The 56605-nt window shown below is 58.9% G+C and carries 57 protein-coding genes (1 of these 57 cut by a window edge); 34 read left to right on the top strand and 23 right to left on the bottom strand.

Going from position 1 to position 56605, the window contains the following annotated elements; all coding sequences use genetic code 11:
- Positions 1-115: 115 nt before the first annotated feature.
- Positions 116-394, bottom strand: a complete 279-nt coding sequence (locus tag J2046_RS27915) for a PepSY domain-containing protein (protein WP_210057370.1) — start codon at positions 392-394, stop codon at positions 116-118.
- Positions 395-529: 135 nt separating this feature from the next.
- Here J2046_RS27915 and J2046_RS27920 point away from each other — a divergent pair, with 135 nt between their 5' ends.
- Both J2046_RS27920 and J2046_RS27925 read left to right on the top strand, forming a co-directional pair.
- On the top strand, positions 530-1189 hold the full coding sequence (locus J2046_RS27920; RefSeq protein ID WP_210057371.1) for a response regulator transcription factor: 660 nt from the start codon (positions 530-532) through the stop codon (positions 1187-1189).
- Positions 1186-2553, top strand: a complete 1368-nt coding sequence (locus tag J2046_RS27925) for a sensor histidine kinase (RefSeq protein ID WP_210057373.1) — start codon at positions 1186-1188, stop codon at positions 2551-2553. The genes J2046_RS27920 and J2046_RS27925 overlap by 4 nt, the downstream gene beginning before the upstream one ends.
- Positions 2554-2878: 325 nt before the next feature.
- On the opposite strand, the gene J2046_RS27930 is transcribed toward J2046_RS27925, so the two are convergent.
- The 14 genes from J2046_RS27930 to J2046_RS27995 form a co-directional block, all read right to left on the bottom strand.
- The gene (locus J2046_RS27930) at positions 2879-4444 is read right to left on the bottom strand and encodes an ABC transporter substrate-binding protein (protein ID WP_210057375.1); all 1566 of its coding nucleotides are present in this window, start codon (positions 4442-4444) and stop codon (positions 2879-2881) included.
- A 111-nt stretch (positions 4445-4555) separates the two neighbouring features.
- On the bottom strand, positions 4556-5311 hold the full coding sequence (locus tag J2046_RS27935; protein ID WP_233470345.1) for a glycerophosphodiester phosphodiesterase: 756 nt from the start codon (positions 5309-5311) through the stop codon (positions 4556-4558).
- Between the two features lie 9 nt (positions 5312-5320).
- On the bottom strand, positions 5321-6202 hold the full coding sequence (locus J2046_RS27940) for an ABC transporter permease (protein ID WP_210057377.1): 882 nt from the start codon (positions 6200-6202) through the stop codon (positions 5321-5323).
- Complete coding sequence (locus J2046_RS27945) at positions 6199-7149, bottom strand: ABC transporter permease (protein WP_210057378.1); 951 nt, start codon at positions 7147-7149, stop codon at positions 6199-6201. The genes J2046_RS27940 and J2046_RS27945 overlap by 4 nt, the downstream gene beginning before the upstream one ends.
- A gap of 1 nt (position 7150) precedes the next feature.
- Entirely contained in the window at positions 7151-8200 is a 1050-nt protein-coding gene (locus J2046_RS27950) for an ABC transporter ATP-binding protein (protein ID WP_210057379.1), read from the bottom strand.
- Entirely contained in the window at positions 8197-9201 is a 1005-nt protein-coding gene (locus J2046_RS27955; RefSeq protein WP_210057380.1) for an ABC transporter ATP-binding protein, read from the bottom strand. Before J2046_RS27955 ends, J2046_RS27950 begins: the two co-directional genes overlap by 4 nt.
- A gap of 331 nt (positions 9202-9532) precedes the next feature.
- Positions 9533-10339, bottom strand: coding sequence for an ABC transporter permease (locus tag J2046_RS27960; protein ID WP_233470346.1), 807 nt, complete (start codon positions 10337-10339; stop codon positions 9533-9535).
- A gap of 91 nt (positions 10340-10430) precedes the next feature.
- A complete protein-coding gene (locus J2046_RS27965) occupies positions 10431-11363 on the bottom strand; it encodes an ABC transporter permease (RefSeq protein ID WP_210057382.1) in 933 nt (310 codons plus the stop codon).
- A complete protein-coding gene (locus tag J2046_RS27970) occupies positions 11363-12373 on the bottom strand; it encodes an ABC transporter ATP-binding protein (protein WP_210057384.1) in 1011 nt (336 codons plus the stop codon). The genes J2046_RS27965 and J2046_RS27970 overlap by 1 nt, the downstream gene beginning before the upstream one ends.
- A complete protein-coding gene (locus J2046_RS27975) occupies positions 12373-13410 on the bottom strand; it encodes an ABC transporter ATP-binding protein (protein WP_210057386.1) in 1038 nt (345 codons plus the stop codon). Before J2046_RS27975 ends, J2046_RS27970 begins: the two co-directional genes overlap by 1 nt.
- Positions 13407-14261 (bottom strand): metallophosphoesterase family protein, encoded by an 855-nt coding sequence (locus J2046_RS27980; protein ID WP_210057388.1) that lies wholly within the window; start codon positions 14259-14261, stop codon positions 13407-13409. Before J2046_RS27980 ends, J2046_RS27975 begins: the two co-directional genes overlap by 4 nt.
- A gap of 58 nt (positions 14262-14319) precedes the next feature.
- Positions 14320-15960 (bottom strand): ABC transporter substrate-binding protein, encoded by a 1641-nt coding sequence (locus tag J2046_RS27985; RefSeq protein WP_210057390.1) that lies wholly within the window; start codon positions 15958-15960, stop codon positions 14320-14322.
- Between the two features lie 167 nt (positions 15961-16127).
- Positions 16128-17663 carry an alkaline phosphatase family protein gene (locus tag J2046_RS27990; protein WP_233470337.1) on the bottom strand — a complete coding sequence of 512 codons (1536 nt, stop codon included), beginning with the start codon at positions 17661-17663 and terminating at the stop codon, positions 16128-16130.
- Complete coding sequence (locus J2046_RS27995; RefSeq protein WP_210057392.1) at positions 17650-18477, bottom strand: DeoR/GlpR family DNA-binding transcription regulator; 828 nt, start codon at positions 18475-18477, stop codon at positions 17650-17652. Before J2046_RS27995 ends, J2046_RS27990 begins: the two co-directional genes overlap by 14 nt.
- Before the next feature lie 512 nt (positions 18478-18989).
- On the opposite strand from J2046_RS27995, the gene trxC reads away from it, so the two are divergent.
- Positions 18990-19424, top strand: coding sequence for a thioredoxin TrxC (trxC, locus tag J2046_RS28000; protein WP_233470338.1), 435 nt, complete (start codon positions 18990-18992; stop codon positions 19422-19424).
- Between the two features lie 50 nt (positions 19425-19474).
- Here the strand turns inward: trxC and J2046_RS28005 are convergent, their stop codons facing one another.
- Positions 19475-19933, bottom strand: coding sequence for a DUF302 domain-containing protein (locus J2046_RS28005; RefSeq protein WP_233470339.1), 459 nt, complete (start codon positions 19931-19933; stop codon positions 19475-19477).
- A 93-nt stretch (positions 19934-20026) separates the two neighbouring features.
- Here J2046_RS28005 and J2046_RS28010 point away from each other — a divergent pair, with 93 nt between their 5' ends.
- Entirely contained in the window at positions 20027-20974 is a 948-nt protein-coding gene (locus J2046_RS28010) for an MBL fold metallo-hydrolase (protein ID WP_210057396.1), read from the top strand.
- Positions 20975-20991: 17 nt separating this feature from the next.
- On the opposite strand, the gene J2046_RS28015 is transcribed toward J2046_RS28010, so the two are convergent.
- The 3 genes from J2046_RS28015 to J2046_RS28025 all read right to left on the bottom strand — a co-directional run bounded on the left by J2046_RS28015 (position 20992) and on the right by J2046_RS28025 (position 22922).
- Positions 20992-22089: a YeeE/YedE family protein gene (locus J2046_RS28015; protein ID WP_210057398.1), complete on the bottom strand. Its 1098-nt coding sequence runs from the start codon at positions 22087-22089 to the stop codon at positions 20992-20994.
- A 66-nt stretch (positions 22090-22155) separates the two neighbouring features.
- Positions 22156-22512 carry an ArsR/SmtB family transcription factor gene (locus J2046_RS28020; RefSeq protein WP_037153397.1) on the bottom strand — a complete coding sequence of 119 codons (357 nt, stop codon included), beginning with the start codon at positions 22510-22512 and terminating at the stop codon, positions 22156-22158.
- Between the two features lie 83 nt (positions 22513-22595).
- Positions 22596-22922, bottom strand: a complete 327-nt coding sequence (locus J2046_RS28025) for a transcriptional regulator (protein ID WP_325169795.1) — start codon at positions 22920-22922, stop codon at positions 22596-22598.
- A 97-nt stretch (positions 22923-23019) separates the two neighbouring features.
- Here J2046_RS28025 and J2046_RS28030 point away from each other — a divergent pair, with 97 nt between their 5' ends.
- The 10 genes from J2046_RS28030 (at position 23020) to J2046_RS28075 (ending at position 31096) form a co-directional block, all read left to right on the top strand.
- Positions 23020-23754, top strand: coding sequence for a cytochrome c biogenesis CcdA family protein (locus J2046_RS28030; protein WP_210057399.1), 735 nt, complete (start codon positions 23020-23022; stop codon positions 23752-23754).
- A 9-nt stretch (positions 23755-23763) separates the two neighbouring features.
- A complete protein-coding gene (locus J2046_RS28035; protein WP_210057401.1) occupies positions 23764-24354 on the top strand; it encodes a thioredoxin family protein in 591 nt (196 codons plus the stop codon).
- Positions 24355-24484: 130 nt separating this feature from the next.
- Positions 24485-24946 carry a sulfur oxidation c-type cytochrome SoxX gene (soxX, locus tag J2046_RS28040; protein ID WP_210057556.1) on the top strand — a complete coding sequence of 154 codons (462 nt, stop codon included), beginning with the start codon at positions 24485-24487 and terminating at the stop codon, positions 24944-24946.
- A gap of 24 nt (positions 24947-24970) precedes the next feature.
- A complete protein-coding gene (gene soxY / locus J2046_RS28045; RefSeq protein WP_210057403.1) occupies positions 24971-25420 on the top strand; it encodes a thiosulfate oxidation carrier protein SoxY in 450 nt (149 codons plus the stop codon).
- A 30-nt stretch (positions 25421-25450) separates the two neighbouring features.
- Positions 25451-25780 (top strand): thiosulfate oxidation carrier complex protein SoxZ, encoded by a 330-nt coding sequence (soxZ, locus tag J2046_RS28050; RefSeq protein WP_210057405.1) that lies wholly within the window; start codon positions 25451-25453, stop codon positions 25778-25780.
- A gap of 85 nt (positions 25781-25865) precedes the next feature.
- Positions 25866-26720, top strand: a complete 855-nt coding sequence (gene soxA / locus J2046_RS28055; protein WP_210057407.1) for a sulfur oxidation c-type cytochrome SoxA — start codon at positions 25866-25868, stop codon at positions 26718-26720.
- Between the two features lie 76 nt (positions 26721-26796).
- The gene (gene soxB / locus J2046_RS28060) at positions 26797-28497 is read left to right on the top strand and encodes a thiosulfohydrolase SoxB (RefSeq protein ID WP_210057409.1); all 1701 of its coding nucleotides are present in this window, start codon (positions 26797-26799) and stop codon (positions 28495-28497) included.
- Between the two features lie 87 nt (positions 28498-28584).
- Complete coding sequence (soxC, locus tag J2046_RS28065) at positions 28585-29856, top strand: sulfite dehydrogenase (RefSeq protein ID WP_210057411.1); 1272 nt, start codon at positions 28585-28587, stop codon at positions 29854-29856.
- The gene (locus tag J2046_RS28070) at positions 29840-30529 is read left to right on the top strand and encodes a c-type cytochrome (protein ID WP_210057412.1); all 690 of its coding nucleotides are present in this window, start codon (positions 29840-29842) and stop codon (positions 30527-30529) included. Before soxC ends, J2046_RS28070 begins: the two co-directional genes overlap by 17 nt.
- A gap of 120 nt (positions 30530-30649) precedes the next feature.
- Positions 30650-31096: a pseudoazurin gene (locus J2046_RS28075; RefSeq protein ID WP_210057557.1), complete on the top strand. Its 447-nt coding sequence runs from the start codon at positions 30650-30652 to the stop codon at positions 31094-31096.
- Positions 31097-31464: 368 nt separating this feature from the next.
- Here J2046_RS28075 and J2046_RS28080 read toward each other — a convergent pair whose 3' ends face one another.
- The gene (locus tag J2046_RS28080; protein ID WP_210057413.1) at positions 31465-32022 is read right to left on the bottom strand and encodes a cytochrome b/b6 domain-containing protein; all 558 of its coding nucleotides are present in this window, start codon (positions 32020-32022) and stop codon (positions 31465-31467) included.
- Positions 32023-32024: 2 nt separating this feature from the next.
- Positions 32025-32300, bottom strand: a complete 276-nt coding sequence (locus J2046_RS28085) for a PepSY domain-containing protein (protein WP_210057414.1) — start codon at positions 32298-32300, stop codon at positions 32025-32027.
- 132 nt (positions 32301-32432) lie between these two features.
- Here J2046_RS28085 and J2046_RS28090 point away from each other — a divergent pair, with 132 nt between their 5' ends.
- The 11 genes from J2046_RS28090 (at position 32433) to arfA (ending at position 44893) form a co-directional block, all read left to right on the top strand.
- Positions 32433-32780 (top strand): PepSY domain-containing protein, encoded by a 348-nt coding sequence (locus J2046_RS28090; RefSeq protein WP_210057415.1) that lies wholly within the window; start codon positions 32433-32435, stop codon positions 32778-32780.
- Complete coding sequence (locus tag J2046_RS28095; protein ID WP_210057416.1) at positions 32780-33448, top strand: response regulator transcription factor; 669 nt, start codon at positions 32780-32782, stop codon at positions 33446-33448. Before J2046_RS28090 ends, J2046_RS28095 begins: the two co-directional genes overlap by 1 nt.
- The gene (locus J2046_RS28100) at positions 33445-34797 is read left to right on the top strand and encodes a sensor histidine kinase (RefSeq protein ID WP_210057417.1); all 1353 of its coding nucleotides are present in this window, start codon (positions 33445-33447) and stop codon (positions 34795-34797) included. Before J2046_RS28095 ends, J2046_RS28100 begins: the two co-directional genes overlap by 4 nt.
- Positions 34798-34891: 94 nt before the next feature.
- On the top strand, positions 34892-35281 hold the full coding sequence (locus J2046_RS28105; RefSeq protein WP_210057419.1) for a DUF302 domain-containing protein: 390 nt from the start codon (positions 34892-34894) through the stop codon (positions 35279-35281).
- Between the two features lie 179 nt (positions 35282-35460).
- The gene (locus tag J2046_RS28110; protein ID WP_210057421.1) at positions 35461-37314 is read left to right on the top strand and encodes a heavy metal translocating P-type ATPase; all 1854 of its coding nucleotides are present in this window, start codon (positions 35461-35463) and stop codon (positions 37312-37314) included.
- A 204-nt stretch (positions 37315-37518) separates the two neighbouring features.
- On the top strand, positions 37519-39417 hold the full coding sequence (locus tag J2046_RS28115; protein WP_210057423.1) for an ABC transporter substrate-binding protein: 1899 nt from the start codon (positions 37519-37521) through the stop codon (positions 39415-39417).
- Between the two features lie 60 nt (positions 39418-39477).
- On the top strand, positions 39478-40485 hold the full coding sequence (locus J2046_RS28120) for an ABC transporter permease (RefSeq protein ID WP_210057425.1): 1008 nt from the start codon (positions 39478-39480) through the stop codon (positions 40483-40485).
- The gene (locus J2046_RS28125) at positions 40482-41342 is read left to right on the top strand and encodes an ABC transporter permease (RefSeq protein ID WP_037153437.1); all 861 of its coding nucleotides are present in this window, start codon (positions 40482-40484) and stop codon (positions 41340-41342) included. Before J2046_RS28120 ends, J2046_RS28125 begins: the two co-directional genes overlap by 4 nt.
- Positions 41342-42409 carry an ABC transporter ATP-binding protein gene (locus tag J2046_RS28130; protein ID WP_210057427.1) on the top strand — a complete coding sequence of 356 codons (1068 nt, stop codon included), beginning with the start codon at positions 41342-41344 and terminating at the stop codon, positions 42407-42409. The genes J2046_RS28125 and J2046_RS28130 overlap by 1 nt, the downstream gene beginning before the upstream one ends.
- Positions 42406-43302 (top strand): ABC transporter ATP-binding protein, encoded by an 897-nt coding sequence (locus J2046_RS28135; RefSeq protein ID WP_210057429.1) that lies wholly within the window; start codon positions 42406-42408, stop codon positions 43300-43302. The genes J2046_RS28130 and J2046_RS28135 overlap by 4 nt, the downstream gene beginning before the upstream one ends.
- Before the next feature lie 43 nt (positions 43303-43345).
- Complete coding sequence (arfA, locus tag J2046_RS28140) at positions 43346-44893, top strand: arabinosylfuranosidase ArfA (protein WP_411828561.1); 1548 nt, start codon at positions 43346-43348, stop codon at positions 44891-44893.
- A gap of 9 nt (positions 44894-44902) precedes the next feature.
- Here the strand turns inward: arfA and J2046_RS28145 are convergent, their stop codons facing one another.
- Entirely contained in the window at positions 44903-45829 is a 927-nt protein-coding gene (locus J2046_RS28145) for an ArsR/SmtB family transcription factor (protein ID WP_210057433.1), read from the bottom strand.
- A gap of 421 nt (positions 45830-46250) precedes the next feature.
- Here J2046_RS28145 and J2046_RS28150 point away from each other — a divergent pair, with 421 nt between their 5' ends.
- From J2046_RS28150 to J2046_RS28180, 7 genes are all read left to right on the top strand, one after another.
- Positions 46251-46808 carry a hypothetical protein gene (locus tag J2046_RS28150; RefSeq protein WP_210057435.1) on the top strand — a complete coding sequence of 186 codons (558 nt, stop codon included), beginning with the start codon at positions 46251-46253 and terminating at the stop codon, positions 46806-46808.
- A 232-nt stretch (positions 46809-47040) separates the two neighbouring features.
- Positions 47041-48765, top strand: coding sequence for a putative bifunctional diguanylate cyclase/phosphodiesterase (locus J2046_RS28155; RefSeq protein WP_210057437.1), 1725 nt, complete (start codon positions 47041-47043; stop codon positions 48763-48765).
- Positions 48766-48815: 50 nt separating this feature from the next.
- Positions 48816-49334: a ubiquinone biosynthesis methyltransferase UbiE gene (locus J2046_RS28160; RefSeq protein ID WP_210057439.1), complete on the top strand. Its 519-nt coding sequence runs from the start codon at positions 48816-48818 to the stop codon at positions 49332-49334.
- Positions 49331-50509 (top strand): class I SAM-dependent methyltransferase, encoded by a 1179-nt coding sequence (locus J2046_RS28165; RefSeq protein ID WP_210057440.1) that lies wholly within the window; start codon positions 49331-49333, stop codon positions 50507-50509. Before J2046_RS28160 ends, J2046_RS28165 begins: the two co-directional genes overlap by 4 nt.
- Positions 50506-52866 (top strand): SpoIIE family protein phosphatase, encoded by a 2361-nt coding sequence (locus J2046_RS28170; RefSeq protein WP_210057442.1) that lies wholly within the window; start codon positions 50506-50508, stop codon positions 52864-52866. Before J2046_RS28165 ends, J2046_RS28170 begins: the two co-directional genes overlap by 4 nt.
- A 4-nt stretch (positions 52867-52870) precedes the next feature.
- Positions 52871-53431, top strand: a complete 561-nt coding sequence (locus tag J2046_RS28175; RefSeq protein ID WP_210057443.1) for a slr1658 superfamily regulator — start codon at positions 52871-52873, stop codon at positions 53429-53431.
- A 14-nt stretch (positions 53432-53445) separates the two neighbouring features.
- Positions 53446-53784: a slr1659 superfamily regulator gene (locus tag J2046_RS28180; protein ID WP_037153852.1), complete on the top strand. Its 339-nt coding sequence runs from the start codon at positions 53446-53448 to the stop codon at positions 53782-53784.
- Between the two features lie 25 nt (positions 53785-53809).
- Here J2046_RS28180 and J2046_RS28185 read toward each other — a convergent pair whose 3' ends face one another.
- Positions 53810-54955, bottom strand: coding sequence for a helix-turn-helix domain-containing protein (locus tag J2046_RS28185; protein WP_210057445.1), 1146 nt, complete (start codon positions 54953-54955; stop codon positions 53810-53812).
- A gap of 353 nt (positions 54956-55308) precedes the next feature.
- On the opposite strand from J2046_RS28185, the gene J2046_RS28190 reads away from it, so the two are divergent.
- Entirely contained in the window at positions 55309-56358 is a 1050-nt protein-coding gene (locus J2046_RS28190) for a UDP-glucuronic acid decarboxylase family protein (protein WP_210057446.1), read from the top strand.
- A protein-coding gene (gene galE, locus J2046_RS28195) for a UDP-glucose 4-epimerase GalE (protein ID WP_210057448.1) crosses the window boundary here: on the top strand, positions 56358-56605 show its 5' portion. 739 nt of this gene lie beyond the right edge of the window; the window shows 248 of its 987 coding nt (coding positions 1-248); the start codon lies at positions 56358-56360; the stop codon falls past the right edge of the window. The genes J2046_RS28190 and galE overlap by 1 nt, the downstream gene beginning before the upstream one ends.

A 56605-nucleotide genomic window follows, 5' to 3' on the forward strand; every position in this document is an offset into this window, starting at 1 on the left:
CCAAAGGCCGGAAGTGTGACTGTCCCTCGATCTTCACCTGCATGTCAGTGATCCGTTCTCTCAACGGCCGCGGCCTCTTTCATGCCATCTCCTTTGGGATTGGCGGCCATCGGGGTCACCGGTGGCCGTGGTGTTCCTCGATCTCGATGACATCGAGCGTCACTGGATCGATTTTCGCTTCGAAGCGACGACCGGTTTGGTCCGTGCCGTAGACCTCGTAGCAGCCGTCATCGATCTTGATGCGTCTCAGCGTCCAGCCGCGTTCCTCGGCAAGTGCGCGGACCGCCTCGCGTCCTTTCCAGTCGCGGAGCGGAGCGTCGCAATCTTCCCTTGCCTGGGCTGATGTTGCCGCCATGATTGCTAGGGCCACGGCTGGCAGGATGCCGGTCTTCATCGTCGTTTCCTCTCTTTGTCGGAACGATCATTCGGCCCGCAAACTGACCGCCACCTGACAGGCGCCGGGACTTTGCTTCAGCTTCCCGTAAGCTGCCGGGTGGACTAGAGAGGAGGGTAAAGGGAGAAATCCGGCATGAGAGTTCTGCTGATCGAGGACGACACGGCATTGGGGGCGGCTATCCGGGATCAGATCGCCGCGGATGGTCATTCCGTCGACTGGATGGGTCGCCTCGACGAGGCGCGCGATGCGCTCGCCACGGCCGCCTACGATCTCGTGCTGCTCGACTTGATGTTGCCCGACGGCCTCGGCATTCCCTTCCTCAAGGCCCTGAGGGCCCGCGGCGACGTCACACCCGTGATCATATTGACGGCGCTGGATCAGGTTTCCGACCGGATCTCCGGGCTGAACGCCGGCGCGGACGACTACTTGGTCAAGCCCTTCGACCTTGCCGAGCTCTCCGCCCGTATCGGCTCTGTCGCGCGTCGCTATACGGGGAACCCGAACCCGATCGTTACGCTTGGACCGCTGGAAATCGACCTCGCCGCCCGCAGCGTCAGGCTTAACGGCAAGCCGGTGGTTCTAACGGCGCGCGAATGGGTGCTGTTCCAGGCCTTCGTCCAGCGTCCCGGCCAGTTGCTGTCGAAATCGCAGCTTGAGGAACGGCTCTATTCCTTCGACCAGGAAATCGACAGCAACGCTATCGAGGTCCATGTCAGCCGCCTGCGCAAGAAGCTCGGCGCGCACGTGATCGAGACCGAGCGTGGACTGGGCTATCGATTGGGGCGGCCATGAAGATGATGTCCTCGCTTCAGGCCCGGCTGGCGATCGCAGTCGGCGTTTCCGTGACCATCCTTTGGCTCGCGGCCGCCATCGCCACCGCGCATCGACTCGGACAGGAAATGGAAGAGGTTTTTGACGACGGTCTCAAAACGACTGCGGAACGCATCCTGCCGATCGCCCGGCATGACCTGCGAGAGGGACATCCGGGACGTGAAAGCATCGCCGATGATGACGAAGACGACATCGGTCATGACGCGCGACCTGAACGAGAAGCTCGCTACGGTGAGGATGTCACCTTCCTCCTGCGCGACAAGCAAGGCCGTGTGTTGCTGAGTTCAAGGGGAGCGGACGCCTCGATCTTTCCTCCTTTTGAGAGACAGGGATTTTTCCGTACCCGGACACATCAGCTCTACTATACGGCAAGCGCAGACGGCAACTTGACCATCGCCGTGGCCGAGCCGCTGGATCACCGCCGGGAGCTGTCGCAGAAAATGCTGCTCGGTCTGCTGTTGCCGCTTCTGGTCGTCATCCCGCTCAGTCTGGTGGCGATCCTGTTCGCAGTCCGGGTTTCGCTGCGTCCGGTCCGCGCTCTCCGACAGGAACTGTCCTTGCGCAGAGCACAGGATCTGTCACCCTTGCCGGACAATGGCTTGCCGAGTGAACTCCGGCCCATTTCCTCCGGCATCAATCAGCTTCTCGCCCGGCTGAAGGCCGCTTTCGATGCCGAGCGCACCTTCGCGGCAGACGCTGCGCATGAACTTCGGACCCCCGTTGCCGGTGCCATCGCGCAGGCACAGCGCGTCCGCACCGAGACGAAGGAAGCGCTGACGGCGCAGCGTGCGAACGAGATCGAGACGACGCTCAAGCGGCTGATGCGCATGTCGGAGAAGCTGATGCAGCTCGCACGTGCAGAAGGTGGTAGGCTTCGTGCCGACGAGCCCTCCGACCTTCGGATCGTGGTCCGCATGATCGCCCAGGATTTCGAGCAGGCCGGCGAGAGGCGGCTCGCGCTCACCCTACCGGCGGCGCCTGTGCTGTCGCTGCTCGATCCCGACGCAGTTGGCATTCTCGCCCGCAATCTCATCGAAAACGCCTTGAAACATGGTGCGCAGGATCGTCCGGTCGAAGTGACGCTTGAGGCGGACGGCACGCTTTGCATTGCAAACGACGGACCGCCGCTTCCGGCCGGGGCGATGGACCGGCTAACGCGCCGGTTCGAGCGTGGCACTGGCAAGATCGGTGGTGCGGGCTTGGGACTCGCGATCGTCAAGGTAATCACCGATCGAGTGGGAGCCACCATCGACGTGATATCTCCTCGCCCCGTCATGAACCAAGGTGTTGAGGTCCGCGTGAGACTACCTGTCGTTTGCCAATGATCCGCGGTCGCCTTGGCGTTAGATCCGCATGCCGCCGACTTGGTATTTACAGCGCCCTGGCCAGTAAGCCGTCTGAGTTGATGCGACCCCGCAGGGAATCATGCGGCCCGCAGATATCGAGATATTGGCCCACGACGACGGCTACGCCGACCGGTTCATCGCCGATGATATCGCGACACGACATAACTTGTCATCGGCGATTGCCCGCCACGGAGCAGCGAGCTTGTCGTGGCAGGCGCATAGACAAGATTGTCGACGCTCTCGGGGTCCATTGAAGGCGAAATTGCCGGAATTGACGACCAAATCCGGCAATATTTCCCTCACCTCAGGACTGCGCAAACCGGAGATTGTCCGGCCGGAGGTCCATGAAATAGAACGTCGTCGGGCGCCAGCTGATCGAGCGCTTGATGGCATAGGCTTCGGAGGGCTGGTAGAGGATCGTGCCCGGAGCCTCTTCTTCCCATTGATCGAGCATCTTCACGAAGAGTTCCTTGCGCTTGGCCGGATCGATCTCGGCCTCCAGCGCGCGGCCGGCGTCATCAAATGCCTTGGCCGATGCCGCCTCCCAGATGCCAGCGGTCTGGATCTCGCCTGCCGGTCCCCAGGCTACCCAGAGGGCACCAAGCGGATCGGGCAGACGGGTGGAATTCGACCAGTTGAAAACCTGCGACCCCGGGCCGCGCAGCGCCGCCCCCTCGACCACCTGAAGCTCTGCGTTGATGCCGACGGCCTTCCACATCTCGATGAGAATCTGGGCAGCCTCCAAAGCGTTGGTATAGTAGCCGGCCTGGGTGCGATAGGTGATCTTCTGGCCGTTATAACCGGCTTCCTTGAGAAGGGCCTTCGACCTCTCCGGATCGTAAGGCAGCTTGCGGCCTTCGACATACATCTGGCCATATTCTGGATAGTTGTGGCTGGCTGGAACCTTCGCACTGCCGAGCCAGAGCGTGTCGACAAGCTTCTGACGATCGATCGCACTGGCCAGCGCCTGGCGCACACGCTTGTCGGCGAGAACGGGATCGCGGGTGTCGAAGACCAGGACATGCGAATTGGCCAGAACGACCGAACGCACGTCAATATCCTGATAGGCGCCGACGACAGCTTCTTGATCCGGTGGAATGTTGGTGATGAGGTCGAATTCACCGGAGACGAGGCCGGCGACGCGAGCAGCAAGCTCCGGAACCGCCCGGAACGTGACCCGCTTCGCAGTCGGTTTGCCGAGGAAGTAGTCGTCGAAAGCCTCGAGAACCGTGGCATCACTCTGGTTGTGCGAGACGACCTTGTAGGGACCTGTTGCAACCGGCGCACGTGAATAGCCTTCGAAGCCCATTTCTTCATAGGCACGCTTGCTGACGATCCAGGCACACCAGGAGGCGAGGCGCTGCTCAAGCAGGACATCCGGGACACGCGTCGTGAAGCGAACAGTGTATTTATCGACAGCTTTCACATCGGAAAGGATGCTGAAATAGGCTTTACCGCCGGGAATCTGAGCCTTTTCGCCACGCAGGCGACCATCGCGGAATGTATAGGCCACGTCCTCGGCCGTCAGCTCGTCACCATTATGGAACTTTACGCCCTGGCGCAGCGTAACGATGAGCTCGGACGGGCTCTTGCGCTCCCATGAGGTGGCCAGATGTGGCTTCAGTTCGGAACCACCGCCATCTGGAGAACCCAGGAAGTCTCGGCGGATCAGTGTGTCGAAGATCGAATAGGTTACACGCGTGCCGACATTTGAGAGTTCCCGCGCCGGTTCCAGCGTTGCGGGCAAAGCCGCAACGGCCACCGTGAAGTCGGGGCGCTCCCCGTCCGCAGCAAAGGCAAATGGAGCATTGAGGATGAATGGGGTGACTGCCGCCCCTTGCATGAAATGACGACGCTTGATCGAATACATGGAGTGCTCCAACGTTCCTGGAATATATTGGCGAAATTCGGATGGTGGCCTCCTGTTAGGCGGGCTTCATAACAGAGCGGTGACCCCAAAATGAACTTTAAATGACCGTTTTCAGACAGGTTGCGTCGCCTGTCCAATGACCTCAACCGCAAGTGAAGGATCATTGACCATAACTGCGTCAGGACCGTTGAAGCAGAGCTCCGCCAAGGCATCCGCGTTGATCAGCCCGACGCTGCCATCCATCGGATCGCCGGTCATGATCACCGTTTTCAAGCCGAGCCGCCGCAAGTTCGCGAGATTGCCGGCGGAAGCGTCCGCCTCCCAGAGTCGGGCCCAGGTCCCCCCGCGAAGTGCGAGCGCCGGATAGTCCCCGATGTTGGAAAACAGCCCGAGAGTCGGACATTGTGGAAGATGGCTGTGTACGACGTCGAATGTCTCGAGCGATCGCACCCCGAAAGCAATCCGCCCGTCAGCGGTCCTCGATTCCAGAACTGCGATGCATCGTTCCAGCGCTGCCTGTTCATGAAGCTTCGTATCAAGCAGGATGGAAGCGCGTCCGCCGATCATATCGATAGCGTCCGTCATTGCGACGACGCCGGGAAGAAGGCTGCGCAGCTCGTCCATGTCGAGCTCGGCAACCTTTCGCGGATCGCTGCAAAGACGTTTCAGGTCCGCATCATGAAAAGCGACCGGAATACCGTCCCGGCTGAGACGCAAATCGGTTTCGATGAAATCCGCCCCTGCCGCAATCGCCGCCTCGAAAGCCTCAAGGGTGTTTTCCGGCGCGACGGCGCTCGCCCCGCGATGGGCGCCAACAAGAGGCGAACGAGCGGGGTATCCGTTCCAGATTGTCGTGCGCAACGCCATACCTTTCAATTAGCCCTCTTTGTTGATGGTCGGATCGAGGCGATCCCGCAGCCAGTCGCCGAATAGGCTCATGGCCAGTGTTGTGAGGAAGATGATGATGCCGGGCAGAACTGCGATCCACCATGCGTTGAGCAGGTAGCGACGGCCCTCGCCGAGCATGAGGCCGAGTGACGTATCGGGAGGCTGGACGCCGAGACCGAGGAAGGACAGCGAGGTTTCAAGCAGGATCGTACCCGGGAAATTGAGCGTCGCCTGCACGACGAGCGACGCGGCGATATTCGGCAGTAGGTGCTGGAACACGACCCTCCCCGTTCCGGCGCCGAATGCCTCCACGGCACGGATGTAATCCGCAGTTTGCTCCGAAAGCACCAGCCCGCGCGCGAGGCGCGCATAGCGCTCCCATCCCTCGAAGCTCACCAGGATGATGAAGAGCACGATGTTGTTGCCGAAGAAGGCGAGAAAGGCGATGGCGATGAAAAGCGAGGGAAGCGCCGTTTGCACGTCACAGAGCATCATCGCGACCATGTCCACGATCCCGCGGAATCGCGCTGCAGCAAGTCCCATCAGCGTTCCCATGACTGCGCCGATCAGCGTGCCGAGGGTTGCGATCAGGATGGATGTCCGCAGGGCATAGATCATCCGGCTCAGCACGTCGCGGCCGAGATGATCGGTACCGAGCAGGTGATCCGCACTGCCGCCGGTCATGAAAGCTGGGGGCCGGAAGCGGGCGGTCAGGTCCTGCGTCGTATAGTGGATTGGCGCCAGCAAATCCGCGAATATGGCGATGAGGATCATGGCCAGGAGCCAGCCGATGCAAAGCACGATGACGGGTGACGCACCCCAGAGCCGCAGTGTCGAGCGGATGTCGACCTGTTCCGATGCACTGCTCATCCGGCACCTCCCAATGTCCGCGCGAGGGAGACCTTCGGATCCAGCAGCGCATGCAGAATATCGACGAAAAGATTGGAAAGGACGATGATCAGCGTGATCATCAAGATGACTGCCTGGACGACGGGTAGGTCACGCATGTTGACGGAATCGACCAGCAAGCGGCCGAGCCCCGGCCAGGCAAAGATGGTTTCGGTGACGACCGCGCCCGAGAGAATAAGGCCGATCTCGATACCGAAGAACATCAGGAGCGGTACCATGGCATTCGGCAATGCATGGCCGAGGATCACCGCCAGCTGGCCCAGCCCTTTCGCGCGGGCCGTGCGGATGAACGGTTTTCCCATTACTTCCAGCGTGGCAGTTCTGGCAAAACGGGCGACCCTGCCGGCAAGCGGCAGCGCCAGAGTGATGGTCGGCAGGATCAGGTGCACTGGGCTCGACGAACCGGAGGACGGGAGGACACGAAGCTGCAGCGCGAATACCAGGATCAGCAGGATGCCGAGGAAGAAGACCGGCATGGAATAACCGAGCACGGCTGCCGCTATCAGCGATCGGTCGACGGCGGTTCCGTGGCGAAGAGCGGCTGTGACGCCGAGCGACATCCCGATCAGTGTAGCGAGCAAAAAGGCCGAGCCGCCGAGGAGAATGGTCTTCGGTATCGCTCGCATGACCAATTCCGTTGCCGGTAGGTCGCTGGCGAAAGATTCACCGAGATCGCCGCGGGCAACGCGGCTGAGGAAGTTGAGATACTGGACGACAATCGGCCGATCGAGTCCCCACTGCACCCGGTATTCCTGGCGTATGTCCGGCGGTGTTTCCGGGGGCAGCAGCTCTTCGGAAGGGTCGCCGGCTGCGCGCAGGATCACGAAGACCAGAGTGACACACAAAAGCAGCGTGACCAGGGAACGGACGGCGCGAAAGCCTATCGCCTTCAGGCTCGACATTTTCATCTTACGCAACGTCCTCGCTGGCTGCTTCGACAGGATTCAAAGGCACGCGCGTTCGGGCAGGCGACGGGTCCGCCTGGTTTTCCGAAGGCGAACCGGCCAGATGGCAGGAAACTTTCCGACCGCCGCCAAGCTCGGCAAGCGCCGGCATCTCGCTTTTGCATCGGGCGACTGCGGCGGAGCAGCGCGGATGAAATGCACAGCCACTCGGTTGGTTTGCCGGATTGGGTGGCTCCCCCCGCAGCATGATGCGTCCGCCGAGCTTCGTGCCGGGAACCGGAGCCGCCGAAACGAGTGCACGCGTGTAGGGATGAGCCGGGCGAGCGAAGAGATCGTCCGCTTCTCCTTCCTCGACAATGCGTCCCAGATACATCACGGCGATCCGATGGCTGACCTGACGAACAACGCGGAGGTCATGACTGATGAAGATCATCGCCAGTCCCAATTCGGCCTGCAGATCGGACAGGAGATTGACGACCTGAGCCTGGATCGAGACATCGAGTGCGGAGACCGGTTCATCGCAGACCAGCAGGTCCGGGCGGGTGACCAGCGCCCGCGCCAGCACCACGCGTTGGCGCTGGCCGCCGGAAAGCTCATGCGGATAGCGGCGGGCAACCGCGTCGGACAGGCCGACCGCGCGCAGCAATTCGCTGACGCGGGTTTCGCGCTCCTGGAGGTTGCCGGCCTGATGGATGTCCAGCGGCTCCCGCATCTGCTTCGCAATCGGCAGTCGACGGTCGAGTGCGGCCAGCGGATCCTGATAGATCATCTGCATGCGCGTCCGTGATTTCCTCCATTCGGGCGAGCCGATGACGGGAAGCGGCCTACCGTCGAAAGAGATCGAGCCACGCGTCGGCGACTCAAGCCCGAGGAGGAGCCGTCCCGTCGTCGATTTGCCGGAGCCCGATTCTCCGACAATGCCGAGCGTCTCGTTACGGCCGACGGAAAGCGTCACATCCGAAACGGCATGGACGACGGAAGCATTGCCCCAGATATGCCGATTAAGCTCATAGCTGCGCGCGATATTCCTTGCGTGTAAAAGCGATGCACTCATGCTTCGATCCGCTGTTCTTTCTGCCTGGAATAACGGATCGCCGCGGACGGCTGCGCTTCGCTTACCAGGCAAGCGACACTATGGTCACGACCGATGCCGGCAAGCAGCGGAATCTGTTCATGGCATTGCGTCTCTGCAAATGCGCAGCGCGGGGCAAAGGAACAGCCGGCCGGCAGACTGCTCGCGTCCGGCACGGTTCCGCCGATCGCCGTGAGCCGTCGTCGCGGCCCATCGATGGCGGGCAAGGATCCCATGAGTCCTTGGCTGTAGGGATGCGCCGGGTGCTCGAAAAGGCGTTCCACCGGTGCCTCTTCGACGATGCGGCCGGCATACATCACCGCCACCCGATCACATACCTGCGATACGACGCCAAGATCGTGGCTGATAAGGACGAGCGCCATTCCGGTTTCGCGTTGGGTTAGCGCCAGGAGATCGAGGATCTGCGCCTGGATGGTCACATCGAGCGCCGTCGTCGGCTCGTCGGCGACCAGCAGATCCGGTTGTCCGGCAAGCGCCATGGCAATCATCACCCTCTGGTTCTGGCCGCCGGAAAATTCATGCGGATAGGCATTGAGTCGCCGCTCGGCATCGGGAATACCGACGAGATCGAGCAGCCGCTTCGCTTCCGCCTTGATCGCGGCACCGGACAGGCCGCGATGCAAGGCGAGCGTTTCGCCGATCTGGCGTTTCACCGTCAGCATCGGATTGAGCGCGCTGACGGGATCCTGGAAGATCATCGCGATGCGCCCACCGCGGATACCGGTGAGCTTGGAGTCGGGCATGTCGAGAAGATTCCGGTCATTCAGCATGACCCGGCCGGAGACTTTGGCCTTGGGAGGCAGGAGGCCTAGCGCTGCAAGCCAGGTCACCGATTTTCCCGATCCGGATTCACCCACGAGGCCAAGGGTCTCGCCTGGACCAATCGCCAGATCGATCCCGTGGAGAACCCTGACGCCGTTGAAGGAAACGGTTAGTTCTTCGAGCGTGATGCTGCCGCGCATGTTGGTCGCTCCTGCTTGGTACGGTGAAGGGGTCCGTCGGCAAACAGACAGACCATTCGTCAGCTAGACAAATCGACTCATCCGCGCATACCCCGGCACGCGCGGATCATGTTTTGGAATTTTCGACGATCGGCGACTGCAGGAAGACACCGCCGTCTCTTCCACTGCAAGCGCGCCATATGTCCGTTGGTGTGCAGCTACTAGCGGAGGCAGATGACCGTTGCATGACGGTCTGACGGAAAAGAGAAGCCACTTCGCCGTTTTCGAGTATGACCATAGCCCACGGATATCCATATCGTTTTCATTCCACTTGGATGCCTTCCGAGCTGCCTCACTTCACGGTCGGGTCGATCCGGTCGCGCAGCCAGTCGCCCATGATCGAGACTGACAGCGTTGTGACGACGATCACCGCTGACGGCATCAGCATGATCCACGGCGCCGACTGGATATAGTCGCGGCCGTAACCCACCATGTTGCCAAGGCTGGTCTGCGGTGGCTGCAGGCCGATGCCGAGGAAGGACAGGCTCGATTCCAGGAGGATGACGCCGGGAATGTTGAGCGTCATGGCAATCACGATCGTCGCGGAAATGTTGGGCAGGATATGGCGCAGATAGATGCGTCCGGGTGATGCGCCGATCTCGCGCGCAGCCGCCGCATAGCCTTGTGTATTGGCGGAAATGGCGAGACCACGTGCGATGCGCGTCACCTGTTCCCAGCCGTAGAGGCCGAGCAGCATGACGAAGATCGGCAGCGAATTGCCGAGGAAGGCGAGCACGGCGATCGCGATGATCATGAAGGGCATGGCAAGCTGTGCATCCACGATCGTCAGGACGACCTGGTCGACCCAGCCGCGGAAATAGGCGGCGATGAAGCCGAGCGTCACGCCGACGATCGTCGAAATGAGCGTGGCGCAAAGCGCGATCGTGATCGAAACACGGATCGAGGCGATCGCCCTCGACAACACATCGCGGCCGAGCTGATCGGTGCCGAGAACATGGTTGAAGGTACCACCGAAAAAGACCGGAGGTTTGAGCCGCGCCAGCACGTCCACGGCCATGAAATCATAGGGCGTCAGAAGCGGCGCGAAGATGGCGATGAAGACCATCAACCCCAGCCAGACAATCGCGAGGATGACCATGGGCGGCCAGGTCTGCAGAAAGGCCCGCAGCCCGCTTTTTTCGGTGAACACGCTGCCATCGGTCGAAAGTCCGTCCTGTTCGATGGCCATGTCACGCCGCCTGTGTTTTGCCGCCGCGCATGCGCGGGTCGATCAGACCGTAGAGAAGGTCGATGAAGAGATTGGAGAAGACCATCATCACGCCGATCAGAAGCAGGATGACCTGCACCACCGCCAGATCGCGTGACTGCACCGAAGAGACCAGCAGCCGGCCGATGCCGGGCCAGGAGAAAACGCTCTCTACGACGACTGCCCCGCCCACAACATTGCCCAGCATGAAACCGAAGACAGTTACGATCGGTATCGCCGCATTCGGCAGAACATGCCGTGTCACCACCTGTTTCGAGCGGACACCCTTGGCGGCTGCGGTGCGCACGAAAGGCCGTCCGAGCACTTCCACCATGGAAGAGCGGGTATAGCGTGCGACTGTCGCCGCTCCCGCAATGCTCAGCGTCGCGATCGGCAGGATCATGTGGTAAGGCGTCGCATAGCCGCCGGAGGGTAGCCAGCGGAGTTGCACCGCGAAGATCAGCGCCAGGACCAGGGCCAGGACGAAGGCAGGCACGGTGAAGCCGAAAACGGAGGCCGACATGATCAGCCTGTCGAAGGTCGAGTTGCGGTAGAGCGCCGCGGTCATGCCGGCAGCAACGCCGATGATCGTCTTGAGGAACAGCGTCGGCACCATGATCCACAGCGTCGCCGGCAGGCGGGCCAGCACGGTTTCCATTGCCGGCCGGTTCTCGCGCATGGAGTTGCCGAGGTCGCCGTGAAGGACGGCGATGATATAGCGATAGAATTGCACCCAGATCGGCTGATCGAGTCCCCATTCGTGACGGAACGCATCGACCACTTCCTGCGGCGTGGCCGGATCGAAGAAGCGTTCGGCCGGATCGCCCGCAAGTCGGAGGACGATAAAGGCGAAGGTGACGATGATGAACAGCGTCACCAGGGCGCGCAGGAAACGCGTCGAGACGAATTGCAACATCAGGCAGCCTCCCCATCGGCAACCGCTACGCGGGCGGTCGACGGATTGTTGACGAGATGGCAGGCAACCGCCCGCCCGCCTTCCGACATGAGTTCCGGTCGCTCGATGCGGCAGACGGGCTTCACCTGCGGGCAGCGGGTATGGAAGGGACAGCCGGGCGGAACATTGACCGGGTTCGGCGGATCGCCGGCCAGGATGATGCGCTCACGCGCCGACCGACCCTTTCGCGGCACGGCGGAGACGAGCGCGCGGCTGTAAGGATGCAGCGGCTGATGGAAGACCTCGTCCGGCCGGCCGATCTCGACAATGCGCCCGAGATACATGACCGCCACCCGGTCGGCGATCTGGCGCACCACCTTCAGATCGTGGCTGATGAAGACGCCGGTAAAGCCGTTGCGGGCACGAACATCCTGGAAGACATTCAGAACCTGCGCCTGAACCGAGACGTCAAGCGCGGAAACCGGCTCGTCACAGACCAGGAGTTCCGGTTCCATGACCAGCGCCCTGGCGATGATGACGCGCTGCCGCTGGCCGCCGGAAAGTTCGTGCGGGAACCGATCGCCGTGGTGCGAGGAAAGGCCGACATTGCCCATCACCGCCCTTACTTTGGCACGACGTGCATCCCGAGTAATGTCCGGGAAATGAACAATGAGCGGCTCGCCGATCTGCTCCCCTATGGTGATGCGCGGATCGAGCGCGCCGAGCGGATCCTGGTAGATCATCTGCATGCGCCGGCGCATCCGTCGCCAGGCGAGATCAGGCACCGCGCCGACCTTCTCGCCGCCGAACACGACCTCGCCCGAGGTTGCCGAGATGTGGCCGAGCAGCAGCCTCGCCGTGGTGGATTTGCCGCTGCCGCTTTCGCCGACGATGCCGAGCATCTCACCCGGTGCCACGTCGAAAGTCAGTCCATCAACCGCTTTCAGTGTTTTTGTGCGGGCAAACAGATTGCCCCGCTGGCGGAGCCTGTAATGGCGCGTGAGGTTCTTGACGGTAAGCTGACCTTTCATCACACCAACTCCGCAGCGATCTCTACAGGGGCAGGCAGGTGAGCATTGGCCGGCGGTAGTAAGTCGCCGAGCTTCACGCAGGCGGCCCTGTGGCGTCCGCCTGTCCCGGCATCGATCATCGTCGGCACGGCCCGCTGGCATTCGGGACCGGCAACGGCGCATCGGGATAGGAAAGTACAGCCGGACGGCAGCCGGTCCGGCGGCGGCACAGAGCCCGGAATGGCGAGAAGCCTCTGGCGCGGCCCGTCGATCGATGGAATGGCATCGATCAACCCACGCGTATAAGGATGAGCAGGATTGTCAAAGAGATCAGCGGTCGGGCTGTCCTCCACGATACGACCGCAATACATCACCACCACCCGCTCGGTCATTTCGGCAACCATCCCGAGATCGTGGGAGATCAGAACCAATGCCATGTTGCGCTCGCGGCGCAGATCATCGAGGAGGTCAAGGATCTGCGCCTGGATGGTGGCATCGAGCGCCGTCGTCGGCTCGTCGGCGACAAGCAGGTCCGGATTGCCGGCAAGCGCCATGGCGATCATCACCCGCTGGTTCATGCCGCCGGAAAATTCGTGCGGATATTCACCAAGCCGCTGGCGAGCATTGGCGATACCGACGCGGTCGATCAGCCGCTCGGCCTCCCTGCGGGCCGCCGCGCCGGTCAGGCCCTGATGCAGGCGCAGCGCCTCACCGAGCTGCCAGCCGATCTTGTGAAGCGGGTTGAGCGAGCTCGAGGGGTCCTGGAAGATCATCGCGATGCGGCCGCCGCGGATTTCGCTGAGCCGGGCATCGTCGGCGCCAAGGATTTCCCGCCCTTCAAGCCTTGCGGAGCCACCGACCCGGGCGTTACGACCGAGAAGTCCCAGCACCGCCATCCAGGTGATCGACTTGCCGCAGCCGGATTCGCCGACGATGCCGAGCGCCTCGCCGCGCTTGAGTGTGATATCGATACCGTGCAGCGCACGGGTGAAGCGATAGCGGCCTTCAAACTCGACGGTGAGGCCACGGATATCCATGAGATCGGTGGATCCGGTCATGCGGCTGCCTCCGTGGCTGGATCATTGGGGGATACAGGAACGCCAGGCCCGACCTGCAGCAGATGCCGCTCGGCGCCTTCGAGGATGACGCAGCTCAGCACCTGCCGCATATAGGCGCCGGTATCGACATTGATGCGGTTCGGGAGGCTCTCGACCTCCTGGCGCGGCGTATGGCCGTGAACCACCACCTTGCCGAAGTTCTTCCGCGAGAGGAGAAATTTGTCGCGTATCCACGTGAGGTCCTCAAACCGCTGATCGGCAAGCGGACGATCCGGGTCGACGCCGGCATGGGCGAAGAAATAGTCCCCATCGTCGTGCCACAATGGCAGCGAAAGCATGAATTCCTTGTGACGAATGGGGATTATGGCCGCAAACATCTGCTGCAATGCGACGGCGCGGCCGATATCGGCAACGCCCGCGAGAATGTCGCCTTCCTTCAGCCCGTAGGAGACGAGCGTTTCAAGCCCACCCTTCACCGCCCAGGCCGAGAGGACCGAAGGATCGGTCAGGAAGGTCGCCAGCCAATGATCGTGATTGCCGCGCAGACACATGATCTCGATGCCATCACGCCACCGCTCCTGAGCCCTGATGATCGCTTCGACAACGCCCGCCGAATCCGGTCCGCGATCGATGAGGTCGCCGAGGAAGATGATCAACGCCCGGTCCGCCGGATGGCGCTTCATGTCCTCGGCGATCGCAATCCACATGGCTGCGAGAAGGTCTGCTTGACCATGCACATCACCGACCGCGTAGACGCGTCCGCCAGAGATCGCAGGATTGACGGCATCCTCGAATTCCGGCCAGGGCTCTCCCTGACGTTCAATGGCAAGCGGTCGGCGATGATGGCGCATGGCAACGAGAGCTCCGGATGACAAAAGCGGGGCGCTGAAGCACCCCGCCGCCCTTTGATTACTTCTTGATCAAGAAGGAGCCCGGACGGAAATCCATCACGAACATCGCCGACGGCTTCCACTGGATGTCGGCGCGCTTGCCGTACAGAATGGCGTTCTGGTGCAGGACGACCATCGCCGGATCCTCCGACTCGATGATATCCAGTGCTCGGGCAAAGGCCTTCTTCACCTCAGCCTTGTCGGTCGAGGTATTCAGTACATCACAGAGCTTGTCGAACTCGTCGTTCTGCCACATGCCGCTCTTCGGATTGGTTTTTGTGTTGTAGGAGCCATAGGGGCAATTGTTGGCCAGCAGCGCGACCGGATAAGCGAAATAGGCCGTGTTGGACAGGTCCTGCATCATCCGATCCGGAGCCGGATCGTTCGGATTGTCTATCACCGAGAAGTCGATGTTGAAGCCGATCTTGCGCAGGTTGTCGAGGTCGAACTGGGCGACGGTCAACTCGTTCGGATAATAGTCGTTGTGGACGCGATAAGTGATCTTCTCGCCCTTGTAGCCGGCTTCTGCGAGAAGCTTCTTGGCAAGCTCCGGATCATAGGCCGGCGACTTGAAGTCCTCGACGAAAAGATCGCCGAACAGCTTGTGCTGGAAGCCCTGCGGCACAGCGGTCATATCACCCCAGAGCGAGTTGACGATCGTGTCGCGGTCGATCGAGTGCGATAGCGCCTGGCGGACCAGCTTGTTCTTCAGCGGACCATTGTTGGTGTCGAGCGCGATGAAGCGGATATTGGCGACAGGCCCGCCGACGACGTCAAAATCCTCGGTATTCTTCAAGAGCGGAACCTGGTCCGGGCCGAGGTCGCTGACGATATCGTATTCGCCGGACATCAGGCCGTTCACGCGGCTCGCCGCTTCCGGGACGACCATGAAGTCGAGTTTGGCGATCGGCGGCTTGCCGCCCCAGTAATCGTCATGGGAAACGAGATGGATTGCCGAACCCTGGTCGACGCCGACAACCTTGTAGGGGCCGGTCGCAACAGGATGAAGCGCGTAGTCTGCCCAGGACTTGGCCTGCTGGAAACCGCGCTTGGAAATGATTGCCGCATAGTTGACGCGGGCAAGACGGGCTTCCGTATCGAGCGTCGCCTTTTCCATGACGAAGCGAACCGTATAGTCATCGACCTTCTCGACCGACTTCAGCAGCGGCCATTCCGACTTCCGGTTGGCGGCGGTGATGGCCGGCGGGACGATGCCCTTCGTGCCGTCGGCGCGGGTGAAGGTTGTTTGGCCGGCCTCGCGGGCTTTGACCTGTTCCGGCAGGCGGCCGTAACGTTCGTCGGAAAACGAGAAGACAACGTCATCGGCCTTCATCTCGTCGCCGTTATGGAACTTGACGCCATGGCGGAGCTTCACTTCCAGCGTCGTGTCGTTCAGCCACTTCCATTCGGTGGCGAGGCCGGGCCGGGAGCTAAGATTGGGGTCGGAAAGATCAAGCTCGATGAGCTGCTCAAAGATCATGTTCTGGTATTTGCGGGCGGCGGTTCCGCCGTTGTCGCTCGTATCGAGCGTACCGGCCGTGCCCATGCTCTGCAGAGCGACCGTGATATTGGGCCGGTCCTCGGCAAAGGCGGCATGGGAAAGGAAAGTACCGGCGAGCAGAACGCCCGGAAGCGACAGGTTTTTGAGGTTCTGGATCATTGCGAAATCTCCTTCAAGGGGACATGCAGTGGGAAATGAGACCGCCTTGTCGAGCGGCATGGCTTCGCCGCTCGCCGGCAGGCTCTGTCCCGCCGACGCTCGGTATCTCAAGATCTCGATGTATTACCGGGACGCCCGGTCAGGCCGGGCGCATCCTTATGGAACGATCAATCCTGCAGTTCTGCGACCCTTGCAGTCTCCACTCCGGCCGCCATTTCGGTCACAAGATCAGCTTCGTCGACATAGGGGCGCTCGCCGACATGACCGACAATGATGCGCGACACCTTGCCGTCGATTGCCGCCGTGAATTCCTTCACGACCGGGGCCGGCACGGCTTCACCGTCTTCGAGGAGCTCGAACATCGGCCGGCCGGTCATGCTGGCTGCAGGTTCGAGGCCAAGAAGCGCGAGAATGGTGGGCGCAATATCGTAAATCGCCGTGCGCGAGGCGACGACCTCACCGCCGCTCTTCAAGCCGGCGCCCTCACCGATCAACACGGCCGCCAGTTCCGCGGCATGCAGACCTCCGTGCGACCCGCCGCCGAGCGGGATGCCGCTGTAGCTGCCTGCGTCGCAGATCGACGTGCCCGGAACGCCGAATTCGTTTTCGGCGTCGGTGCCTCGAAGGTTGATGTAGAGGTCCGGTGCACGGCCATGCGCGGCACCGGTCAGTTCCAGCGCCAGCGTGCCGGCGATGATGCCCTCCTGCGCACCCGGCTCGACCGCCCGGGTGAACGTGGCACCATACCAGGGCTGCGCGGCGAGCGCATCGAAAACGCCCTGCAACAGGCCCTTGTCAAATTGCTTGAGCCAGAAGCCAGGTGCGCGCCCCCGCCGATAAAGCACGTCGATGTCGTTGTCGAAGCGTGTGTCGGCGGCGATGCCGGCCTGCTTAAGGGCATCGCCGACGGAAATGAATTCGTTGATTGTCGAGTGGCCGTGGTCGGAGGTGACGAAGATGGCAATGTCGTCCTTTTCCGGCTGCCTGTCGCGCCATTCGAGAAGATTGCCGATCGCCGCATCGCAATCGCGCATCGAGGCAAGCATACCTTCGGCGCCGAGACCATGACGATGCGAAGCGCTGTCCACTTCGGTGATCCAGATGATCGCGGCCGCCGGCTTTCTCTGCGGCCAGACGGTATCGGTGAAGGCGGCAACGGCCTGGCGTTCGGCGCCACGGTCGAAGCCGTTGGCCGGAACCCGGTGCTGCTCGGCTATGTCTACGGCGAGCTCGGGCGGGAAGCCGATCGCCGGATGGCGGACGTTGAAGCCAGCTTGTCCCCAGTCCGCCCCTTTCCAGTTGAGCGCAGTGAACGAACCCTGCCCGCTCGAATTGACCACCGCGAAGGATTTGCCGTTCTTAGCGAGGGTTTCGGAAAGATTGGTGGCCGTCACCATGCCGCCGACGATGCGGCGCTCGCCGGCGCGCCAGTCGTGGACCGTATCCGTACCGGTCAGGCGGCCCGAGCCGTCGCGGGAATAGAACTCATTGCCGAGGATACCCGTCGTTTCGGGGCGGGCACCGCTCGCAAGCGCAGTGAGCGCCCCGCGCGTCTCGCTCGGGAACACCGTGCGATGATCCTTGCTCGACACGCCCCGAGCCCGCATGGCGGCGAGATTGGGCATGGTGGTTTCGTTGATCATGTCGGGGCGCAGGCCATCGATGCCTACAACGATTACATGGCGGATATCAGCCATTGTCATTGACCTTTTCTTGCAGGTGCGGAAGTTCGGACACCTCGGGTGAGGCGGATTGCTCGGGATAGAACACGCTGGCGCCCGCCTCGGTCAGAAGCCCGGCAAACGGCTCGTCGAGCGGCATATCGGTCACGAAGGTTTCTATGCCGGCGAACGGAATGCTGCGATAGCGGCCGACTGCGCCGATCTTGGTGTGATCGCCGACATAGATGCTGGCGCGGCTCTGCGTCGCAAGCCGGGTCTTCAGCTCCATATTGTGCTTGGTCCGCTCCACGAGCCCGAACTCAGCGTCGAGTCCATAGACGCCGATGATCGACAGGTCGAAGCTGCAATTGCGGATCGCGCCGAACACTTCGTCGCCGAACAGCGTCTTGGCGTTCCAGTCGTAATCGCCGCCGGTCAGGATCACCTTATGGCGCTGGCCCGCCTGCAGCGCGTCGCCGATCGCCGGCATGTTGGTCATGACAGCGACCGGCGGACCGTTGCGCATCGCCTGCGCGACCGCAAGAACCGAACTCCCGCCCGTCATGAAGATCCACTGGTCCGGCTGGATCATCGCCGCCACCAGCGTGCCGATCGCCTGCTTTTCAGCACGTTCCATGTTGACGCGCTCGTCAAGTGCCGCCTCGCGGCCGGATGGAATGGCTCCACCATAGACCCGCTGCAGTGATCCGCCCCGCTCCAGGGCAACCAGATCGCGGCGGATCGTCTCGGTCGATACCCCGAAGGTTTCGGCAATCGCGCTGATCGACATGCCGCTGCCGCCATTGACCAGGCGGATGATGGTTTGGTGTCGGCTGGCTGCCGGAATCTTCGACATAGACGATCGCCTCTTCTGATGGCGCTGTTCTAGGACGCAAACATTGCAGCGGCGTGACACATTTTTGAACTTATGTTGTCAGTTCAACAAAGCCACACAAACTCCCACATTTTCCTCCGAGCATTGTCCAACGCTCAGTTCAGATAAGTGCATCTAACTGAGCCGAACATACGCGCATATCCGGACTGCTCGACCGCAATTGCAACCAAGCCCTCGCCTTCAATTCGTAGGCACACCCTCGTTCGTCATCGGCGGGACAACCTTCGGCAGCGTCCTGGATAAAAAGGGACTGAAGGTGGCGATCGCCGAGGCCCGGGCAGCCTGATTCATGATTGCAGGAAAGTTGGGGCTTGGCCGAACGCAGTCCGCCTCAACATCCTCGGCGCCGCACTGGACACGTTACCCAGTCCCGTTGCGGACGATTGTTTCAGATCAATGAAACTGACCATGGATAGGATACTCCAAAACCGATACCGCGGGGTGGTAATGGACACCCGTCGCACGGAGGCATTATGGCGAAGATCGTCCCCTGCCCCAGCTGTGGGCAACTTAACCGGCTGGATGACAAGCGGGATAGAAAATTGGCCCATTGCCCGGCCTGCAAGTCGCCTCTTTTCACCGGCCGGCCGATCTCCCTGCACAAGGGAAATTTCGACCATCAGACTGGCTCCGACGATCTCCCGGTAGTCGTCGACTTTTGGGCATCGTGGTGTGGTCCCTGTCGTGCAATGGCTCCTGCCTTCGAGGCCGCTGCCGCTGATTTCGAGCCCAGGGTGCGATTCGCTAAGGTGGACACCGAAGCGGAACAAGGCCTTGCTCAAAAATACGGAATTCAGGCCATTCCCACCCTGATATTGTTCAAGGGAGGAAGGGAACTCGCCCGGCGCAGCGGCGCAATCAGTGCCGGCGCGCTGAGGGAATGGCTGGAGCAAGCCGGCGTCGCATAAACTACCGATCTGCAGCAAGCTCCGAGCATCTGATTGGTGCGCTTATCCTGTCAATTACCGGATGCCTCGCGCACGATGTCGTCAAGGATGCTGTTGACGTCATCCCGGGCCTCTCCTTCCGGTAGTCGGCGAAACCCGACCTTCACCGTTCCGGGCGCTGCCTCTGCCTCATAAACAAAGAGCACGTAGGGACAGAAGCCGATGTTTGCGAGATCTGCCTCCATTGCCTTGCGGGAGACGGTCGCCGAACAGAACTGCATGAACTCCGCCTCGCGGTAGAGCACTTTCCCGGCGCCGACATCGCCTGCCGTACGCGCCAGCATCTCGGCGACGTGGCCGTGATAGTCCACCACATAGCCTCGATTGACGATAGCGTCCTCCAGATCCGCCAGTACCTCCGCAAAGGGTGCCTTGCTTTCATAGACCTTCAGAACGTCCGACGCCGTTGCCCCGGTACACCCCAGTGCCGCCGGCACAGCGATCAGCGATGCCATCACGATCTTTATCATCTTCTCCTCCCATATCCTCATCGCAGAAAAGATCAGCCTAGCCGAGACTTCAAAAACATGCAAAAATATAAATGTATAAATAGGAGGAGCATTATGGCGTCGTTGAGTGTCTATGAGGCACCGGGGCGATCAAGCCGCAGGGGGTTTCTGGCGGGCAGTCTCGCCCTTGCGGCATCCGCAGGCCTGACAAGGCCGGCTCATGCGGTCGGTCGAGTCTCGATGGGCGACAGCGAACTCATCACGGTCAGCGACGGAACACTGACGTTACCCATGGGATTCCTGTTTCCGGATGTTCCAAAGGATGAATTGCAGTCGTTCCTGATCGCCCAAAACATGCCGACCGATGCTCTGCATCCAGGCTGCAACGTAACGCTGCTCAGGCAGAAAGAGCGTCTGGCCATATTCGACGTCGGCTCAGGCGCCAATTTCATGCCGTCCGCCGGAATGCTTATCGACAATCTCGCCGCCGCCGACATCGACCCCGACAGCGTCACCGATGTTGTCTTCACCCACGCGCATCCGGATCACCTTTGGGGCGTAACCGATGATCTGGACGAGTTGGTCTTTGCCAATGCCCGTTATCACATCGGGCAAGCGGAATGGGACTTCTGGTCTTCGCCGAATGCCCTGCAAACCGTCTCGCCGGATCGGCAGACCTTTGTGGTCGGCGCCCAGAACAGGTTTGCCGCACTGACGGACCGGATCGCGTTCCTCAAGCCCGGGCGGGAGATCCTGTCAGGGGTCGAGGTCATCGATACCGCCGGCCATACACCGGGGCATCTGTCCTTCATGGTCCATGGTAGCGGCGACCAGACACTGATTGCAGGCGACGCGCTCAGCAATACGGCCATATCTTTCCGACATCCGGAATGGCGTATGCGGAGCGATCATGATCCGGAGCGCGGCGTCGCGATGCGCCGGCAGTTGCTTGCTCGCCTCGCAGGCGACAAGGCGCGGATTATCGGCTATCACTTTGACCACGAAGGAATTGGCCGCGTGGAGCGACGAGAAGGTGCCTACGCTTTTGTACCGGCGGCCTGAGCGGCGACCGTCTCGAGCTATCGGTCAAGGCTGACGGAACTCTCTCGAAAGATGGCCAATCCGGAGCCCTCGATCAGATAGGCGAGACCGATTTTGGCACCGAGTGCTATCGAAGCGAAAGCAAGCGGTGCCGAGATGGCGAGTGCGGAAACGCCGGTAATCCCTTGTCCGATCGTGCACCCCATGGCGAATACGCCGCCGACCCCCATCAGGAGCGCGCCCAGCAGATGCCGGCTTAATTCCCGGGCATCGTCGCAGGCTTCCCAGCGCACGGTTCGGCGAACCTGCGCATTGATGGCAGAGCCGACGATGACGCCCATGACCAGGCCGACACCATAATCGGGGACACTCCCCGTAAATGTCATGAGTTGAAGCAGGGCATCGCCCACCGGAACGACGAAGGAGCCGGCTTCGAGCTGGACGATTTCGAAGGAATTCCTCGAGGCCAGAGTGGTGGCAACCCAGCCGAAGGTAATGACTGCTCCAATGATCATTCCCGCACCAATGGACCACCACCGACGCCGGTAATCGGAATCCCGGAATACCCAGCCGAACATGGCGAGCGCGACGATGCCGGCAATGGGAAGACGAAGATCGACGCCAATGAAGTAGGACGCAACAAGCCCGATGGATTGCCCGCCGGCAAATCCGAAGTCAATCGCAAGGTTGTCCACGATGGGCACACGCGCCTGGGCGATCAGCCCCTTCTGAGCGGATAGCGCGCTGACGCCGAGGATGATGAGAACGACAAGGGATCGCAGGCTTCCGCCGCCAAGCCTGACGAGCGCGCCGAAGCCGCAGGTGCCGACGAGCGCCATGCCGAAACCGAACATCACGCCACCCAGGATCGCTCCGGTCCAGGCGAAACTCGAACGGATGTAGAAGCTCTCGTCGGATACGGCAAGCCCTAGGGCCTGAAAGCTCTGGGTCAGGACAAGAGCCGTCGCAGCGGCGAGAATCCAGGTTCTCAGGCCGGTGCTGTCGTTGGCATACCAATAGCGCTCCAACGCGGACATCGTGCAGAAACGCTGATTGCGGGCCACAAATCCGAGCACGCAACCGGCAAGCAGCCCGGCAACGGGCAAGAACCACGCCGATGCAACGATATTCTCCATTTTATCCTCCCGCGAACCCTCCCCGGTTCGCAAAGGTCGTAACACCAGTCCCTCCGTTGACTGGTGTTACGATGGCTTCTCACCCTGTCGCACCGGTGCGCAGAAGAGCTCGTAGAGAGAGCCTATCACGGGTGCGATCTCCTTGTTGGCAAGTGAATAGTAGATCACACGCCCATCCCGGCGGGTCGTGACAAGGCGATCGAAACGGAGGCGCGCCAGTTGCTGCGATACGGCGGCCTGCGGCATTCCCATCGTGTTTTCCAGCTCCGAGACTGATTTTTCGCCTTCGGTGAGCAGGCACAGGATCAGCAATCGGTCCTCGTGCGACAAAGCCTTGAGCAGCTCACTCGCCTTTCGCGCCTGCGCGAAGAGCTTCTCCCGCTCTTCCGGCGTTTGCAGCGTGTTCAACTGTGGCAGGCTCATTCGCCCGTACCTCCTATTTCACATCCGCGCCTATATTGGCAGAAAGGACCGCGCAATGTCCATTTCCTACGGAAGCTTGGCGATCAACTCATCGATTGAAAACCAGAAAAACTCATCTCCCGCGTAGCCACGCAGGCGGCCGATCTCTCGCCCTCATCCATCAGGATGAAAGTCGGCGTAAACCGCTCCCGCTGTATATGGTCGAGATCCTCAGGCCACGCTTCGGTGATGTCAACGCGGCGAAGAGGCGCGCGTGCCCCCTCTTCCGTCTTCGGCCATGCGGGGGCAATCTCGGCGTTGAAGCGTGCGCACCAGACGCAACCCGGCTGCTCCAGCATGACCAGTTCGGCCGCCTTCCCCGAAGTCGCACCGGCGAGGATGAGCACCGCAAGAAGGGTCGATTTCCGCAAGGATGGGGAAGCGTCCGAAATCATCATTTGCAACATATAGCATTTTCTGAATACATGTGGCAATGCTGTGATGCAGGGGGGTCTTGGGAGGGATCGAATGCTTGATGTCAGCGTGGGGGGCGCGTTACTGGCTGGGTTGCTGTCATTCGTATCGCCTTGCGTTCTGCCCATCGTTCCACCTTACCTGGCCTGGCTTGCGGGGGTGAGCTTCGATCGATTGCGGGATGCCCAGCCGAACCTGGCCGACCGGCGGCAGGTCATACTTTCAGCAGTCTCTTTCGTTGCCGGCTTCTCGACGGTTTTCGTTGCCCTGGGTGCGACAGCGAGCCTGATCGGCAAGATGATTGCCCAATATTTCAATGTGCTTTCGGTAGCGGCAGGCGTGGTGATCATCGTCATGGGCCTGCACTTCCTCAAAATCCTTCAGATCGGGATGCTCTATCGGGAAGCCCGGGTACAGGTTACGGAGAAGCCTGCAGGTTTGGTTGGCGCCTTTTTGATGGGTCTGGCCTTCGCCTTCGGCTGGACGCCGTGCGTGGGACCGGTTCTGGCCGCAATTCTGTTCGTCGCCGGGGGAGAAGGGACGGCGGTGCGCGGAAGTATTCTGCTGGCTGCCTATTCCCTTGGCATCGGACTGCCCTTCATCGCTTCGGCCGTTTTCGCCAGCCGGTTCCTCGGTTGGGCGGCGCGCTTCCGGCGACACATGCGTAAAGTGGAGGTCGCGCTCGGAGTGTTCCTGATCGTGACGGGCCTGCTTTTCATGACCGGACAGATGTCGACGATTTCGCTTTGGCTCCTCGAGACTTTTCCAGCGTTTCAAACAATTGGGTAGGAGGTCGCAATGCTGCAGTTCGTTTTTCTGACGTTCTTCGCCCTCTTCGTCAGTGCTTCCGCCGAAGCGGCTGCAACGATCGGCGAGGACGGCCTTCACAAGGAAGAGTGGTTTTCGACGACCTTTCGCGACATCGCGGAGGATATTGCCGAAGCCAAAGCCCAGGGTAAGCGCCTAGCGATCGTGTTCGAGCAGCGAGGCTGTATCTATTGCCGCCAGATGCACGAGAAGATTCTCTCCGATCCGGAGGTGCGCGACTACATCAAAGCCAACTTCCTCGTCGTTCAGTACAACATGTTCGGCGATGAGGAAGTGACGGACCTCGACGGCGAGGTGCTAACGGAAAAAACCGCTGCCCGCAAATGGGGTTATATCTTCACGCCGACGATTGTCTTCCTTCCCGAAGATGCCGGGGCCCGGGTCTCCGCCAGCAAAGCTGCAGTCGCCACGATGCCGGGAGCTTTCGGCAAATGGACCTTCCTCAACATGTTCCGGTGGGTGCGCGAAAAGGGGTACGAAGGAAACGAACATTTCCAGACCTATCACGCGCGCATTATCCAGGAACTCCGCAAGTCGGGGAAGCTCATCGGTGAGGACTGATGCGTGTCGGCAGCCGATATATTCAAAGATTTATATTTTTCTATTGATGGCCGTTGAACATAGCGCTATCGTAAAAATGGAGGCTTGAACCGGTCGTACCGGTTCGGTGAGTTTGGGAGGACTCATGACAATGAAGCGTTTCCTGACCTGTGTCGCGGTGCCTGCTTTCTTGTGCAGTCAGGCTGCGGCGGTAGAAATTGCGCCGGACGCCGTCAAGATCGATGAAATGAAGGTCTCCCAGTCTCTGACTGGTGCGACCGGGAATGCCGAAGAGGGCGCGAAAGTTCTGGCGAATCGCGGCCTTGGAAATTGTCTTGCCTGTCATGTCGTCACGCCGCTTGCCAAGGAACAGTTTCACGGCAACGTAGCCCCTGCCCTGGATGGCGTCGCCGACCGCTGGTCCGAAGCCGAACTGCGCGCAATCGTGGTCGACGCCAAGCGGGTTTTCTCCGAAGAGACGGTCATGCCCGCCTTCTACAGCCTCGACGTCGGCATCAACGTCCGCAAGGACCTGGCTGGCAAGACGATATTGACGGCACAGCAGGTCGAGGACGTCGTCGCCTATCTCACGACGCTGAAGGGCTCGAACTAATTTTCCGGAAGAGGAGATGAATTTATGAAGATCAACAGGCGACATATGCTGAGCCTTTCGGCGGGCGCAGCACTCTTCTCGATAGCGGGACATCGCTCCGCATGGGCGGATGTCCCGGCTGCCGAAAAGCGAATTATGGACTTTGCAGGCGGCAAAACGCCTGCATCCGGCAAGATCACCCTGACTGCACCGGAGATCGCCGAGAACGGCAACACGGTCCCGATCTCGGTAAACGTCGAAAGCGCGATGACTGGCGGAGACATGGTCGACTCCGTCATCATCGTCGCGGATGGCAATCCGAATCCGGAAGTGGCGACCTTTCACTTCACCGCACTGAGTGGCACGGCTGTCGCGACGACCCGCATGCGCCTCGCCAAGACACAGAACGTCATCGCCGTCGCAAAGATGGCCGACGGCTCGGTGTTCATGGACAAGAAGGAAGTCAAGGTGACGATCGGCGGTTGCGGCGGCTGACGACAACAGAGGTGGAAGGAGACTAGTCAAATGGCAGCGCAACCAAAACCGCGTATCAAGGTTCCGAAGGAAGCGAAAGCTGGCGAGGTGGTGTCGATAAAGACCCTCATCAGCCATGAGATGGAATCGGGCCAGCGCAAGGACAAGGACGGCAAGGTCATCCCGCGCAAGATCATCAACAAATTTGCATGCGAGTTCAACGGAACTCCCGTTTTCTCCTGCGATATCGATCCGGCGATCTCGGCCAATCCCTACTTCGAGTTCAGCGCAAAACTGACCGAAAGCGGCACGTTCAAATTCACGTGGATCGACGACGATGGCGCTATCTACACGGATGAACAGAAGATCACCGTAAACTGAGCATGCATTCGCTGCAACGGGCGGCGAGTGCACACCCATCGGTCGTCATCGCCTTATTGGGGGGGTTATCTTGGGAGGGATAACGATGAAGAGACTATCCGTCTTGCTGCTGGTGTCGGTGGCATCTATCTCGGGATTGGCAGTGATGGCCTACGCCGATCCTGTCGATGATACCCTGACCATCGACGATCGCGAGATGATCATAAGGGCGAAGGCGCCGAAAGGGCATCCGTTCGATGAAGTGCTGTCCGGTTGGCTTTTCCGGGAGTCGGAAACCCGTGCGACGGAAGCCGATTCGTTCGCCAATCCGGGAATGCTTGCGGTGGAACGCGGCGAGGAACTCTGGAACACCGTCGATGGATCGATGGGGAAATCCTGTTCCTCTTGCCACAATGATGCATCCGCGACGATGAAGGATGTCGGCGCGCATTTCCCCAAGTGGGATGCGAAGGCCAGGAAGCCCGTCAACATCGAGATGAAGATCAATGACTGTCGTACCGAACGTATGGGCGCCGAACCCTACAAGTTCGACGCGGAGGAGCAGGTGGCGCTGACCACCTATATCAAGCACCAGTCCTTGGGCACTCCGGTGCAGATCGACCTGTCTGAGGGCGAGATGCAGTCGTGGTGGGAGAAGGGCAAGGAACTCTACTATACCCGTACGGGCCAGTTGGATTTCTCCTGTGCCTCCTGTCATGAGAAAAGCATGGGCAAGTTCATTCGCGCCGATCACCTCAGCCAGGGGCAGGTCAACGGATTTCCGACTTACCGCTTCAACACCGCCGGCATGGTCTCCCTCCACAATCGCTTCCGCGGTTGCATCCGGGATACCCGCGCCGAAATGCCAAAGGCCTTTTCGGACGAATTGATGGCGCTTGAGGTCTACGTCACCTGGCGCGGCACCGGCCTTTCGGTCGAGACGCCTGCGGTTCGCCAATAACAGGACCGAAGACCAAAATAGTTTCTCATGCGCGGAGGGTTCGAAGCCGTCCCTTCCCCTGGTTATGGAGTCCTTGATGTTATCGAGACGTGAAATGCTCATGGCCGGCGCGGCGCTGTCGGCCATCGTCGGCTCCGGGCTTGCCGGCAAGTGGTCGAGGGTGGCCGCGCAGCAGTCTCTGAGCGAAGACGATCTGCTCCGCTTCGAACCGCTCGGCAATGTGACGATCCTTCACCTCACGGATATACACGCCCAGCTCATGCCGGTTTATTTCAGGGAGCCGTCGGTCAATCTCGGTGTTGGTGATGTGGCAGGCCTGCCGCCGCACGTCACCGGTTCCGATTTCCTGCGCCTCTATGACATAAAGCCTGGAACCCCCGAGGCTTACGCATTCACCTCCGAGGATTTCGTGGCGCTTGCCAAAGGGTACGGCAAGATGGGTGGGCTGGACCGGATTGCGACGATCGTCAAGCGGGTCAGGGCCGAGCGCGGCGAAGATGTCTTGCTGCTCGACGGTGGCGACACCTGGCAGGGCAGCTACACCTCCTATCAGACCAAGGGCCAGGACATGGTGGACGCCATGAACGCGCTTGCACCCGACGCCATGACGGGGCACTGGGAGTTCACCTATGGTACGGAACGCGTCCAGGAGATTATCGAGACCCTTCCCTTTCCATTCCTCGGAGGGAACATTTTTGACGCCGAATGGGATGAACCCGCCTTCGATGCCTATAAGATGTTCGAGAAGGGAGGCGCCAAGATCGCCGTCGTTGGACAGGCGTTTCCCTATACGCCGATCGCCAACCCGCGCTGGATGTTTCCCAACTGGTCATTCGGTATTCGCGAGGAGCAGGTCGCAAAGAATGTCGCGGCCGCACGCGCCGATGGCGCGGACATCGTCGTGCTGCTTTCCCACAACGGTTTCGACGTGGACCGAGCCCTCGCATCACGCGTGGGCGGAATCGACATCATTCTGACTGGACATACCCATGATGCGCTTCCGGAGCCCGTCCTTGTCGGCAAGACCTTGCTGATTGCTTCCGGCTCGCATGGAAAGTTTATTACACGGCTCGATCTCGATATCCGGGATGGGGCTCTGAGGGGCTATCGGCACCGGCTCATCCCGGTGTTCTCGGATATCATTGCGCCGGATCCCGAAATGTCGAAGGCAATATCCGACATTCGGGCGCCGTATCAGGCTGAACTCTCGCGAGAACTCGCGACCTGCGACGGCCTCCTATATCGGCGCGGAAACTTCAACGGGACGTTCGACGACCTGATCTGTCAGGCTCTGCTCGACGTACGCGAGGCGGATATAGCCCTCTCTCCGGGCTTCCGCTGGGGCACGTCAGTCCTGCCCGGGCAGAAGATTACCGTCGAGGACCTGCACAATGCCTGCTCCATGACCTACCCGAACGCCTATCGCAACACGATGACCGGTCAGATGCTGAAAGACATCCTAGAGGACGTGGCCGACAACCTGTTCAACAAAGACCCCTACTATCAGCAGGGCGGCGACATGGTCCGGGTGGGCGGCATGAGATATTCGATCGATCCAGAAGCGGCGATCGGATCCCGCATTTCCAGCATGGTCTTGCTGGAATCGGGCGAGCCTATCGAGGCTTCGAAAGAATATGTCGTTGCGGGTTGGGCCTCGATCAATGAAAGCACGCAAGGACCGCCGATCTGGGACGTCGTGGAGCAGTACCTGACACAAAATCCGGTCGTCAGCGTGGAAGAGAACCAATCCGTAAAAATCATCAATCGGAAGTCATGAGGCAAAGCCTCGTTGGCAGATAGTTTGCGACGTGATATATAGAAAAAATTGAATATGTTTTATGAGTCATCTGTTCGGGAGGAACTGATGAAGACCGAGACAACCAGAACAACGCGCCGTGCCCTTCTCAGGGCCGGATTGGCAGGCGGCACGGCGGCACTTACCACCGGCACGGCAGCTGGTGCACGGGCAGCCGGCGATCCGGCAATTACCGAAATCCAGGATTGGAACCGCTATCCGGGCAAGGGGGTGGATGCAACGCCTTATGGCTCGCCTTCTTCATTCGAGGCTCATGTCATCCGCAAGAACGTGCCGTGGCTGACCTCCGATCCTATCTCGTCGGTCAATTTCACACCCCTGCATGAGATCGACGGCATCATTACTCCGAGCGGCCTGTGTTTCGAGCGTCATCACGGCGGCATTGCCGAGATCGATCCGAACGCGCATCGGCTGATGGTTCACGGCATGGTGGACAAACCTCTCGTCTTTACGATGGCCGACCTGAAGCGCTTCCCAAGGGAGAACCGCATCTACTTCCTGGAATGCGCGGCGAATTCGGGGATGGAATGGCGTGGAGCGCAATTGAACGGCTGCCAGTACACGCACGGCATGGTGCATTGCGTCATGTACACCGGCGTCCCGCTCAGGACTATCCTGAATGAGGCAGGCGTGAAGCCGGAAGGCAAGTGGCTTCTGGCGGAAGGGGCAGACGCTTCGGCGATGACGCGGTCGGTCCCGCTTGAGAAGGCATTGGACGACTGCATGGTCGCTTTCGGAATGAACGGAGAGGCGCTTCGTCCCGAACAGGGCTATCCCGTCCGCCTCGTGGTTCCCGGCTGGGAAGGCAATATGTGGATCAAATGGCTAAGGCGCCTCGAAATCGGGGACCAGCCCTGGCAACAACGCGAAGAGACGTCGAAATACACAGACCTTCTCGCCACCGGCAAGGCGCGCCGTTTCACCTTCCTGATGGATGTGAAATCCGTCATCACCAATCCCAGCCCGCAGGCGCCGATCAGGCATGGCAAGGGTCCGCTCGTGCTGACGGGGGTTGCATGGTCCGGCAATGGGCGGATCAAGCGCGTCGACGTCTCCGTCGACGGCGGACGCAACTGGCATACGGCGCGTATCGACGGGCCGAGCCTGCCAAAGGCATTGCATCGCTTCTACTACGAATTCGACTGGGACGGCTCCGAACTGTTCCTGCAATCCCGCGCGATCGACGAGGCTGGTTTCGTGCAGCCGACAAAGGACCAGTTGAGAGGCGTGCGCGGTTCCAATTCCATCTATCACAACAACGGCATCCAGACCTGGCACGTTACCGAGGAAGGGAGCATCGAGAATGTCGAAATTTCGTAAGCCGCTGCTCATCATCGGCCTATCCGTTCTGGCTAGCGCCGCCACTGCTCTGGCGGGAGATGGAGAACATTTCAAGCTCGGGCGCGTCGCAACTCCCGATGAGCTGCTTGCCTGGGACATCGACGTTCGTCCCGACGGTCTCGGATTGCCTGACGGACGAGGTACAGTGGCCCATGGGATGGAAATCTTTGACGAGAACTGCGCGTCCTGCCATGGCGATTTCGGCGAAGCCGTCGGCCGGTGGCCTGTCCTGGCGGGCGGGAAAGGAACGCTTCAGGCGGATCGGCCGGAGAAGACCATCGGTTCCTATTGGCCCTATCTCTCCACCGTCTTCGACTATGTGCGCCGTGCGATGCCGTTCGGCAATGCCCGGTCACTATCGGATGACGACGTCTACGCTTTGACCGCATATCTCCTCTACCTCAACGACGTCGTGACGAATGACGAGTTCGAACTCTCCAAGGAGAATTTTGCCGACATCAAGCTGCCGAACGAGACCAACTTCATCGACGACGACCGTACGAAGGAACCGTTCTATGCGGACAAATCGGAGCCCTGCATGGAAAACTGCAAACCCGACAAGGCGACCATAAAGGCGCATGCCGCGATCCTCGACGTGACGCCGGAAGATGCCGGTGAGGACGACCAGCCGGCGAACGGCGGAATAGAATAGACGGGTCCGCCAATTCGGATCCGATCCGCTCTGAAATCGATGACGAAGCCGTTGCTACACGGCCGCAGACGACCAACCCGCGATCGAGATCAGATCCCCATTCATACAAGGGAGAATTACATGAAGAGGATTATCCTACCAGCCGTATTGGCCCTGGTGACTGGAACCCCTGGCTTCGTGATAGCCGCCGATCACAGGGTCGAGATGAGGAACAAGGGCTCTGATGGAAGCGCTATGATATTCGAACCGCGCCTGGTCAAGGCTGAGATCGGCGACACGGTAACCTTCGTCGCGATCGACAAGGGCCACAATTCCAGCGCCATAAAGAAGGGCGTCCCCGACGGCACTGCTGAGTGGAAAGGCGAGATCAATCAGGAAATTACCGTAAAGATCGAGGCTCCCGGCGTGTATATGTTTCAATGCACGCCGCATTTCGGCATGGGAATGATTGGTGCCATCGTTGCAGGCCAACCTGTGAATCTCGAAGCGGTCAAGGCAATAAAATTCCCCGGCAAGGCGAAGCAGGTCGCATCGGAAATATTCGCGGAGATCGAGGCGGATGATTGAGCTCGATTTGAGGATGGGCAGGCCGGCCAGCTTGTCCCACCGTCATTCCGCCAACCGTAGGCCACGCCTCAGGCTGTTCTCGCCCGGAACTAATAAGCCTCAGCGAATCCGCCATCGGCATCTTGCTTTCGACGCCGATCATTCAGGTTCTGGTGCTGTGCTGTGCGAGACGGCCAGGTTGACGAGGATCAGCGAAGCTCAGCGACCAAGATAGTTCTCTGAAGTCCCGATCAAGGAAAGGGGAGAAACCGGAATACCGGCGCAGCCGCTGGTTCTGACCAAGCTATGCGTCCGGAAGTATCGCAGAACCGAAAGCTCGTCGCACAGCGATGATGGCGACGAGCTTCGGCAAGACCAAAACCTTTGGGTCAATTTGCTCGTTTCCTGCCGGTGATCATTGCTCGGACCAGGTTTTCCCTGTGCTCAATGCTGGCTAGAACCACGCCTCCTATGTGAAGTGCGACCAGCCCAAGAGTGATATAGACCAGCGCCTTATGGGTCTCTTCCACCCATTCGATGCCCCAATAGGCATCGGTGGTCATCATATAGCCGGTGGTGACGATGCCCGATAGCATGAAGAAGAGCGCGACCACCATCGCCCCTCCTGCAGGATTGTGTCCGATATAACGCTTTGCACGCATAGCCAGACTGTTTCGCAGATGGCTAAGCACCGTGAGGGGGTGATAGACAAAGTCAGAAAAACGCGCATGTCGCGATCCGACGACGCCCCAGATCACTCGAAGCGCCAGCAGCACGATGATCACATACCCGGAGTATATATGGACACTTTTCCATTCATCGCCGGTCAGGAACGAGAAGGCGAACAGTGTCACGAGCGACCAGTGAAAGATCCGCACCAACGGATCCCAAACCCTGACCATCTGCGGCGGACGATTGGCCGCCGCCTTCATCTCGATCGTCGTCATGGTCAGTCGCTTTCATTGCCGACGGCTTCGCCGTTGCTGGGATTGAAGAGGACTTCGACGCGTTTTCCTTTCGAATCCTTGGCATAGACCTCATAGCAACCCTTCTCGACTTTCACCTGGCGGACCTCAAGGCCGGCAGCCTTTGCTTTTTCCTTGATGACGTCCTCGCTCAGCCATTTGTCTTTCGGGGTGTTGCCGCAACTGTGGCTCTCCTCCGCACGCGCCAAGCCGGTCGCGGCTGCGGTGAGAACGAGGGTAGCCAGAATAAGCTTCTTCATGGATGGTCTCCGTCAAGATCCGAGGAGCCTCATTGCCCCGCCGGCTGAAGCGGACATTAAAAATCTGGACCTGACATCTGGCTGAGGACAGATGTAAGCTTTTTGTCAGGTAGGGGAGATTATCGCTCGATCATGTATGCCCTGCGTCCATACCTGTTCTTGCTTTCGCTGATACCGGCCCTTTTCGCGGGCTGGACGATGACGCGCGCCGATGGCCCTGTTCATTCGGTAGAGGATGAGAACGAGCATCCTGATCTGGATCGTATTCGCAAGCTCGTGCTGCAGGGAAAGCTGTTGCCACTCGCGACGCTGAAGGCCAATGTCCTGAAGACGTGGCCCGGCGAGTTGATCGGCATCCGGGTGGACCAGGAACACGGCAATGTCATTTATGAATTCCGCATTCTCCGCTCGGCCGGTCAGATGACGGAGGTGGAGGTGGATGCGAAAACGGGCAAACTCGTCGAAGTCGAGAATGAATAATGCGTCTGCTTCTTGCGGAGGACGATCCGCTGATCGCCCGCGACATTGTCGCTCAATTATCGAAGGCAGGTTATGTCGTCACCCATGAAAAGGATGGCGAAGCGGCCTGGTTTGCCGGAGAACATGAAGATTTCGCCGCCGTAATCCTGGATCTCGGCTTGCCGAAGCTCGACGGCCTCACCATCCTCAAACGGTGGCGTGCGAACGGCCGCAACATACCGGTCATCATTCTCACCGCCCGCGGCAACTGGGAGGAACGAGTTGAAGGCATCGATGCCGGCGCCGACGACTATCTCTCCAAACCGTTCCGTATGCCGGAGCTTCTGGCGCGGCTGAGGGCCGTTCTGCGCCGCTATGCCGGCCAGGCCAACCCAATCCTCTCCTCCGGCCCGATTTCCATCGACACCCGCCAGAAGACTGTCATGGTCGACGATCTGCTGGTGGAAGTCTCGCCCCTCGAATACCGCTGCATCGCCGTACTGATGCAAAACCGGGACCGCGCCGTCTCGCAGATGGAACTGACCGAGCAGCTCTATGCGCAGGATTTCGAGCGCGAGAGCAATTCCGTCGAGGTCCTGGTCGGGCGTCTCCGCAAGAAGCTCGGCAAGGATGCGATCCTCACCCGGCGAGGCTTCGGTTATCAGATCGCCCAGGACGAAGCGACATGACCTCCATTCGCAGGCGCTTCGTCCTGATCGCACTCCTGACTGTGACACTGTCGCTCGTAGCGGCGTCGGCCGTGCTCATCCATATCTTTGGCGACAGCTACAGCCGACGCGTTCAGGATGAATTGAGCGGTCATATCACCCGTCTTGCCGCCGTGTTGCAGTTCAATGCAGACGGTAAATTGCTGATGCCGCCGAGCCCGGCTGACAACCGGTTCCTGACCCCTTACAGCGGCCTCTACTGGCAGATCGGCGATCCGGCAGGCAAGAGCCAATTGCGATCGCCTTCGCTCTTCGACGAGGCCCTGCCCCTGCCCGACGACGCTCAATCGCCGGGAACGATCCATACCTATCGCCTGGAGGGCCCAGAACAGCGCGACGTGATGGTGCAGGAGCGGGTGGTACTTGTTGCAGCCCCCGAAGGCAAGCGCCCGGTTAGAATCGCCGTGGCGATTGACGCCGCCGAGATCGATGCCGCGCGCTGGACATTTGCACTGGCGATCCTGCCTTATGTCGTTGCACTGGCATTGTTTCTCATTGTCATGTCCCTGGCCCAACTGGCTTTCGGCCTCAAGCCTTTTCGGCAGTTGTCGGCCGATCTGAATCTGATCCAGAATCGCCTCGCCGACCGACTTCCAGGACCATACGCAAAAGAACTCCAGGGGCTGGCAGATCAGCTCAATCATCTCCTGGAAATGCAATCAGCGGCAATCGACAAGGCGCGTGGACGCGCAAGCGATCTTGCGCACGGACTGAAGACCCCCCTGACCATCCTCTCCAACAACGCCTTCACCCTGCGAGAAAGAGGAGAGGCCAAGATCGCCGCCGAACTGGACTGGCTAGCTCGTACCATGCTCGCTCATGTCAATCATGAACTGGCGCGTGCCCGCATAGCGCAGAGCCCCGAACAGCGTCGCGACGATGCGCATGCCTCAAAAATTACCTTGGATATTATCCGGACGCTCAAACGCACCGGCGCCGGTGAAACACTCGCATGGGATTTCGATATTCCTGACACGCTGACCCTTCCCGTCGATCCACATGACTTTCGCGAACTGGTCGGAAACCTGCTCGAAAACGCCACCAAATGGGCACACACGTCGATCTGGATAAAAATAGCCGGCAGCGGAAACGGCTGGCGGCTTGTCGTTGAAGATGATGGGCCGGGCGTACCGGAGGACAAGCTTGCCGATCTGACTCGTCGGGGGATGCGCCTTGATACGCTGAAGCCGGGGTCGGGTCTGGGGCTGGCGATCGTCAGCGAGATAGCAACAGTATACGGGCTCAAGGTAAAGTTTGGAAACAGAGCGGACGGCGGTTTCCGCGCCGATATTCTGTTTCCCCCGAACTGATGTCCGAAATCAAGGCTGCATTGCGCAAGATCAGTGCCCGCCCCGATGAATGCCCTACATAACCCAATGCGACGTAGAGTTGGGAGTTGAGATAATGGCTTATACCTTAGACAAGACGATCGGCGGGTCGACATTCAACGAGGTGGTCGAAAGGACCAAAGCGGCTCTTTCGAACAATGGCTTCGGTGTTCTCACCGAAATTGACGTCAAGGCGACGATGAAGAAGAAGCTGAATACCGATCTTGATGATTACCTCATCCTGGGCGCATGCAATCCCGGCATGGCTTTCGAGGCGATCAAGATGGAGCCAAAGGTCGGAGCGATGCTGCCCTGCAACGTCATCATCCGATCCCTCGGCGATGAGGGCATCATGGTCAGCGCCATCGATCCTGTAGCCTCCATGCAGGCGATCGATAATGACGCCTTGAAGGAAACGGCGGGAAAGGTCAGGGAAATGCTGGCGGTCGTCGTTAAGGCAATATAACCGGGCTTCGGAGATCGTGATGAAAAGGCGGAAGTCGGGTGGAAAGGGTCAGAATGGTCGCGTCTGCTCAATGCGCTTTTCTGACGGACAAAATCAGGTGGTGTTCCATTACCTGAAAGCTGTGCCGCTGTTTTCCGGAACGCCTGCGGCAATCGCCCCGGCCGAGGGAGTTGAGCCGCGTGGAATATGCAAGCGCCGATCGATTGAAGAAGGCCCTCCTTTTGATTGCGTTGGCCGGCCTCGTGACCGGACTTGCCCTCTATTCTGCAGGCAGGATCGATGCGGCCGGCATCGTATGGTCGGCAGGGGTCGTCCCCGTCCTGGCTGCGCTTCTGGTGGAGATTCTGCGCAGTCTATTCAGGGGTGAGGTCGGGCTCGACATCGTGGCGGCCTTGTCCATGTCGGCGGCGCTGGCATTCGGCGAGACGCTGGCGGCCGCCGTCGTCGCTGTGATGTTTTCCGGCGGCACTTTCCTCGAGAGCTTCGCCGAAGGCCGCGCTAGGCGCGAAATGCAGGATCTCCTCTCGCGCGTGCCGCGGGTCGCGACCCGGCATCGCAACGGGGCGCTGGAGGATGTACCGCTCGACGATATCGAACCGGGCGACCGGTTGCTGATCCGGCAAGGAGATACGGTGCCCGTGGACGGCACGATCGCGTCCGACACGGCCTTCCTCGATACCTCCGCACTGACGGGAGAATCCTTGCCCGTCCGGCTTGCTCGTGGCAGGGAGGCGATGAGCGGTTCGACCAATGCGGGCGAGGCATTCGACCTTAAAGCAATACGTCGCGCGAGGGAAAGCACCTATGCCGGGATTGTCCGCCTCGTAGAGGAGGCGCAGGGGTCGAAAGCACCGATGTCGCGGCTGGCAGACCGCTGGTCACTCGCCTTCCTCGCGGTGACGGTCGCGCTGGCTTCGACCGCCTGGTGGTTCACAAGCGATCCGATCCGGGCCGTTGCCGTGCTGGTGGTGGCCACGCCCTGCCCTCTGATCCTTGCAGTGCCGGTGGCGCTGGTGGCGGGCCTTTCGCGCGCAGCGCATTTCGGAGTTCTCATCAAGGGTGCCAAGCCACTCGAGGCGATGGCGCGGATACGAACCCTGATTGTTGACAAGACAGGTACGCTGACGGAAGGGCGCCCGCGGATCGTCTCTATCGACAGTCACATCGGCATCTCCGAAGTGGAGCTCCTCCGCTTCGCCGCGGCGCTTGAGCAGGCATCGCAGCATCCCGTCGCACAGGCTATTGTCGCCATCGCGAAGGAACAGGGCCTCACTCTGCCGGTACCCTCAGAAGTCGCCGAGATTCCTGGCGAGGGCGTCGTCGGAAGTGTCCAGGGTCGCAAGATTGTAGTGGGTGGCGCAAGTTTCGTGGCAAGGCGCATCGGGCAGAACACGGACAATCATTCATCTCTCGCGGCAGGGTCCGTTCTCGTCGCCGTGGCGGTCGACGGTAAGATGGCGGGACATCTGGTAATGGCCGATCCCTTGCGCAAAGGCGTGGAAACCTTGTTCAAGCGGCTTCGGCAGGAGGGCGTGGCGCGGATCCTTCTGGCGACCGGCGATCGTCCCGACGTGGCCGAACGCGTGGCGGAAGGTCTTGGTCTCGATGGTCTTCGGGCCGGGCTGACCCCGGATCAGAAAGTTCTCCTTGTCCTCACCGAGCGCAAGAACGGCCCTGTCATGATGGTCGGCGACGGAGTCAACGACGCACCGGCGCTCGCCGCTGCGGATGTGGGCGTCGCTATGGGTGCTCGAGGCGCTGCCGCCTCGGCCGAGGCCGCCGACGTCGTGCTGCTCGTCGACCAGGTCGACCGGCTCGGACCTGGGATCGTGATCGCCCGGCGCGCCCGGCGCATCGCGATTGAAAGCGTCGTCGCCGGGATCAGTCTGTCCGTGCTTGGCATGGTCGCTGCAGCCTTCGGCTACCTCACGCCGGTTCAGGGCGCACTGCTTCAGGAAATCATTGACGTTGCTGTCATCCTGAACGCCTTGCGCGCTCTGCGCATCACGCCGCCCGAACTCCCGGACGGCTAAGACATGAAACACATCTCAATTGATAGACCCTGAGCCTAGCTCGCTTACCGCTCGCAGAGTTAGCTCAATCATCGACATCAGCTCAGTTCATATCCGATATTATGATATAGACCATATTATATGTTGACTTATATTCCCGGCTGTTAGACTATCACTCCCGTTCGGATAGCCGATGAGCACGCTGGAAACTGGGAGGATAACGGCATGCTTTCGAGAAGGACATTCATGTGGCTCGCGGGTACATTTCTCGCGACCAGGCCGGCGCTTGGGCAGGTGCTGGGCGGCGATTTACCCCGAGACCAGTTGCTGATCCTGGAAAATCCAGAAGGCACGATTAAGAATGCCGGCTGGTTCAACATTTGGGCCATCAATGCAGGTGGCCAGACTACCGGCCTGCACCAGAACGCGATGGATACATTCTGGTATATTGACCCGGACCACGGGATCAACGGCGTCTGGGACAATTCTCTAGCAACCGAAAAGCCGATCTATAATAAGGACTTCACGGAAATGACCGTGAAGTTGAGGTCGGGTATCTTCTGGAGCGACGGGGTGGAATTCACGGCTGACGACGTGGTCTTCACGATCGAGACGCACATGAAGACCAGCGGACTGCGTTGGAGCGCTCCGGTTCAGGTCAATGTGGCAGCGATCGAGAAAAAGAGCCCGACTGAAGTGCTCTTCAAGCTCAAGAAACCCAACTCACGCTTCCACGCTCTGTTTACCGTCCGCTGGAACGCGATGTGGATGATGCCGAAACACGTCTTCGAGAAAGTTGGCGACGTCCTGAAATTCGACTTCAATCCGCCGGTGTCGCTGGGCGCATATACGCTCCACAATTTCGACCGCGGCGGCAAATGGTTCATCTGGAAGAAGCGGGACGATTGGCAACGGACGACAGTCGCGCGCTATGGCGAGCCCGGTCCTGGCTATCTCGCGTACATCGATCCGGGACCACCTGAAAAGCGCGTCATCGAGCAGCTCAACCACCGCCTCGACGTCATTCACGATCTTTCGCCCGAAGGCATGTTTACGCTCGCGAAGGATTCTCCGTCTTCGGTCAGTTGGTTCAAGGGTTTCCCTTATGCCCACCCGGACCCGACGCTTCCTTCTGTCATCTTCAATCATCGGCTGGAGAAGTTCCAGAACAAGGATGTCCGTTGGGCACTCGCGTTGCTGATCGATATCAAGGCCGTCAGCATGGCTTCCTATCGTGGCGCGGCGACAATCTCGGCCATCGGCGTGCCGCCTACGGGGCTATACCCGAAATATTACTTCGAACCGATGGAGCAATGGCTTACAGGCTTTGAGCTCGATACCGGCAAACGTAAGATCAAACCTTACGACCCGACGGTGGGCAAGCAGATCGCCGATATGCTTCGGCCTTCGCTAAAAGATCAGATACCTTCGGACCCCGCGGATATTGCGACTGCCTTCGGTAGAGGCTGGTGGAAGCCCGACCCGGAAGCGGCAACGGAGCTCCTCCAGAGGGCAGGCTTCACCAAGCAGGGTGAGCGCTGGTTCCAGCCGAATGGCCAGCCGTTCACCGTGAAGGTTATGGTCGAAGGCGACCTCCGGCCCGTCATGACGCGCGCAGGTTCGATCATTGCACAGCAATGGCGGCGTTTCGGTATCGATGCCAATATCGACGTCGCTCAGGGAACAATGCTCGACCGTCGCGGTGTCGGCGACTTTGATACGTTCATCGGCTGGAGCGTCGAAACCTGGGGCGGTCACCCAGACCTCTCCTTCTTCCTTGACAGTTGGCATTCGCAGTTCGTCGTCGACGTCGGCAAGGTGCAGCCGCCGAGAAACTGGCAGCGCTGGGCCGAACCTCGGCTGGACAAGATCATCGAAGAGATCCGTACGATTGATTTCGACGATCCTCGCGGCGTCGAACTCGGCCTCGAGTATCTGAAGCTGGCGGCGGCTGAAATGCCGATCATTCCGCTGATGGCATACAACGTGTTCGCAACGATGGACACGACCTATTGGACCGGCTTCCCGAGCCTTGCCACGAAGCCCTACACGAATCCGGTCTCCAACTGGGGCAACACAAAATACATGATGGTCAATCTGAAGCCGACCAAACCGGCGAAGTGACCGGGCCTGCCCGGCGTTCCCAGCGCCGGGCGGAACCTCTTTCCAGGACATGAGGCATCAATGCGATCCTACGTCATCTACGTGGGCAAACGCGTCTTGCAATTCGCGCTTGTCGTATTCGTCGGTATCAGCATCACGTTTCTGATCACGCATCTGACGCCGATCGATCCGGTCGAGCATGCCGTCGCACAAGTCAGTACATTTGGCTTTTCCAGCCCTGAATCCATCGAGCTTCTCCGGCAGTCGTTGCGGGAGCTTTACGGAGTGGGCGACAATCTATGGGAGGAGTATCTCGTCTTCTGGCAACGACTTGCCACGCTCGACTTCGGTCCATCGTTGTCGGCATTCCCCACACCCGTGAGTGAATTGATTGGAAGAGCCATCCCTTGGACGATAGGACTCCTTACGGTATCAACCATTTTGAGCTGGTTCATCGGCAATATCATCGGCGGACTGGCCGGTTATTACAGCCGAAATAGGGTCCTCCGGATAATTGGCATGATCATGATGGGCCTGCATCCGGTCCCATATTACATCGTCGCCTTCGTCCTCTTGATCGCCTTTACCTTCGTGCTGCCGATCTTGCCGAGCAGCGGCGGCTACGAAATGAACATGACGCCCGGATGGACGCTTAAGTTCATCGGCAGTGTTCTGCTTCATTCCATCCTGCCGTCGTTTTCCCTTATCCTTGTCGGTGTCGGAAGCTGGTTCATGGGCATGCGCGCGTTGGTCTCAAACATCGTGACCGATGACTATGTGACCTACGCGTCTCTTGCCGGCGTGCCCGAGAGACGGCTGGTGACCTCCTATGTGATGCGCAACGCCTTCCTGCCGCAGATCACCGGCCTTGCTATGTCGATTGGTGCGATCTTCAATGGCGCAGTCATCACCGAACAGGTCTTCGGATATCCAGGGATTGGCCGCCTTCTGGTCGAGGCGGTTCATGCGGCCGATTACTCGCTCGTCCTCGGTATCACGTCGATCGCCATCATCGCGGTGTCGGCCGCCGTGTTCATCATCGACATTATCTACCCATTGATCGATCCACGCGTACAGGTGACCCAATGATTGCCGTCTTTAGGGATCTGTTCCGCTACAACGGCGAATTCGCCATCGGCTTCATGATCATGGTGATCATCCTCGGCATCGCCGCCGCGTCGTTTTTCTCGCCCTATGAGCCAATCGATTCCTATCTGGTCGCAATGGACGCCCCACCGTCAGCCGAATACGTGTTCGGCACCAACTCGCGCGGCCAGGACATCTTCTGGCAGCTGACGTTCGCGATCCGCAACACGCTCGCATTCGGCTTCATCGTCGCGCTGATCAGTCGCATTCTCTCTTTGGCGATCGGGTTGGTCTCAGGCTATGTCGGGGGAGCCGTCGATCGTGTCCTGATGTCGATTAACGACACCTTCATCGTCATCCCGCTGTTCCCTCTTCTGGTGCTCCTCTACTTCGTCCTGCGGGACGACATGACCTGGTTTGTACTTGCACTTGTAATGGCAGGGCTTGGTTGGGCTTATGATGCCCGATTGATCCGATCAGTCATGATCAGCCTGAGGACCAGGGAGTTCACCAACACCAGCGTCTTTTCCGGCATGTCCATGCCGAGGATCGTCACCCAGGAGCACCTGCCCTACGTGCTGCCGATTGTCTTTTCGACCTTCATGAACAACATGAACTGGTCGATCGGGCTGGAAGTCACGCTTGCGGTGCTGGGTTTTACCGATGTCGATACGCCGACAATCGGCGGCATGATCTTCTGGGCCAATCAGCACAGCGCAATGGTTTCAGGCATCTGGTGGTGGTATTTCTTCCCCACCCTGTTCGTGACGCTGACGTTCATCGGCCTCTTCCTCCTATCCATTTCCATGAATGAGTACATCGACCCGCGAAGCCGGCTCGACCGGATGGGGAATTCGTGATGGTCCATATCCCCGCCTCATCCGTCCGGGATAGTTCCCACGTGTTAGAAACGCATGATCTGCGTGCCTACTATCGTATGAAATATTTCGGTATCGACCGCGAAGTGCGGGCGGTCGATGGCATCTCGATGCACGTGCGCAAGAACGAGATCTACGGCATCGCCGGCGAATCCAGCTGTGGCAAAACAACTTTCATAAAGGCTATCGCCGCAGCAATCAGGCCGCCCTTGGAAATCGTCGCAGGGCATGTGAAATACAGCTTCATCAAGGATGGTCTGTATGAGCTGCCTGCGGCAGAACGCTCCGCCATTCGCTGGCGCCACCTATCCTATATTCTTCAGGGCTCGATGAACGTTCTCAACCCCGTTCGGCGGATCCATAAGACGTTTGAGGATTTTGCGTTCCGGCACATGCATTTGGGGCGCGCTGAATTCGATCTCGAGGTTAAGCGTCATCTTGAGCGTCTGCGCCTTCCTGCCGAAATCCTTCATGCCTACCCGCACGAACTGTCCGGCGGTATGCGACAGCGCGTCTGCATAGCACTCGCCACCCTCTGCAAGCCTGAATTCATCATCGCCGATGAGCCCACGACCGCTCTTGATGTCGTTGTCCAGAAAGACGTCCTCGCCATGATCCGCGAGACGCAAACGGAATTCGGATCATCGATGATCTTCGTGACCCACGACCTGACGGTTCACGCCAACGTCACGGACCGGCTGGGTATCATGTATGCCGGAAGGCTTGTTGAGGAAGGTCGAACGGCGGATGTGTTTTCCAACCCGATGCATCCTTATACCGCTCATTTGATTGCGAGCCTCCCAAAGATCGGCGACACGCAACCACGTAGCGCACTAAGCGGATCTCCACCCAACCTGGCCGATCCACCCAAGGGATGCCGCTTCCATCCCCGCTGCCCTCTCGCCATGGAAATTTGTCGCCATGAAAACCCGGCGCTGACGATGCTTGCCGAGGATCATCGGGTGGCATGCTTCGCAGCGAGCACAAAAGTGCAGCCAAGCAAGGACGGAGAACAAGGTGAGATGAAAACGCTGGAGGTCGTGCGATGACCACGCCCCTTCTGGGCCTAGACAAGGTTTCGAAGCTCTACAAGCGCGGCGGTCTCCTGGGGCGCGAGGAATTCCGGGCTGTCGACGACGTCACCTTCCATATCGACAATAACGAGCCGCAGGTCTTCACAATCATCGGCGAATCCGGAAGCGGCAAGACCACGTTGGCCAGAATGATCCTCAACATGGTCCGGCCGACCGCCGGGACGATTTTTTTCAAAGGGCAGGATCTGGCATCGATCCGCGGCGGAGGTGCGCGGCGAAGATTCATGAAGGAAGTACAGCCGATCTTCCAAAACCCCTTCGAAGCATTCAATCCCCTGAAGCGCGTGGATCGTTATCTGTTCATGACCGCAAAGAACTTCACAGACGCACGCTCATCCGCACAGCATGAAGCGGCGGCCGATGCAGCCTTGAACAAGGTTGGCCTTTCGCTCGGCGAGGTTCGCGGCAGGTTTCCTCACGAACTGTCCGGAGGACAGTTGCAGCGGGTTGCGATTGCCCGCGCGCTCATCCCCGGCCCTTCGATGATCGTCGCCGACGAGCCTGTCTCGATGGTCGACGCCTCATTGAGAATGTCCATAGTCAATCTGTTTCGAACGCTTCGCGACGACCTGAAGGTGTCGATCATCTATATTACGCACGACCTTGCGACGGCCTATTACGTCAGCGACAGGATCATCATCATGCGCAAGGGCGAGGTTGTCGAAAGTGGTCCGGCCCGCACTGTTCTGGAAAACCCGCAGCATTCCTATTCCCAGCTCCTGAAGTCCGCCGTTCTGTCCCCCGATCCTCATGGTCACGGCGTGTTGATCGGCGACAGCGCCGCTTCGCAGCAGGCGCGGGCATCGCCACACCCGCATGTCAGCAGTTCAGAGCCGCAAGTGCGCTAGCGGCTGAAATATCCTTTTTTTCATCGGAGCGAGATTTAAGATGATCAAGGCCCAAGTCCGGTTCGACCGGGACTTCATTATTGGTGAAACCGACAAGCGTCTTTTCGGTGCATTCATCGAGCACCTCGGCCGTTGCGTATATGGCGGGATTTTCGAACCCGGCCATCCGACGGCGGACGGTAAGGGGTTCCGACGAGATGTTCTGGAGCTCGTACGGGAGCTCAATCCGACCATCATGCGCTACCCTGGCGGCAACTTCGTCTCCGGTTACAATTGGGAAGATGGCGTGGGGCCGATCGAGCAGCGCCCCCGTCGGCTCGATCTCGCATGGAAGTCGGTCGATACGAACCACTTCGGGACCAACGAGTTCATGGACTGGTGCCGGGCTGCGGATATCGAACCGATGTTGGCAGTCAACCTCGGCACGCGTGGTCCTGACGAAGCGCGTCACCTGCTCGAATATTGCAACCATCCATCGGGCACCCATCTTTCCGACCTTCGCCGCCAGCATGGCTGGGAGACGCCGCACGACATCAAATTCTGGTGCCTGGGCAATGAGATGGACGGAGGTTGGCAGATGGGAGCAAAAACGGCCGAAGAATACGGTCGCATTGCCACTGAGACCGCCAAGATGATGCGGATGACGGACCCGACGATCGAACTGGCGGCATGCGGATCCTCCGGCCGAAAGATGGCGACCTATGGCGAGTGGGAAAGGATCGTGCTTGAGCACACTTTCGACCATGTCGAGTTCATATCTCTGCATACGTATCTCAACAATTATGCCGATGACACGCCTTCCTTCCTGGCAAGTCCCGACCTGATGGACAGTTTTATCGATGAGGTGGTTGCGATCGCAGATGCGGTGGCCGCGCGGCGCCGCTCGCGCAAACGCATTATGCTCAGCTTCGACGAGTGGAACGTCTGGTACCGCACAAGGCGCGGTGAGCATAACCGCGTCAAGGAGGGTTGGCCGGTCGCCCCGCCCATTCTGGAGGAGGAATATAACATGCAGGACGCGCTTGCCTTCGGCGGCGCCTGCATTTCGCTGCTCAATCACGCCGATCGGGTCAAGGCGGGCTGCCTTGCCCAGCTGGTCAACGCGATCGCCCCGATCATGACCGAGACCGGCGGCCCGGCCTGGCGCCAGACGATCTTCTGGCCATTCTCGGATTTCAGCAACCTCGGCAGAGGTAGGGTGCTGAGAACCAACGTTGACACGCCGACGTATTCAACGCGTTATTATGATCCAACCCACACAGAAGATCTTTATGACAAGATCGATCCGGTGCCTTATCTCAAATTTTCAGCCGTGCATTCTGAGGCGGACAAAACCGTTACGCTGTTCATTTTGAACCGGCATCTCTCCGACGACATGCAAATCGATATTGCTGCGACAGGTTTCGGAAACCTGGGGCTGCAGCGCGCCCATACGCTTCACCACGAGGAGCTTAAAGCCAGCAACACGAAAAACAACCCTGACAAGATCGCCCCACGCACATTGCAGGGCGTGGAGGCTCTGAGTTCTCGGACCACCGTGACTGTCCCGCCGGCTTCATGGAGTGTCGTCCGGTTTAACGCTGCCGCATAAGCTCCGGCTTCAGGCAATATAAAGACGCATCACGATGTCCTGGTCATAATTGCCGAAGCCACGGCCAAAGATGTTGATGCCTCCCGGATGGGGGGCATTTTCCTTGATCCCGATCTTCATTCGAATGGAATGATGATCGGCCATGCCGACATCGTCGATAGTGACATTCGAGATGGAAACTCCATCAACAAATGATCCCTGTTTGGTTATCCGGAAGGTTTTCAGCTTGCCGTATTGCGAACCTTCGAGCTTCCACCACTTGGGAGTATAGACGCCGCGCTTGTCGCCATAGTCTCCGGGAGATGTCCACGTCCCCACCTTGTGATCATTGACCCATAACGTGATATCGGACGGCCAATTAACATTCGTCCCTGGAACTTCGGACGACAATTCCATGGAAAACTCCACCGCCTCGATGGTCGAGTTGAGAAGCCTGGCGTTATTCGGGAACTTGTATTCCACATTCCCGCGCCCGAACCAGATCAGCGCCGCCTGGACCCGACCGGGATCCAGGAAGAAGTCCGGCACATCAAGCAATCCGATAACCCCCTCGGGGGAGCAGAGGCCACATGGCGCCGACACCTCACAACTCGTGAAGAGGCCAAGCGGCATCGCAACCTCAATCTGGTTGCTGTTCTGGCTTTTCTCGGGAGTATCGAAACGAACTATGACTTCGTCATACTTCGCGCTGCATACTTTCTGATGCCCTTTTGTCGCCTTGACGGAGTGGGTATCGATCAGCCCCGCCTCCTCCAGCGTCAATATATTTACGGCCACTGTCGATTGAGGCAGCGACAGCGCGGCACTGATCTCATTGACATTCATTTTGCCGCGATCGTGCAGAAGCTGCAGAATGTTGATCCGGATAGGAGACGCAAGTCCTTTAAGTACCGAACTGCCTGTATTTGCGGATATGGTGAGAAAATTGGGTTTCATGTTCAAAACTGCTGTTGCCGGTCCTTTGTATCAGGATTTTTGATTTAGTAAGAGCGAAATTTTTCCAGGCAATAGGCGAGAGCGCGTCAAGTGCAGCAATGAACAGGCCCTGGTTAATACCGGATTTTGGGATCGTGTGGCGGGCGAATGGTGCCGCGCAATGTCACCAGGTCATCGATATACCCGCCAGGAGATGGGGTAGGAGAAACTCCCGTTGTATCGACTAAACGGGCTCGTGTTGTTTTGCGAGACCGTCAACGCGCAGAGCGTCAACAAGGCTTCGCAATTTCTGGAGATACCCAAATCCACGATCAGCAGACATCTTCACATGGCGGCTGTCGCGAATCCCGACCATAAAGCTTGATAACTGGCGATAAGCATTATTTCAGCAATTTCTTCTACAGGTGTGAAGAGCGCACGAATGGGAGATTTAGCTGGTGACTCGTACAACGATTTTAATGATGGCATTCCTGTCGTCCTGCACGGTTATGCCCGACCATTCCCAGACAGTGACATCGATGACAACGTCGGCAACCGGTTCTGCAAAGAGGGATATGACGGTCACTGCGGCAATCAACAAGACCACGGTGGAGCGCTCCAAGCTCCAGTCTTCGCAGTCGGTACTGGCCTATGGTGGACCCAGTCCCTGGATTTGTACCCCAAGCGGATTTGGCATGAAATCGCACTGCACATCGAAAGCTTCCCTCGACTACTGATCAAGGCGACGGTTGAGGCCGGAAGTCCGGAGGCAGGCGAAAGAGCCGGATGTCTCGCTCTGTCCGACATGTCGTGCGTCTTTCGCTGTCTCCCGGCATTCGGCGAATTGTTCCGTGGGATAGAACTGCAAGCTGGCATTCCGACCCGACATCTGACCGGCTCGAACTTGGTTTCCACAGGGAGTGCACTGAGGCTGGCGGCCATATCCGCCAAGACCGATAATTTCCGCGGTATTGCCAAGGTTCTGCGGCCGCGTTGGTAATTGGACACACGTGAGCGCCCGAATTGCATCTCGCATCCTCCCCGGAGACAACAAAGTAACTGAGAAAATTATTATTTCGTTGGTGGAGCGGCATTGAATGCAACACGTTTTGCGATATTTATTCAGAAACAACTAATTTAGGGAACAAAATTGAGCCGCATCAAAGCCCAGCGAGTGTAGATGAATTAGCAGGATTGTTTTCCGAGAGGACCTTATGGAAGGGGAGGAAAGGATGCCGAACCGGGATACGACGAAGCCTGCTTCTGTCGAAACCGATCTCCTTGCCGATACCGACGACGTGGTCTCTCTTTATGACGAGAGCTTTCATCTCACCGAATGCTCGGCAAAGTACCGGCAGACATATGGCCTTGATTCACTCGTCGACACGACATTGTGGCATGTCTATCCGGAGCTTCTGGCCCCTTTAACGAAATCTGCGGTTGAACTTGTACTTTCGAATGGTTTCCCGCGAAAGATCGAGATTGCAAACGCGAAGACAGCAGATCAGCGCACACTCATCGTTTTCCGCAGCCCTTGCGGCTTGGGGGTTGTCGAAACGAATGGTAACTCAAGCCTGCGCGGGACCTATAGCCAGGCTGAGAACGACCGAGTGCTTCTCCTTTACCAAGCTACCCATGATGTTTTAACAGGGCTGCCAAATCGACGGCAATTCAGCGATCAACTGCGAGATGTTCTGACCACATCGAAGAGGGTAAAGTTCGCCCTCATGCAGATCGACCTCGACGATTTTAAACCGGTCAACGACACACTGGGCCATGGTGCAGGCGACGTGGTTCTGAAGATGGCTGCCGAACGGATAAAGAGCGTGCTCGGAGAGCAGGAATTCGCTTATCGATTGGCCGGCGACGAGTTTGCAGTCATTCAGCGGAAAAACGCTCAACCCGGGGAAGCGGAACGTCTGGCAGAAGCCCTCGTCCATGCCTTCCGGGAGCCATTCATGGTCGAGGGCCTTAACGTCTTTGTCGGTGCAAGCGTTGGAGTTGCGGTTGCCCCAGCAGATGGAGACGAATTCGAACAGCTCATGAAAGCGGCAGACATTGCACTCTACGCTGCCAAGGAGGATGGCCGGCGCAGGGCGAGGAGGTTTAACCGCTCCATGCTTATGGTTCTGGAACAGCGAGAGACATTGCGCCGCAGCTTGCGAACTGCGCTCAAAGAGGGGCAATTCTTCATTGAATATCAGCCACTTGTGCAGCCGCCCTTCTCGATCGTAGGCTTCGAAGCGCTATTGCGATGGCGCCATCCCGTCATGGGCATCATTCCACCCGGCCTCTTCATTCCGATGGCCGAGACGGACGGTTTGATGAGCGATATCGGCCAATGGGCTCTTGAACAATCCTGTCGCGAGGCAATGACGTGGCCACCCCACTTCACGGTTGCCGTCAATCTCTCTCCGGCGGAATTCCTGCATGCAGGGCTTACCGACCGCATTGCTCAAACCTTGGATCTTGTCGGAATACGCGCCGAACGGCTCGAGCTCGAAATCACCGAGTCTGTGCTTCTAGAGCGAACGATCAACAATCTCGATACGCTCAACACACTCAAAATGCTGGGAGTGCAGATATCGCTTGACGATTTTGGAACCTACTATTCATCGCTCAGTTATCTGAAAAACTTCCCCTTCGATACGATCAAGATCGACCAATATTTCATCAAGGATCTCGAGGTCGATAACAAAAGCCAGACGATCGTCCGGTCCATTATCGCACTCGCCCACGGGCTCGGCATGAGCGTCACTGCCGAAGGAGTGGAAACGACGGAACAAGCCGCTTGGCTCAACAAGAAAGCCTGTGATCGGCTGCAGGGATATTTTCTAAGTAAGCCAATGCCCGCCGAGAGGATAGGCGCGTTCCTCAGGAAGTCTACGCCGCCCGTCCCTTTCGGGAATTTCCCCATTCCCAAACCAATGCGACCGTTGGATCCTCGGCGAATGTGACAGTCAATTTTTGAACTTCCTCGGAGCGGGCATGGGCAGGAGGAACCGGCATGTGTGCAGCCAGCAAGAAGCCAGCAGAAGCGGCCTTCGCGCCTCTGCTCCAGTTTGAGATGGATATGGGAACCTTTCTTTCCGACTGGCAGCATTGCGATCAACTGTCGACCTTCATGGCGCGGATGATCAGTCACAACCGCACGGATCCCATCCGGCACTCGAATTTCTTCTCGTTTGCTCTCAATGAGCTGCTGGAGATATCATTCCGGGGCGGTTCGCCCGAAGGCAGGATAGACTGCATCGTTTATCGACGCGACTTGATGGAGCGTGTGAAGCTCAGCTTTACATGTCCTTCAGGGCAGCAGGAATTCTACCGTGAGGCGGTGTCGAGAACCCATCAGGAAGATGCGTTCTCGCGCTATCTTGGTGCCATTTCAACGGATCAGACGCCAAACAGAGAAGTTATCCTTCTTGATCTGGCGATCAATTTCGACGCCGACGTTCGTCTGGAAGAACGTGCTCCGGCATCCATAACGTTCGTCGTCGACCTGCCGCTTGAAAGGGCCATAAATTGAACACGACGGTCTTTTCATCGCCCTTCAATGCGGAATTCGACGTCAATAGCCAGGAGTTCTCGCTGGCCGGCGTGATCCGGCCGCGCTCGGTCGATGAGATCGCCGCAAGCATTTCCGTGCTCAAAGAGGCTATCGATGACGTGCGCGGGGTTCTCTACATCAATGTGAAACGTCTCGTCCAGATGAACAACACAGCGTTCCAGGCCTTTGCCCGTGTTGTTCTGGACGCTTGTCGGTCGAGGTCCGATCTTAGTTTCGTGGTAGTGACTTCAAGCGTCGTTGGCTGGACCGAACGCATGTTCAGGCACCTGAACAGGATCGAGCCCCGGGTTACGGTGGAGGTCTACGATTCAAAATTCTACCCCGGCCAGGCCTTTGTCGAGGATACGAGTTTCATTCCGATATTGCGCACGCAGACCAAGATGACCTGGCGCCACGAGCGAACGATCCTTCCCCGTCACGGTATGCGCCCCGGGGTCGTGATGGCCGATATCTGCTGCGGCATCGGCGATTTCGCCATGCTTGTCAAAAAGGAGTTCCAGCCGACGCGCATCGTGGCGCTCGACCATTCGAAGGCAAGCCTCGCCTATGCACGCGACATGGCAGCCAGCTTCGGCATTGCCGATATCGAATATACCTATGGCGACGCGTCCGAAATGTTGCTCGAGGACAATCAGTTCGACCTCGTGACCTGCCGCCATTCGCTTCAGATATTCAACCGCCCGACCGTGCTTTTGAAGGAGCTTTACCGGATCTGCAAGCCGGGCGGGCGGGTGTATATAACCAACGAAAAGAATTCGCACTGCCTGGGAGAACCCCGATCGAAGAGTATTCAATGGACATATAACGAGGTTGCGAAGCTGTTCAGCCACTTCGACATGGATGTGGAGCTTGGGCCCAAGAGCCGCCGATATCTCGTCGACGCCGGCTTTGACGATATCCTCATGGAATCCTTCATGGTCACCAACCTCGACGGAGACCCACAGGACTTCGCCGATGTCATCGCGGCCTGGGAAAACGTCTACGCCGGAGAAATGGCCATGAAACGTGGCGATCCTCCCGAATTTATGGAACGCTTCCGCCAGGGTTTCAGCGACCACATCTTTGCAGCCCTTCATCCCAAGGGCTATGCCGGCTGGCCAATCTGGGCGGCATCCGGACGCAAACCGCCATGAGCACCCCCAGTCAGCAGATCGCACGTTTTGGCCTGCGCTCGTTCCGCGCGAAGTTCGTTCTCGTCGTCGGGAGCGCCGTGCTCTTCGATCTGCTCGTGACCGGGGGCCTGGCGCTTTGGAATGTGCAAAGGCTCTCCCGCGATGCAACCGCCGAGGTCGGCCAAGGGCTGGAACAGGCCAATCAGGGCTATATCCGTTCCTACGCGGAAACGACGGCCGAACACGTCAATCTGCTCCTGAACCAGGTTCATTCCGACGTGAACACATTGGCAGGCGTCCTTCAGTCGCAGATCGATCGCCCCTTGAGGGAAACCCAGATCGGTGAGGCAATGGCTCGCGGCGCTCCGGGAACCGTCGACGTCGTTTACGATGCGAAAGGAGGATGGGCCCAGAACCTGCCCGGCCCACTATCCGTCGTCAGCGTCTGGGGATATCTCTTAGGCCCCGATCACGTTCCGTTGCCCGAGGTTCAGAGGGAGATAGAAAACAGCGCCGTCCTTGATCTGGTCGCGCCGAGCCTCCTGGCAAACGGTCTTTCGAAGCTGCAGATGTATTACATCGGCCCGAAGGAACGCCCGATCTTCAGGACAGCGCCTTACACGGATCAGGCCCAGACCTTCGACAAGCTCTACCCGGGCCATAACAGCGCGGAATTCTGGACTTTCTTTTTTCCCGGGCTCTACGAGTCCTGGGAGCAATGGGCCACGGATCCGGGGCAGCGTCCGGTCAGCGACGTCATCACTCAAACGGCGCCTTATACGGATGCGATCACCGGCAAGCTCATCGTCAGCTTCTTTCAGCCCCTCTGGTCTCCGGACCGCACGAAGGTTGCAGGCGCCGCCGGCACTGACATCACCCTCGACCAACTGGCGGAAATCGTCGAGAACGTCAAAGTCGCCGACAATGGCTTCGGCTTCCTCACCATGTCGGACGGCAATGTCGTCGCTATCAATCCCATCGGCGAGAAAATCATCGGCCTGCAAGCATCAAGCGATACGGGCGGTGAAGGCGTGACCGGCCTGAACCGCTCTCTGAGAAGAAGCCTGCAGCCGGAAATCGCGCAGCTGCCGCTGGGGGAGGACGGACTGCTGCGGCACATTCTCCTTGATGAAAACGGCGAGAAGGTCCCCTACCTCGTCGTCCTGAAACAGCTGCAGCCGACGAACCTCTGGGTCTCCGGCCCGGTCCGGCGTGAGGCTATGCTGCTCGGCATCGTCGTGCCGGAGCGCGAGATCTACGCCTCGTTGTTTGCGGCCCAGGCAGGAATTTCACAAGCGACGAACCGGATCCTGATCTACCAGATTCTCGCCCTCCTCGTATCCCTGTGCTTCGTCATCGGAGCCGTTTTCGCCATATCGAAGCGTATAACCAGAGGCATCAGCGCGCTCGCCGATGCCGCCAAGCGCATACAGGCCAAGGATTATTCGGTCAGGCTCGATATCCCGACACATGACGAGGTCGGCGAGGCGGGCCTAGCCTTCAATCGCATGGCGGAACAGATCAGCTTCCATACGGAAAATCTCGAGCAGCTCGTTGAGGACAGAACCAAGGAGATCGAAGAGGCAAACCTGCAAATCTCCGCTCTGAATCATAAGTTGCGCAGCGAAAACTTGCGCCTCGGCGCAGAACTCGCTGTCGCACGCCGCATCCAGATGATGGTCCTCCCCAAGGCCCGTGAGCTGGAGGAAATTACCGATCTGGAAATCGCAGCCTATATGCGGCCAGCCGACGAGGTCGGAGGCGATTACTACGATGTCCTGAGGGACGGAAAGCGGCTGAAAATCGGCATCGGCGACGTGACCGGACATGGCCTCGAAAGCGGCGTCCTGATGTTGATGGTCCAATCGACTGCACGAGCCCTGCAGGAAGCGGGCGACATGGATCCGTCGCAATTTCTGAACAGTGTGAACCGAGCCATCTACAAGAACCTCGTCAGGACCAGCACCAACAAACACCTGTCGCTCGCCTTCTTGGATTATGATGGAAAGCGCCTGACCCTTTCGGGCCAGCATGAGGAACTGATCGTTGTCCGCAAGCTGGGAAAGGTGGAGCGGATCGATACGCTGGATCTCGGCCTGCCGATCGGGCTGGAACCGGATATTTCGCCATTCGTGGTAACGCGTGAAGTCTCCTTTGATCGCGACGACATGATCATTCTCCACACCGACGGCGTGACCGAGGCCGAGAATCGCGCCGGTGAGCTTTTCGGCATCGAGCGACTTTGCGAAAGCGCCGGTCGGCGATACGGCCAGAGCGCCGAGGATGTCAAAGTCGGTATCATCGACGACCTGATGACCCATATCGGAACTCAGAAGATTCATGACGACATCACACTCGTTGTTATGAGACACAGGTGAGCGAATGACGACCTTGTACGGATTGGAAGATCTGGCGATCGGAACAGGCGAAAATATCACCAGGCTTTGCCTCTTCGAGGGGCCTCTCGATCTTGGCTGGAAGCACTGCGCGATCACGTCGGATTTCGTCGCCGAGTTCATCGCCCTGCGCTACCGCGCATCCCGCAGCCTCTACAAGGAGGTTCGGCACAATGTCGGCTATCTGACGAATGAACTCATTGAGAACGCGGTAAAGTTCCGGGCTGCCGGCGAGATCGTCGTGGAAGCCTCGGTCGACGACAATGTCTTCCGGGCAAAAGTCTCCAATCTTATCGAGGAGAAACCAGCCATGCAGTTCCAGCATTTGCTATCGCAAATCACTGCAGGAGATCCGGGCGAGCTTCTCATAAAGCGGATCGAGGCGAATGCGATCGGCACGAACACAAGCAGCTCAGGCCTCGGGCTTCTAACGCTGATGAGCGATTATGGCGCCCACTTTGCGTGGGTTTTTGGATCTGAAGAGCCAGACGGCAAAATTCCGCTGGAAACCTATGCGTCTATCGCAGTTCCGAATGTCTCGAATTGATTGGGCTGTTCAATATGGAAATAAAGCAAGAAGAATATCGCGTCTGGTCGGAGGGTACGGAGATCTATTTCGACGGGTCCATGCGCCTGCCCAGCACGGAAGCCTATGCGCCGATTTTTTCCCTCGTCATGAGTATTCTGGAAACCGAGCCGGATCACATTACCGTGGACCTTACCGGGTTGCAGTTTCTCAATTCATCCGGAATCAACCTGCTCGCGAAGCTCACGATTGAGATACGCAATAAGCCGAATGTTCACTTAACGGTACGCGGAAGCTCCGAATATCATTGGCAATCAAAGTCTCTTCCAAACTTGAAGAAGTTGCATCCGGCGATCGATCTCAGACTTGGCTGACGAAAGCCCTGGCAATAACCCCGGATCAACCTCCAAGGGTTAGCCAGTCGCCGATCGTCGTCCCGTAACGTTGCGTGGCACGAGCGACCGGACCGGCCGGGTGCTCGCTTGCCGCAGTCTTCCGGATCTCACGCGGGCTGAGCCCAAACTCGTGGCTGAAAGCGCGGGTAAAATTGGCGGCGACGTCGAAACCGGCCGCCTCCGCGATCTGCGAAATCGGCCTGCTATCTGACGGGTTGCTAAGATCTGCATATGCCTGCAGCAATCGACGTTTGCGAATGTAGTTGAGGACGCCCCCGTTCGCTTCGAACAACTGGTAGAGCCGTGTACGGGAGATACCCAACGCGCGGCACATGACGTCAGGCGTCAAATTATCTGAATGAAGGTTGAGGTGAATGTAGCGATGTGCCCGCTCCATCGGGCCCATCGTCTGATCCTGATTGTTATTCAATTTTGTGGACGATGCAGCGCAAGCAACGACCATATCGCCGATCGTTCGTATGATCCGCGGCACCTCCGCTGCCGTCAAATTGCTCAGGTTCGCTTCCAGGCCGTTGATATAGCTGATGAGCAATTCAGCCAGACTGCCGGAGAGGACCACGTTGTTGGCGTTCTGAAGAAGACTCGCATCGCCGGCCAACAGTTCATAGGGCAAGAAGACAAACACAGCGATCGAATCGGTTATTCGCCCGCGGTACGGACTGCCGAGAGACCTGAAAAATATCTCCCCCGGGCCGGTCTCCGTCACATGACGACTGACCTCCGTCCAAGCCCGACCGCTGCGAAGCATACCGACGTTCCAATGGTCGATCGGGCTCGACCGCAGCATGGCTTGATCTCGGACATAGCTGTATGCCTGCGCGCGCTGCTGGACGATAAGTATGTCGTCGAGACGCCAACCAATCTGTTCGGCGAAAAAACTGTCGTCCGGTGATCTTTCGTCCGGCAGATGAACATCCACGAGCGGCGCCATATGTGACCGCCACGCCTTGAATTGTTCTTTCGGTGGCAGGTCTTGTGTCGAAAATCGCAATGGCACCAAAGCAGGAGGGACATCCAAACGATCTTCTTTCTCCTGGGACGGTTCGCGCGGCCAGCGCCGCCGCTCCATGTGGGTTGGCCATTCCTGTCCCTCGGCGGGTTTATCTCCAGACCCGGACCTCGTAGCCATCCAATTTCTCCAGCGCATAAGCCGATCCTGGCCGTTGAAATTGAGAGCAGGCACTCGTTTTCACGGCTGAACCTCCGCACACTCCGCCCGGAACAACGGAAGTGGCTGAAACGTCACGTGCATAAGCTTTCTATCATATTCCCTCTTAAGCAGAAATGTACGGAACGACAATTTTTAGGATGCAGGGATAACGACAATTGCGCCTTGAGGCTGTATCCAATTAAGTAATGGTTAATTCCGAATACAAGCCGGGACAGCCAAGCATTCAATTGCCAGAGCGATGCAGTTTTGCAGCACTCTCAATGTGAAACGACACATATCCAAAACAAAAACCAGAACATGGGAGGATAGTTGTGAACTATCTTGGTGACATTCGTGCGCGTTCTGCACAAGCTTCGGTCAGTGGCAGGAATTCTTCATCACATAGCCATCAGTCGCGAAAGAGAATTCTTGTCGCCGGCGGCGCAGGTTTCCTCGGATCACATCTATGCGAGGCGCTCCTGGCCGCCGGCCATCAGGTGATCTGTCTCGACAATTTTTCCACGGGTCTAAGGCGTAATATCGCTCATCTGAATCACTTCGATGCCTTCGACGTCATCGCCCACGACATCGTGCTGCCCATCGAGCTGGAAGTTGACGAGATCTACAATCTCGCCTGCCCGGCATCTCCCCCGCACTATCAATCCGACCCGGTCCACACCACGAAGACCTGCGTGATAGGGTCGCTCAACCTGCTGGAGCTGGCTGCGCGCACCGGTGCACGCATCCTCCAGGCTTCCACCTCCGAGGTCTACGGGGACCCCAATGTCCACCCGCAGGTCGAAAGTTACTGGGGCAACGTCAATCCTTTTGGCCCGCGCTCCTGTTACGATGAAGGCAAGCGTTGCGCAGAGACTTTATTCTTCGACTTTCACAAAAAGCACGACGTCGAGATCAAAGTCGTTCGCATCTTCAACACATACGGTCCTCGAATGCGCCCGGACGACGGCCGCGTGGTTTCGAATTTCGTCGTCCAGGCCCTGACGGGACAGGATATCACGATATACGGCGACGGTTCACAGACCCGTTCGTTCTGCTTTGTCGACGATCTCATCGATGGCTTCATTCGCATGATGGCCTCGTCGGCCTCGCTGACGGGACCGATCAATCTCGGCAATCCCGGGGAATTCACGATTGGAGAGCTGGCAGAACAGGTGATCGGACTGACCCGGTCCCGGTCGAAAATCATCCATCGCCCGCTGCCCGCCGACGATCCTCGCCAGCGCCGCCCCGATATTTCGCTCGCCATGCAGGAACTCGGCTGGCGTCCGAATGTGGATTTGGCGAGCGGCCTCGTGCAGACGATCGGCCATTTCGATCGCCTTCTCACCCGCGCGACCCCCGAATTGGCGGAGGCGATCTGATGGGTGCGCCCCGGGTCCTTGTCACAGGTGGTGCCGGCTTTATCGGCAGTCACACTGCCAAGTTGCTTCGATCGGAAGGGATCGAGCCGATCGTCTACGACAATCTCACGACCGGGAACCGATCGTCTGTCCGCTGGGGGCCTTTCATCGAGGGCGACATCCTCGATTCCGACGGCCTGATCGAGGTCATCGAAAAATATGCCCCCGACGCCGTCATCCATTTCGCGGCATCGGCTTATGTCGGCGA

This window comes from Neorhizobium petrolearium (assembly GCF_017873175.1).
Lineage (GTDB): Bacteria > Pseudomonadota > Alphaproteobacteria > Rhizobiales > Rhizobiaceae > Neorhizobium > Neorhizobium petrolearium.

What these genes read in the sequence shown, in the direction of transcription:
- J2046_RS27915 (WP_210057370.1), bottom strand. Translation starts at nt 394, where the DNA reads ATGAAGACCGGCATCCTGCCAGCCGTGGCCCTAGCAATCATGGCGGCA.
- J2046_RS27920 (WP_210057371.1), top strand. Translation starts at nt 530, where the DNA reads ATGAGAGTTCTGCTGATCGAGGACGACACGGCATTGGGGGCGGCTATC.
- J2046_RS27925 (WP_210057373.1), top strand. Translation starts at nt 1,186, where the DNA reads ATGAAGATGATGTCCTCGCTTCAGGCCCGGCTGGCGATCGCAGTCGGC.
- J2046_RS27930 (WP_210057375.1), bottom strand. Translation starts at nt 4,444, where the DNA reads ATGTATTCGATCAAGCGTCGTCATTTCATGCAAGGGGCGGCAGTCACC.
- J2046_RS27935 (WP_233470345.1), bottom strand. Translation starts at nt 5,311, where the DNA reads ATGGCGTTGCGCACGACAATCTGGAACGGATACCCCGCTCGTTCGCCT.
- J2046_RS27940 (WP_210057377.1), bottom strand. Translation starts at nt 6,202, where the DNA reads ATGAGCAGTGCATCGGAACAGGTCGACATCCGCTCGACACTGCGGCTC.
- J2046_RS27945 (WP_210057378.1), bottom strand. Translation starts at nt 7,149, where the DNA reads ATGAAAATGTCGAGCCTGAAGGCGATAGGCTTTCGCGCCGTCCGTTCC.
- J2046_RS27950 (WP_210057379.1), bottom strand. Translation starts at nt 8,200, where the DNA reads ATGAGTGCATCGCTTTTACACGCAAGGAATATCGCGCGCAGCTATGAG.
- J2046_RS27955 (WP_210057380.1), bottom strand. Translation starts at nt 9,201, where the DNA reads ATGCGCGGCAGCATCACGCTCGAAGAACTAACCGTTTCCTTCAACGGC.
- J2046_RS27960 (WP_233470346.1), bottom strand. Translation starts at nt 10,339, where the DNA reads ATGGTCATCCTCGCGATTGTCTGGCTGGGGTTGATGGTCTTCATCGCC.
- J2046_RS27965 (WP_210057382.1), bottom strand. Translation starts at nt 11,363, where the DNA reads ATGTTGCAATTCGTCTCGACGCGTTTCCTGCGCGCCCTGGTGACGCTG.
- J2046_RS27970 (WP_210057384.1), bottom strand. Translation starts at nt 12,373, where the DNA reads ATGAAAGGTCAGCTTACCGTCAAGAACCTCACGCGCCATTACAGGCTC.
- J2046_RS27975 (WP_210057386.1), bottom strand. Translation starts at nt 13,410, where the DNA reads ATGACCGGATCCACCGATCTCATGGATATCCGTGGCCTCACCGTCGAG.
- J2046_RS27980 (WP_210057388.1), bottom strand. Translation starts at nt 14,261, where the DNA reads ATGCGCCATCATCGCCGACCGCTTGCCATTGAACGTCAGGGAGAGCCC.
- J2046_RS27985 (WP_210057390.1), bottom strand. Translation starts at nt 15,960, where the DNA reads ATGATCCAGAACCTCAAAAACCTGTCGCTTCCGGGCGTTCTGCTCGCC.
- J2046_RS27990 (WP_233470337.1), bottom strand. Translation starts at nt 17,663, where the DNA reads ATGACAATGGCTGATATCCGCCATGTAATCGTTGTAGGCATCGATGGC.
- J2046_RS27995 (WP_210057392.1), bottom strand. Translation starts at nt 18,477, where the DNA reads ATGTCGAAGATTCCGGCAGCCAGCCGACACCAAACCATCATCCGCCTG.
- trxC (WP_233470338.1), top strand. Translation starts at nt 18,990, where the DNA reads ATGGCGAAGATCGTCCCCTGCCCCAGCTGTGGGCAACTTAACCGGCTG.
- J2046_RS28005 (WP_233470339.1), bottom strand. Translation starts at nt 19,933, where the DNA reads ATGATAAAGATCGTGATGGCATCGCTGATCGCTGTGCCGGCGGCACTG.
- J2046_RS28010 (WP_210057396.1), top strand. Translation starts at nt 20,027, where the DNA reads ATGGCGTCGTTGAGTGTCTATGAGGCACCGGGGCGATCAAGCCGCAGG.
- J2046_RS28015 (WP_210057398.1), bottom strand. Translation starts at nt 22,089, where the DNA reads ATGGAGAATATCGTTGCATCGGCGTGGTTCTTGCCCGTTGCCGGGCTG.
- J2046_RS28020 (WP_037153397.1), bottom strand. Translation starts at nt 22,512, where the DNA reads ATGAGCCTGCCACAGTTGAACACGCTGCAAACGCCGGAAGAGCGGGAG.
- J2046_RS28030 (WP_210057399.1), top strand. Translation starts at nt 23,020, where the DNA reads ATGCTTGATGTCAGCGTGGGGGGCGCGTTACTGGCTGGGTTGCTGTCA.
- J2046_RS28035 (WP_210057401.1), top strand. Translation starts at nt 23,764, where the DNA reads ATGCTGCAGTTCGTTTTTCTGACGTTCTTCGCCCTCTTCGTCAGTGCT.
- soxX (WP_210057556.1), top strand. Translation starts at nt 24,485, where the DNA reads ATGAAGCGTTTCCTGACCTGTGTCGCGGTGCCTGCTTTCTTGTGCAGT.
- soxY (WP_210057403.1), top strand. Translation starts at nt 24,971, where the DNA reads ATGAAGATCAACAGGCGACATATGCTGAGCCTTTCGGCGGGCGCAGCA.
- soxZ (WP_210057405.1), top strand. Translation starts at nt 25,451, where the DNA reads ATGGCAGCGCAACCAAAACCGCGTATCAAGGTTCCGAAGGAAGCGAAA.
- soxA (WP_210057407.1), top strand. Translation starts at nt 25,866, where the DNA reads ATGAAGAGACTATCCGTCTTGCTGCTGGTGTCGGTGGCATCTATCTCG.
- soxB (WP_210057409.1), top strand. Translation starts at nt 26,797, where the DNA reads ATGTTATCGAGACGTGAAATGCTCATGGCCGGCGCGGCGCTGTCGGCC.
- soxC (WP_210057411.1), top strand. Translation starts at nt 28,585, where the DNA reads ATGAAGACCGAGACAACCAGAACAACGCGCCGTGCCCTTCTCAGGGCC.
- J2046_RS28070 (WP_210057412.1), top strand. Translation starts at nt 29,840, where the DNA reads ATGTCGAAATTTCGTAAGCCGCTGCTCATCATCGGCCTATCCGTTCTG.
- J2046_RS28075 (WP_210057557.1), top strand. Translation starts at nt 30,650, where the DNA reads ATGAAGAGGATTATCCTACCAGCCGTATTGGCCCTGGTGACTGGAACC.
- J2046_RS28080 (WP_210057413.1), bottom strand. Translation starts at nt 32,022, where the DNA reads ATGACGACGATCGAGATGAAGGCGGCGGCCAATCGTCCGCCGCAGATG.
- J2046_RS28085 (WP_210057414.1), bottom strand. Translation starts at nt 32,300, where the DNA reads ATGAAGAAGCTTATTCTGGCTACCCTCGTTCTCACCGCAGCCGCGACC.
- J2046_RS28090 (WP_210057415.1), top strand. Translation starts at nt 32,433, where the DNA reads ATGTATGCCCTGCGTCCATACCTGTTCTTGCTTTCGCTGATACCGGCC.
- J2046_RS28095 (WP_210057416.1), top strand. Translation starts at nt 32,780, where the DNA reads ATGCGTCTGCTTCTTGCGGAGGACGATCCGCTGATCGCCCGCGACATT.
- J2046_RS28100 (WP_210057417.1), top strand. Translation starts at nt 33,445, where the DNA reads ATGACCTCCATTCGCAGGCGCTTCGTCCTGATCGCACTCCTGACTGTG.
- J2046_RS28105 (WP_210057419.1), top strand. Translation starts at nt 34,892, where the DNA reads ATGGCTTATACCTTAGACAAGACGATCGGCGGGTCGACATTCAACGAG.
- J2046_RS28115 (WP_210057423.1), top strand. Translation starts at nt 37,519, where the DNA reads ATGCTTTCGAGAAGGACATTCATGTGGCTCGCGGGTACATTTCTCGCG.
- J2046_RS28120 (WP_210057425.1), top strand. Translation starts at nt 39,478, where the DNA reads ATGCGATCCTACGTCATCTACGTGGGCAAACGCGTCTTGCAATTCGCG.
- J2046_RS28125 (WP_037153437.1), top strand. Translation starts at nt 40,482, where the DNA reads ATGATTGCCGTCTTTAGGGATCTGTTCCGCTACAACGGCGAATTCGCC.
- J2046_RS28130 (WP_210057427.1), top strand. Translation starts at nt 41,342, where the DNA reads ATGGTCCATATCCCCGCCTCATCCGTCCGGGATAGTTCCCACGTGTTA.
- J2046_RS28135 (WP_210057429.1), top strand. Translation starts at nt 42,406, where the DNA reads ATGACCACGCCCCTTCTGGGCCTAGACAAGGTTTCGAAGCTCTACAAG.
- J2046_RS28145 (WP_210057433.1), bottom strand. Translation starts at nt 45,829, where the DNA reads ATGAAACCCAATTTTCTCACCATATCCGCAAATACAGGCAGTTCGGTA.
- J2046_RS28150 (WP_210057435.1), top strand. Translation starts at nt 46,251, where the DNA reads ATGGGAGATTTAGCTGGTGACTCGTACAACGATTTTAATGATGGCATT.
- J2046_RS28155 (WP_210057437.1), top strand. Translation starts at nt 47,041, where the DNA reads ATGCCGAACCGGGATACGACGAAGCCTGCTTCTGTCGAAACCGATCTC.
- J2046_RS28160 (WP_210057439.1), top strand. Translation starts at nt 48,816, where the DNA reads ATGTGTGCAGCCAGCAAGAAGCCAGCAGAAGCGGCCTTCGCGCCTCTG.
- J2046_RS28170 (WP_210057442.1), top strand. Translation starts at nt 50,506, where the DNA reads ATGAGCACCCCCAGTCAGCAGATCGCACGTTTTGGCCTGCGCTCGTTC.
- J2046_RS28175 (WP_210057443.1), top strand. Translation starts at nt 52,871, where the DNA reads ATGACGACCTTGTACGGATTGGAAGATCTGGCGATCGGAACAGGCGAA.
- J2046_RS28180 (WP_037153852.1), top strand. Translation starts at nt 53,446, where the DNA reads ATGGAAATAAAGCAAGAAGAATATCGCGTCTGGTCGGAGGGTACGGAG.
- J2046_RS28185 (WP_210057445.1), bottom strand. Translation starts at nt 54,955, where the DNA reads ATGGCTACGAGGTCCGGGTCTGGAGATAAACCCGCCGAGGGACAGGAA.